Consider the following 57,671-nt stretch of genomic DNA (forward strand, 5'->3'; position numbering starts at 1 on the left):
TCCTTTGCTACGCCATCGTCGCCCTGGCACTGGATCTGGTCTGGGGTTACGCCGGCCTGTTGTCGCTCGGTCACGGCCTGTTCTTCGCTCTCGGCGGCTACGCGATGGGCATGTACTTGATGCGCCAAGCCTCGGGCGATGGCTTGCCGGCGTTCATGACGTTCCTGTCGTGGACCGAATTGCCGTGGTACTGGACCGGCACCAGCAGCTTTCTCTGGTCGATGTGCCTGGTGGTGTTGGCGCCTGGGTTGCTGGCACTGGTGTTCGGCTTCTTCGCCTTCCGCTCGCGGATCAAGGGCGTGTATTTCTCGATCATGACCCAGGCCCTGACCTTCGCCGGAATGCTCCTGTTTTTTCGCAACGAAACCGGCTTCGGCGGCAACAACGGCTTCACCAATTTCCGCACCATACTCGGTTTCGGCATCACTGAACCGGGCACCCGCGCCGTGTTGTTTTTCGCCACGGTGGCGTTGCTGGTGGCGAGCCTGTTCATCGGCTGGCGACTGGCGCAGAGCAAGTTTGGCCGGGTGTTGACGGCGCTGCGCGATGCCGAAAACCGCCTGATGTTCTGCGGCTACGATCCGCGCGGGTTCAAGCTGTTTGTCTGGGTGTTGAGCGCGGTGTTGTGCGGCTTGGCTGGCGCGCTGTATGTGCCGCAAGTCGGGATCATCAACCCAAGTGAAATGTCACCGACCAACTCGATTGAAGCCGCAGTCTGGGTCGCGCTGGGTGGCCGCGGCACGCTGATCGGTCCGTTGCTTGGCGCCGGCGTGGTCAACGGGATGAAGAGCTGGTTCACCGTGGCGTTCCCGGAGTACTGGCTGTTCTTCCTCGGGGCGCTGTTCATCATCGTGACCTTGTACCTGCCCAAAGGCGTGATCGGCCTGCTGAAAAAAAGGGGTGAACAATGAGAGTGACTGCGACGGCTGAATTCATGCTCGAACCGGCGTTTTTCCCGCCGCTGGAACCCAACCGGGACGCCGGAAGCAGCCGCGACGTCATCGGTCTAGGGCAACGTGTCGGTCCTGGCCTGGATACGCGCCACGGCACGATCCTGACCCTGGAAGACATCAGCGTGAGCTTCGATGGCTTCCGCGCACTGAACAATCTGAACCTGTACATCGGAGTCGGCGAGTTGCGCTGCATCATCGGCCCCAACGGCGCCGGCAAGACCACCCTGATGGACGTGATCACCGGCAAGACGCGCCCCAGTCACGGCAAGGCCTGGTTCGGTGAAACCCTGGACCTGACGCAGATGAGCGAAGTGCAAATCGCCCAGGCCGGCATCGGTCGCAAGTTTCAGAAACCGACGGTGTTCGAAGCGTTGAGCGTTTTTGAAAACCTGGAGCTGGCGCAGAAAACCGACAAGTCGGTGTGGGCCAGCCTGCGGGCCCGTTTGAGCGGTGAGCAGAAAGATCGCATCACTGAGGTGCTGGAAACCATTCGCCTGAGCGCCTCGGTCAATCGCCCGGCGGGGTTGTTGTCCCACGGTCAGAAGCAGTTTCTGGAAATCGGCATGCTGCTCATGCAAGACCCGCAATTGTTGCTGCTCGATGAACCGGTGGCGGGCATGACCGACGCCGAAACCGAGTTCACCGCCGAGCTGTTCAAAAGCCTCGCCGGCAAGCATTCGCTGATGGTGGTGGAACACGACATGGGCTTCGTCGGCTCGATTGCCGACCACGTCACCGTGTTGCACCAGGGCAGCGTGCTGGCCGAAGGGTCACTGGAACAGGTGCAGGCCGATGAGCGTGTTATTGAGGTTTACCTCGGCCGCTGAGAATTGATCGTTCCCACGCTCTGCGTGGGAATGCATCCCGTGACGCTCTGCGTCACATAACGGCGGACGCGGAGCGTCCATGGCGGCATTCCCACGCAGAGCGTGGGAACGATCACTGAGGGAGAACGTTGAACATGCTGCACGTCGACAAGCTGCACCAATACTACGGCGGAAGCCACATCCTGCGCGGCCTGACGTTTGAGGTGAAGGTCGGTGAAGTCACCTGCCTGCTCGGGCGCAACGGGGTGGGTAAAACCACGCTGCTCAAATGCCTGATGGGTTTGCTGCCGGCCAAAGAAGGCGCGGTGAACTGGGAAGGCAAACCGATCACCACGTTCAAGCCGCACCAGCGGGTTCACGCCGGAATCGCCTACGTGCCTCAGGGACGGGAAATCTTCGGGCGGCTGACCGTGGAAGAAAACCTGTTGATGGGCCTATCGCGTTTCCCCGGCAGCGAAGCCAAGGAAGTCCCGGCATTCATCTACGAGCTGTTCCCGGTGCTGCTGCAAATGAAGCAACGCCGTGGCGGCGACTTGTCCGGCGGCCAACAGCAGCAACTGGCGATTGGTCGAGCCTTGGCCAGTCGTCCGCGCTTGCTGATCCTCGACGAGCCCACCGAAGGCATTCAGCCGTCGGTGATCAAGGAGATCGGCGCGGTGATCAAGAAGCTCGCGGCCCGTGGCGACATGGCGATTTTGCTGGTGGAACAGTTTTACGACTTCGCCGCCGAACTGGCCGATCAGTACCTGGTGATGTCCCGGGGCGAGATCGTGCAACAGGGTCGCGGTGAAAATATGGAAGCCGAAGGTGTGCGCGGCCTGGTTACGATCTAGTCTGTAGCGTCCTGACGATTATTAGAAATCATGAATTTACCTTTACTGCCCCTGACCACAGAGCCGGCCCTGTTTACCCCGAGTTGGCACGCCGAGCTGGAGCTGGGTTATGCCCGCTTCGGCGAGAGCACGCGCCCGGTCCAGCGCCGGCACCAAGGCCCGTTGCGGGTGCAAAAGCACCTGTACGCCGAAGGGCCCGAGGTGTGCCAGCACATCATCGTTCACCCGCCGGGCGGGATTGCCGGGGGTGATCGACTGGACATCAGCGCCAGCGTCGGCGCTGACGCCTGGGCACAAATCACCAGCCCCGGTGCCGCCAAGTGGTATCGCGCTGCAGGGCCCGCTTATCAGCAGCTGGATTTGCACGTCGCGACCGGTGCGACACTGGAATGGCTGCCCCAGGAGACGATCATTTTCAGCGACGCCCAGGCCGAACTCAGCACCTCGATCAACCTTGAGGGCGATGCCCGACTGTTCTACTGGGACGTGGTGGCGCTGGGTCGCCCGGCCAGTGGTGAGCGCTTCGACCTCGGGCATTTCCAGGCGCAATTGAATATCCGCCGCGACGGCCAGTTGCTCTGGCACGAACGCCAGCGCATTGTCGGGAATGATGGTTTGCTCGACTCGCCGATTGGCCTGGACGGGCAACCGGTTTTTGCCACGCTGCTGGTGACGGGCGAAGTCGATAGCGAGTTGCTGGAGACGTGCCGCTCGCTGCCCAATGAAGTGCGCGGTGACCTGACGCAGTTGCCGGGGCTATTGGTTGCCCGGTGCCTGGCCAGTGAAGCGCTGTTGGCACGGGGTTGGCTTATTGATTTGTGGCGATTGCTGCGGCCTGCGCTGTTAGGCCGAGAAGCCGTCCCGCCAAGAATATGGAGCACCTGAAATGCAATCCCACAGGGGGTTTGTATTTACAGATCCGAATACTTTTTTATCTGCCCAGATGGATTCCAACGATGGACCTGACCCCACGTGAAAAAGACAAGCTGCTGATCTTCACCGCTGGCCTCGTGGCCGAGCGGCGTCTGGCGCGCGGCGTGAAACTCAATTACCCGGAGGCCATGGCCTACATTTCCGCCGCGCTGCTCGAAGGCGCCCGCGATGGCCGGACCGTGGCCGAGCTGATGCACTTTGGCACCACCCTGCTGAACCGCGATCAAGTGATGGAAGGCATCCCGGAAATGATCCCGGAGATCCAGGTCGAAGCGACGTTCCCCGACGGCACCAAACTGGTCACCGTCCACCAACCCATCGCCTGAGGCCGAGCCATGACCTACCTCATCCGTGACGCAGTGCATGCCGACCTGCCGGGAATCCGCGACATCTACAACGACGCCGTGCTCAACACCACGGCGATCTGGAACGAACAGGCGGTAGACCTGGGCAACCGTCAGGCCTGGTTCAGTGCGCGCCAATCCCAGGGTTATCCGATTCTGGTGATCGTCGACGGCGATAACAGTGTGCTGGGCTACGCTTCATTTGGTGACTGGCGGCCGTTCGACGGTTTCCGCCACACCGTCGAGCATTCGGTCTACGTGCGCAGCGACCAACGGGGCAACGGCCTGGGTCCGCGACTGATGGACGTACTGATCGAGCGCGCCAAAGGCTGCGACAAGCACGTGATGGTGGCCGCCATCGAAAGCGGCAACGCCGCTTCTATTCGTCTACATGAACGGGCCGGATTCGTGATCACCGGTCAGATGCCCCAGGTGGGCACCAAGTTTGGCCGCTGGCTGGACCTGACTTTCATGCAACTGACCCTCAATCCTGGCGCGGAGCCACCGACTGCCAGCAAGGAGTAACGCCCGATGAACCCCGCCCAACTGCGACGCGTCAATGTTGAAAGCTTTGCGCACTATCGTCAGGGATTGATTGACCTGCTGCTCGACGCCGTCGGTTACGGCGCCAGCGTCGGGTTCATGGCCAATCTGGACGCCACCCAGGCACGCGCCTATTTCGATGAGGTTCAGGACAACCTGAACAAAGGCAACGTGCTGTTGTGGGTGGTGGTCAAGGACGAACAGGTCCAGGCCAGCGTGCAACTGACCTTGTGCCAGAAAGCCAACGGCCTGAACCGTGCCGAAGTGCAGAAACTGCTGGTGCGTGAACACGCGCGTCGCCGGGGTCTGGGCCAACAGTTGATGAATGCACTGGAACAGGCAGCCCTTCAGCACAAGCGCGGCATGCTTTACCTCGACACCGAGGCCGGCTCCCCCGCCGAAGACTTCTACAAAGCCCTGGGCTACACCAAGGCGGGTGAAATCCCCGACTACGCCTGCGACCCGAGCGGCCGGTACAAACCAACCGCCCTCTACTACAAAATTCTCCAAGGAGCCCATTGATGATTCCCGGTGAATACCAGATCCAGCCCGGCGACATCGAGCTTAACGTGGGCCGACGCACTGTCAGTCTGAAAGTGGCCAACAGCGGTGACCGGCCGATCCAGGTCGGTTCGCATTACCACTTTTTCGAAACCAACGACGCCCTGACTTTCGACCGCGCCGCCAGCCGCGGCATGCGCCTGAACATCCCCGCCGGCACCGCCGTGCGCTTCGAACCGGGGCAGAGCCGCGAGGTCGAGCTGGTCGACCTGGCCGGGCATCGCCGGGTGTTCGGGTTTGCCGGCAGGATCATGGGCGATCTCGACTGACTGATCGTTCCCACGGTCCCCGTGGGAATGCATCCCGTGACGCTCCGCGTCACATAACGGCGGACGCAGAGCGTCCATGGCGGCATTCCCACGCAGAGCGTGGGAACGATCAATTTGTGCAAGGAATCCCAATGAAAATTTCCCGTCAGGCCTACGCCGACATGTTCGGCCCCACCGTCGGTGACAAGGTCCGCCTGGCCGATACCGAGCTGTGGATCGAAGTGGAAAAAGACTTCACCACTTACGGCGAAGAAGTGAAATTCGGTGGCGGAAAAGTCATCCGTGATGGTCAGGGTCAAAGCCAGTTACTGGCGGCCGAAGTCGTCGATACGGTGATCACCAACGCGCTGATCGTCGATCACTGGGGCATCGTCAAAGCTGACGTCGGCCTCAAGGACGGGCGCATCGCCGGGATCGGCAAGGCCGGCAATCCGGACGTACAGCCGGACGTGACCATCGCCATCGGCGCCAGCACCGAAGTGATCGCCGGTGAAGGCATGATCCTCACCGCCGGCGGCATCGACACGCACATCCATTTCATCTGCCCGCAGCAGATCGAAGAAGCCCTGATGAGCGGCGTCACCACCATGATCGGCGGCGGCACCGGCCCCGCCACCGGCACCAACGCCACCACCTGCACTTCCGGGCCGTGGCACCTGGCGCGCATGCTCCAGGCCGCCGACGCGTTCCCGATGAACATCGGTTTCACCGGCAAGGGCAATGCGAGCCTGCCGGAACCGCTGATCGAACAGGTCAAGGCCGGCGCCATCGGCCTGAAGTTGCACGAAGACTGGGGCACCACGCCCGCGAGCATCGACAACTGCCTGACAGTGGCCGACCAATACGACGTCCAGGTTGCCATCCACACCGACACCCTCAACGAATCCGGTTTTGTCGAAACCACCCTCGCCGCTTTCAAGGGCCGCACGATTCACACCTACCACACCGAAGGTGCGGGCGGCGGTCACGCGCCGGACATCATCAAGGCCTGTGGCTTTGCCAACGTGTTGCCGAGTTCGACCAACCCGACCCGGCCGTTCACCCGCAACACCATCGACGAGCATCTCGACATGCTGATGGTCTGTCACCACCTTGACCCGAGCATTGCCGAAGACGTGGCCTTCGCTGAAAGCCGCATCCGCCGCGAAACCATCGCCGCCGAAGACATCCTCCACGACCTCGGCGCGTTCTCGATGATCAGCTCTGACAGTCAGGCCATGGGCCGCGTCGGCGAGGTCATCACCCGCACCTGGCAGACCGCCGACAAGATGAAAAAACAGCGCGGCGCGCTGCCGGGAGATGGCGAAGGCAACGACAACTTCCGCGCTAAACGCTACATCGCCAAATACACCATCAACCCGGCGATCACCCACGGCATCAGCCACGAAGTGGGCTCGATCGAAGTGGGTAAATGGGCCGATCTGGTGCTCTGGCGGCCGGCGTTCTTCGGGGTCAAACCGACACTGATCCTCAAGGGCGGTGCCATTGCGGCCAGCCTGATGGGCGATGCCAACGCCTCGATCCCGACGCCGCAACCGGTGCACTACCGCCCGATGTTCGCCAGCTACGGCGGCTCACTGCACGCCACCAGCCTGACCTTTATCAGTCAGGCGGCGCAGGCGGCGGGATTGCCCGAAGCGTTGGGTCTGAAAAAGAAAATCGCGGTGGTCAAAGGCTGTCGCGAGGTGCAGAAAAGCGATCTGATTCACAACGATTACCTGCCGAAGATCGACGTCGACCCGCAGACGTATCAGGTCAAGGCTGACGGTGTCTTGCTCTGGTGCGAGCCGGCGGATGTGTTGCCGATGGCCCAGCGGTATTTTCTGTTTTGATTTCCAGTCAGGCATAAAAAAACCGGCACGAAGGGCATCAATCTTCGTGCCGGGACGGCTGTATTTTCAGGTCAATCAGTTGCTCGGTTCAACCGTAAAGGGTACCTCCACCCTTTACAGCTTCGCCCGATCCATCGCCTGTTGGGTCAGGGTCTTCAGCAGCGTTTTCATCTCGGTATCGATCAAGTTCAACTCGGCAGCATAGGCCTCATTGCTCATGACTTGCCCCGGGCCAATCTCGCTGTCCGGTTTGCCCAGCTCTGCGGCGAGCACCCTCAGTTCCTCTTTCAGGCCGGCCTTTGCCTCAAGCGAAAGATCCTGTTCGGTCGCGCGCTTATCAAGCGCCATGAAAAACTCCGTCGTCGCATCGATTCGACGCCTGAACACCTTGAACGCGCGACGATTCGAGCCCTGGATGTAAGACGTCCAGAACGGCTGTTCACTGATTGAATCACGCAGCAAATCGCCGGCCTCCAGATCCAGTACCCGCCGATAGGCATCTTCGATCATCTCAGACGTGACGCCCGTGTGCGTGCGGAACTGCAGATCACGGGATTGCCAGGGCAGATCCAGTCGCTCGGCCAGGTCCGTCATGTAGCCCAGATGTACCTGGACCTCATCGATGGTCCCCGAAAAATCGCCATTGGCATCGACCACCATGAATCGTTCACCGCCCGCCAGTCGTTTGGCGACCACTTGGTGGGCAATCCGGCTCAACTCATCCAGACGGGATTTGCCTCTGGCAAGCTGCACCAGTTCAGCCTCCACGAGGCTTGGACTCCTCAGCTCATAAGCTTCGTGGATCAGCACCTCCACACCCATTGAATTGAACAACTGGGCCCCGGCATCCACACAGTTGGTAGCCTCGTCCCTGCCCATGACAAAAAGGTTGCGCCGCAACTCACTGTCCTTGGACATCGCTTCGAGCATTCGCCAGACCTTGCTCGTCATGTCCACTCTGAATGCGTTGTCGTTTTGGAAATGGCTGGACTCAGTGAGCTTCCTGATCTTATTGAAAAAAGGCACCGAACCGAATTCGTCCTCGACACTGTTCCATATCGCCTGTTTGGCGACCCAATCTCGCCGCGTCAGGCCTGCCTCCCAATCAAGGCTGTCGCGCACACCACGAGGCGGATACGGGCGATCGGGGTCCAGGCCGACGGACCTGATGTGGTCTCTGAGCGTGTTCAGAGTATCGGCCGACATCCACTGCCGGTCCCGACTCAACACCGTCCGCGCCACCAGCTCCGCTCCGACAGAGCCGGGCGTCACCCGAGGGATGACCCTCAGTTCATTGCGTTGCAGGTTCAAGTAAAAATGTCGGAACCGGGGTTGAGAAAACAATCCGTCCGGCCAGGTATCAATGCCAGTCTCACCCAGCATCACCGTATGCAGCAGGCGCATACCGCCGATATCCGGCACTCGACCCAGCGGGTTCCCCTGAAGATCCAGACTTTGAAGGCGGGTAAGCCATCTCAAATACGTAGCGCCCTGCATATCCAGCACAATCCGGTTATTGGCGAGGTACAACTCGGTCAGCCCAATCATTCGCCCCACGGCACTGGGAAAATGCGTGAGCCGGTTGCCGGTGAGGTTGAGCGAACGGAGTTTGGGGAAATGATCAAGAAAGGCGACGTGAGCGTCGGTCATTTCAGTGCCCAGCAAGTTCAGGCAGGTCACGTGCTGAAAATTGGCGTCCAGAGGAGGCATGGTCCCCAAGTGCCGCCCCAAGGGCATATTCCTGAGGTCAAGCACCGTCCCCTGCAGATTCTCGAAAGAGTCCACATCCCTGGGAGCGGTTTGCTGCCAGCACTGCCGAATGGCCTTGTAAAGTGAGTTTCTGGACTGCCATTCGGCAACGCCGGCAGGGCTGAACCTGTACGCTTCGGTCGGCGAATTCAGCCAGCGCTGGAAGTTGGTATTGAGGCGGTTGAATTCCGCTTCCAGCGCGCTGGCCCGCAGCTCCGGGTCAGCCTCGTCGCCGGCACCGTCCAGATAAGCCTGGGCTTGCTCCTCCGTCCAGCCCGGCCGCACGCTCCTGACGCGTTCCTGCAACGTCAGGCGTCCGGTGAGCCGTCGAATACCTTTAGGAAGAGGCATTCCACCGAACAGCTTCATCGTCTCGGGATCATAGGCCGGCTTGCGCAGTGGGCTGTCCGCCAGTATCGGACGCAGCTGGTCACGCGCCAACGGTGCATTTTGAACGGTGTGCTTGAGTGCCGAGCCTTGATTGATTTCAAAACCCAGTGCTTTGCGTTCAGCGTCAGGCAGGGCATGCAATACCGAAGAAAACAGGTCATCGGCGCCGTGCAGATGGTTGTCCTCGGCATCCCGCGCTTCATAACCGTTCTCCGTGCTGACCAGGACTTTGCGTACATCCGCTTCTTCTGGGCCAATGCTGTCGCGCAGACGGCCAGTGAAAGAATGCTCGCGAATTTCGATGCGCACCTCTTGCGGCCAGTTCGGCAAGCTTTCCAGGCTATGCAGTGCCAGTTTTTCCGTATCCGGCGCCTGCAGTGAATCAAGGAACAGTCCTTCATAGGCACGCGCCAGACGCACCTCCAGCGAGGCGGCGCGCGCCTGTTGCCTGAGGTGCAAGCCAATACGCTTTTGCTCGGCCAGCACTCGCAAATCAGCCGGATCAGCGGCGCTCAGTAGCTCCTCTGCCATGTTGGCAGGCAATTGCGCAAAGGTGTCCTGAAGCGTCCTGGCGTCGGCAATGTTTGACTGGTCGTTCTCAGGCAGCTTCCCCGTTTCCGCCCACGCCTTGAACCGGTTGAGGGTGTCGACCAGCAATGCGGGCGGCGCTTCGTTTTCCACATGCAGCCGACGCAACACATCTTCTTCGATACCACTGGCGATACGGATGCGTTCAAGCATTGCATCATCGAACGCTTCTGACTTCGTCCCCAGCCCACGCATGAGCTCGGCCGAAGTCCACTCGACAGGGCGGTCGAGTTCGGTGTGCCAGGTACCGGCGCCATCGTGGTCAAGCTTTGGCTGGTAAGCTGTGGGCCGGTCCGGATGCTGCATCCTTGGCTGGCCGGTCAGTGGATCGTCCTGCACCGCGAAGTATTTGCCGTCGCGCGGCAGCAACTCCTTATCGCCGTGCGCGTGAAGGCCTCGCTCGTTGGGCGTCGAGTCGGAACTCAAACTGACTTGATGCTCATACGGGCTCAAGTCCGGGTTCCAGAGGCGAGTCTTGCCGTCAGCGAGCACCACCGGTTTTAGCTGGTCGACAAATGCCGAAGGCTTGATCGCCGCCGCTGCGCCCGTCGGCAACACATGTCCTGCTCCCATGATGGCCAGCTGGGCCGCATTGATCAGGACACCGGTCAACAATGCCGCCGCTTCGTCCTTGTCGCCCTTGCTCCAGTCTTCGATGCCCTCCATGGTTTCGAGGACCATTTGCCCGACCATGACGCCCAGCATCGCCTCTCCCAGACCCGGCACCAGCATCGCGCCGAAGTTGAATACGTTCCAGCCGATGCTCACGTAGCTGCTCAATCGTGCCCAACGGGCGTTGGCATCTTCATCGCCAGTGGGAACGGCAATGTGCCGCGAATCCGCGATGGCCTTATCGCACCGCCATCGGCCGAGCGCAGGCCAGAGCAAACCGTCAATCACGTTGGTGACCGGTTCAGCATCGGGATTTTCCACCGCCGTCTCTCGCCACCACGGCCCCATGCTCAACGGTTCGCGTTGTTGCCAGGTGAAGGTGCTAAAGCGCTCTTTGACGCGAGTAAAAAACTGTCCTTTGTCTTTTTGCGGCACGAAGCGGCTGAAGAACTGTTGGTAGTCCGAGGAGCGCAGCTGGCTTGTCAGCTCCTTCATGAAATCGGTGAAGGAGTCGTACTCTTTCAAAGGGTGATCAGGATCATCGGGCACGTAGGCAATCAGGGTGCCTTCAAGCCGGTTTTGCTTGTAGATATCGTCTCTGCGCAGCATTTCTTCGGCAACGCCGCTGGGGCCGTTGGCAAAAAAAGCCTTGAGCAGCTTGAACTGATCAAACAGCTGGTCGGGCAAAACTGCCAATTGCCGGGACCACTCCATCAGCGCTTGCTGATAGTCAGGAGTCAGACCGTCGTAAAATTTTTTTATCTGCGTGGGATCAGCCACCGCACTGAACAGCACAATACCGCTTAACTTTACGCCCATCAGCGTCAATCGATGGGACTGTAAAGGGCGACGCCCCATCAGGATGTTTGTCTGCTCATCGCGCAGTTGTTTTAGTTTGCCGTAGCCATAAGCGCTGACATCGCCTTTTAAATACGCATTCAGTGCTGACTCATTGAACGCGGCCTTTTCGGTGCCGATGAAGTGTCGTTCGAGGGACGCCTTCGCCTCGGCCCGGGCAGGATTCAACAAGCCAGTGATGTGCCGCTGGTACTGCGCACCGACGTCCAGCTCCCGGCAAAGGCTCGCAAAACTTTCGATGGTCAACGAATGACGTTGCAGCTCACCTTCGGCATCGGTGATGAAAATACCGGAGCCGTCGCGAAAGGCGCCGGCACGGGTTTCAGCGTCCTCGAAGTTGTGCAGCGCGGCCTCCAGCAGGGTTGACTCCCTGAGTCGGCTGGCATTGGTGTCGATGCCAAACCCCAGCAGGGCTGGCACGTAAAGCCGAATCGTCGTGGTCCGCACATCCAGTTCCAGGCTCAGCTTTTCTTGCAGGGCTTGAATGAGCAACGGTTCTGCGAACTCATTGATGTCCTTTTTCAGATCACCCAGCGTGTCATCCAGACTGTCTTGCAACCGCCAACGTTCGTTGCCGAGTTCCTTGAGGTACTGACGGTCGATAGCGCTTGCCTTGACATACCACTCAGGGAAATCAGCCGCCCGTGTTGCCTTCGCTACACGTTTTGACAGGGAGGGGCTTTTTATAAGCGCTGGAACACTGGCTGCCAGGTAATTCAAATACCTATTGCCGCCTGCCGGATTATCCGCAGAAATACCCGACACAGATCCTTCTGATAATTCATTCATTACGCATGTATCCCTATGCGTTCAATAGAGCGTCCAGCTTATTCAATGACGGCAAAAACAAAAGTTTAAATAACTGCTTGGAAACAGTCCCAAAACCAATAACAACACCCAACTTCAGGACCTGAAAAATAACTAAATACCACCCAGGGAATGGGCAAACATGATCCGGCTTGCCAGCGGTAGTTTTTACCCGTGGGTAAAGGAGATAAGATGCCAAGACTTTTCAGCCAGGTAACGGTCATGCGCTTATCCGAATTCATCAGGCAGCACGTAGATCGTATCGTTGATGAATGGGAACAGTTCGCTAAAACGATCACTCCGGCCGCCATTAACATGGACCGCATTGCCTTGCGCGACCACGCCAAGGCGATTCTGCTGGCGGCGGCACGGGACATGACCACCGCGCAAACCGCCAGCGAACAACTGGCGAAGGCCAAGGGCGAAGGCCCGGAAAAAACCCCGAGCCTGGATGAAGCAGGTGCAAGTCATGGCGAGTTGCGTCATACCGTGGGGTTCGACCTGGTGCAGATGACCAGCGAATTCCGCCATTTGCGCGCCTGTGTGATTCGGATGTGGGTCAGCAGCCTGGAAGTGCCGGACCTGGCTTACTTGCAAGACATGATCCGTTTCAACGAAGCGATTGATGAGGCACTGGCAGAGTCCACCGCAGCGTATGCCGAACAGGTCAATCACTCGCGCGATCTGTTCCTGGCGATACTCGGTCATGACCTGCGCGCGCCGTTGCAGGCCGTGAGCATGTCCACCGAGTTGCTGCTGCGCAAAGCGACGCTTGAAGGTGATGCGCTGACGTGCGCAATCAATATCAAGCGTGGCGCGCGGCACATGGCAGTGATGGTCAGCGATTTGCTGGAGTTGGTCCGCAGCCGGTTGGGCAAGAGCCTGCCGATCGAGCCCAAGCCCATGGACCTGGCCGATGCCGCGCATGCGGCGATTGCCGAGGCATGCGCCGGTAACCCGGAATGCGATCCAATAGTGAAGGTAGTCGGCGATACCCATGGCGTCTGGGATGCCGGGCGACTCGATCAGCTGTTACAGAACCTGATCGGCAATGCGTTGCAGCATGGCTTGAACAAACGTGATGTGACCGTCACCGTCACCGGCGAGCCGGACTCGGTGCGCCTGACTGTGCATAACTTTGGTGTGCCGATTCCCGACGATGCTATCCCCACCCTCTTCGATCCATTAGTGCGCAGCGCCAGCGAAGACCTCGGGCAACCGACGACCAGCCTTGGCCTGGGATTGTTTATCGTCAAGGAAGTGGTCGATGCGCACGGCGGGACCATCGACGTCAGTTCGAATCAGGCCGATGGCACGCTGTTTACCGTGGTGTTGCCACGCAAGGTTTAATACTGACAGACCGAGTGATCGTTCTTCGCGAGCACGCTCGCTCCCACATTCGACCGTATTGCGTCTGAAGGAACCCGGTTAACGGTGGGAGCGAGCCTGCTCGCGATAGCGCCCGAACAGGCAACGCAAAAACATCAGAACACCTACTCAACCACCAACCGCCCCAGCCGCTGCCTGAGCATGCGGTTCTCGGCCCGCAGTTGCTGGACCTCGTCAAGCAGGTCCAGCGCCAGGGCGACGCCTTCCCATTCCAGTTCCAGATCGCGCCGCAGCTTGGCGGCACGCTTGGCCAGCACCAGTTCATAATCGGTGAAACGCCAATCCTTGGGCTGCTTGCCCTGAGGTTCGAGGATGCCGTGTTCGACGATTTCGATCACGTAGACGTCCGACAGCTCGGTCGCCTCACAGAATTCTGCCATGTCCAGTTGAACGATCAGGGGGTTGCTCATGATGGGCTACTCCGTCTCTTGGATCAGAAGTTTTCTCTTGGGTTGAAAGCGGCTTTTTTCGCCAACTCTTCCCACAGCGCCTTGACCTCGTCGTTCGAGGTTTTGGGCATGACAGCCTTGAGCTGCACGAACAGATAACCTCGATGACCGGCCTTGTTCAGCAAGCCGTGCCCCTTGGCACGCATGCGCTGACCATTCTGGCTACCGGCCGGGACCTTGAGGTTGATCTTGCCCGTCAGGGTCGGCACGGCCACTTCAGCGCCCAATGCCAATTCCCACGGTGCCAGCGGCAACGTGATAATCAGGTTTTCGCCCTCCACATCGAATTTCGGATGTGGCGCAAAACGAATGATCAGGAACAAGTCGCCATTGGCCCCGCCACCGATGCCCGGCGCGCCCTGGCCCTTGAGGCGGATACGCTCGCCGTCGGCCACGCCTGCCGGGATCTTCACGTTCAGGCTTTTGCTGGTATTGCTGACATGTTGACCTGCGGCATTGTACTGCGGCACCTGGAAAGTGACCTTCTTCGACTCGGTCGAGAGGGATTCTTCCAGGAAAATCGGTAATTCCATTTCCACGTCTTGCCCTCGACGCCCGGCGCTTCGGCCCGGCTGTGCACCACCAAAACCACCGCCGCCACGGTTGCCAAAGATCGAACTGAAGAAGTCCGAGAAATCGCCCGTGTCCTGACCACCGCCAAAACCGCCACGCCCCTGCCAGCCTGGCGGGCCCTGGAACGGTTGGCCGTGCTGGCCGTATTTGCGCAAGTCGTCATATTCGGCACGCTTGTCGGCGCTTTTCAGCGCTTCATAAGCCTCCGAGGCGTCCTTGAACTTCGCCTCGGCATCCTTTTCCTTGCTGACGTCCGGGTGATATTTGCGTGCGAGCTTGCGATAGGCGGCCTTGATCGCCTTATCGTCAGCCGTCGGCTCCACACCGAGAATCTTGTAATAGTCTTTGAAGTCCATCGAGGGAATCACCATCCGTTATCGAAATCGCGCTACCACTGTCAGCATGCGCTCATTACCAGCCGCCAGCTTGACCGATCTCAAGGTTGTGACCGGGCAGCGCATCAGAAGTTTATCGGCAGCAGTCGGGGGTTCTTTTGACCGTCCGGTGGCTGCCAGGGCCAATGCAGACAAGTTTGGGGCAAAGGATAGTCTTTCAAGGCGCTAATAGCCGAGATTTAGCGGATAGTCGGCCTTCGAATATTCGCCGCACTGGCATACACTGCGCGGCCGTTTTTTAACCGGAACTCGAAAGACATGAAAAACGCATCTCCAGCCCGTGCCTGTGGTATCGACTTCGGCACGTCCAACTCCACCGTCGGCTGGCTGCGCCCCGGCATGGAAACGCTGATCGCGCTGGAGGACGACAAGATCACCCTGCCCTCGGTGGTCTTCTTCAATATGGAAGAACGCCGCCCGGTGTACGGCCGGCTGGCTCTGCACGAGTACCTGGAAGGCTACGAAGGCCGGCTGATGCGCTCGCTCAAGAGCCTGCTCGGCTCCAAGCTGATCAAGCACGACACCAGCGTCCTGGGGACGGCGATGCCGTTCAAGGACCTGCTGGGGCTGTTCATCGGCCAGTTGAAGAAGCGCGCCGAGACCGCCGCCGGTCGGGAGTTCGAGGAAGTGGTGCTCGGTCGCCCGGTGTTTTTCGTCGATGACGATGAAATGGCCGACCAGGAAGCCGAGAACACCCTGGTGGACGTGGCTCGCGCCATCGGCTTCAAGGATGTGTCGTTCCAGTACGAACCGATTGCGGCGGCGTTCGACTACGAGTCGACCATCGAAAAAGAAGAGTTGGTGCTGATCGTCGACATCGGCGGTGGTACGTCCGACTTCTCGCTGGTGCGCCTCTCGCCAGAGCGCCGCAACCACGACAACCGCCACGACGACATCCTGGCCACCGGCGGCGTGCACATCGGCGGGACCGATTTCGACAAGCAGTTGAGCCTGCAAGGGCTGATGCCGCTGTTCGGCTACGGCAGCCGCATGAAGAGCGGCGCCTACATGCCCACCAGCCACCACATGAACCTGGCGACCTGGCACACCATCAACTCGGTGTACTCGCAGAAGTCGACCCTGGCCCTGGGCAGCATGCGTTACGACATCGAAGACACCGGCGGCATCGACCGCCTGTTCAAGCTGATCGACCAGCGCGCCGGTCACTGGTTGGCCATGGAAGTGGAAGAAACCAAGATCCAGCTGACCCACGCCGACAGCCGCCATGTGCCGCTGGACCGCATCGAGCCGGGGTTGAGCGTTGAACTGAGCCGGGCGCTGTTCGAATCGGCCATCGACAACCTGCTGGAGCGCGTGCGCAACAGCGTCACCCAACTGCTGAACGATGCCAATGTGCGCGTCGATCAGGTCGATACGGTGTTCTTCACCGGCGGTTCAAGCGGGATTCCGGCGCTGCGTAACAGCGTGTCGGCGATGTTGCCGAATGCACAGCATGTGGAAGGGAACATCTTTGGCAGTATCGGCAGTGGCCTGGCGATTGAGGCCATGAAGCGCTACGGCACGATGGACTGATCCAAAACCCTGTAAAGATCGTTCCCACGCTCTGCGTGGGAATGCCGCCATGGACGCTCTGCGTCCGCTGTGTTGAAACTGTGACGCGGAGCGTCACGGGATGCATTCCCACGCAGAGCGTGGGAACGATCGGGGATCTATCAAACCATCCCGATCTGCCTTAATTCGCTCTTCAGATACGCGTAATAAATCGGTCCCGCCACCACCCCCGGCAGACCGAACGCCGCCTCGAACACCAGCATCGCCAGCAGCAACTCCCACGACTTGGCACTGATCTGCCCGCCGACGATGCGCGCGTTGAGGAAGTATTCGAGCTTGTGGATAAAAATCAGATAACCCAATGCCGCCACGGCGACCCAGATCGACAGCGACAAGCCGACGATGGTGATCAGCGTGTTTGACATCAGGTTGCCAATGACCGGCAGCAAGCCCAGCAGGAAGGTCAGCACGATCAGGGTTTTGGTCAGGGGCAACTTGATCCCGAACAGGGGCAAGACCACCACCAGGAAGATCGCGGTAAAAAAGGTGTTGAGCAGGGAAATCTTGATCTGGGCAAACACGATATTACGAAACGCCTGGACCACCAGATGCAAGCGATCGAACAGCGCGGCAGCCAGTGGTTTGCGCTTGGTCACGTCCGGCGCGCGCTGCAAGGCGATGATCGCGCCCAGCACCATGCCGATCAGCAACGTCACAAACATGTGCGCGGCGTCCTTGCCCACCAATTGCAACTCGCTCAGGTGCTTGCTCATCCACTCGCCAATGGCCACGCGGAATTCGGCGGCGCTGGCCGGCAGATAGGCATCGATGAACGGTGGCAGTTGCCCCCGCGCACGGTCGACCACGTGCATGAATTTATCGAGGGAAGCGCCGGGGTTTTCCGCCTCGTGCAGCAGAAAGCTGATGGCACCGGCAAAGATCAGCGCCAGCACACTGACCACTAAAGTCCCCAGCAACGCCACCGCCAGCCAGCGCGCACGCCGACCTTCGATCAGTCGCTGCAGTTGCGGGGTGAGCATGTTGACCAGTTCGAACACCAACAACCCGGCCAGCAGGCTGGGCAGCAATCGCAGCGGGATCACCAGCAACAAGCCACCGAAGATGATGACCCAGCTGATCAGCAGCAAGACGTGACGTTGAGAAAACGTTGGCATACAGCCTCAAAACGAACGGCATAAAAAGGATTGGCAGTCTGCCAGCGTTCCGGTGCCAGCACTAGGGATTGTGTGGATCGACCTTGGTCGGGAGCTCAGCGGATTTTTTTACAAAGCCCATGCCGCACCCATCGCGAGCAGGCTCGCTCCCACAGTGGATCTGTGTTCACCGAACCAATGTGGGAGCGAGCCTGCTCGCGATGGGGCCCTGACAACCCTGCATCTTCCAGCCAATGATTATTTTTTCTTCAGGCAGTCACTCATGAACGCCTTGCGCGCATCACCCTTCAGCGCTTTGGTGGTGGCATCGGCATTACAGGTTTTCATCTTCTCTTGCTGAGGTGTAAGGGTTTTGGCGTCGTTGGCGGCCGGCGCGGCTTTGAGGCAGGTGCTCATGAAGGCTTTGCGTTCATCGCCCTTGAGGCTTTTCGCGGTGGCGTCGGCGTTGCAGGTGGTCATCTTGTTCTGTTGTTCAGTGGCGGCGAAGCCTTGGGCGCAGAGCAGTAAACCGATCATCAACAAAGGGACACGCAACATCTTCATGGAGTTTTCTCCTTGTTGCCGCACCGAGGGGTGCGGCCTCATTCAGGAGTGTAGACAACCCCTGTTACACCTTCCTGCTTTCAAGGTGGCTGCGTCGATACTGCTCAGGTGTGCAGCCGGCCTGACGCTGAAACATGGCGATAAACGCCGAGCCGGTGCTGTAGCCCATGTCGAAGGCGATCTCCTGAATGCTGCGTTGACTGTCCAGCGCTTCGATGGCCGCCAGAAAACGTAATCGTTGCCGCCACTCGCCAAAACTCATGCCCAGTTCGCGAACACATTGCCGCGCCAGGGTGCGCTCGCTGACATGAATGAGCGCCGCCCAGTCTGCCAAGGGTCGGTTATCGCCAGGCTCGGCCTGCAAGGCTTCGAGTATCCCGAGCAATCCCGAGCTGCTGGCGTAGGGCAAATAACACTCGTGGATGGGCGCCTGCTGCAGCTGATCCACCAGCACCTGGGCCAGGCGTTTGTCCGCCTCGCGCTCCGGAACCTTCACGTCGCGGGCGGCGAAGTCCTTGAGGATCGCCTTGAGAATGTCGCTGATCGCCAGGGTGCAGGCCTGTGGCGGCAGATCGTGACACAACAGCGGATCCAGGCAGACGGCGCGATAGTTGATCGGCTGGTTGCTGTAGAAACTGTGCTCGGTCTGTGGCGGCACCCACACTGCGTATTGCGGCGGCGACATGAAACGACTGCCGCCGATTTCCATGTGCAACACGCCGTGGGCCGAATACTCCAGCGTGCCCCACGGATGCCGGTGCGCCGAGGCAAAACGGTGCGCATCGAAATCGGCGTAGCGAAAATAGACCGGCGCCGGCAATTCGCTGAAATCCAGCAGGTCGATGTGTTTACTGTTCATGCTGTCCGTCATCAGGGGCAGGTTGTCTGGATCGAAGTATAGGCTTGCATCCAGACAAGGGATAATTGCCCCTCATTAACGCTCTGGTTTTCTCTGATGCAATACGCTTATCCCCTGCTGGCCATTTTCATCTGGGCCGGCAATACCGTAATCACCAAAATGTCGGCCGGGGCGATCTTCCCCGCCGAGATCGGTTTCTATCGCTGGCTGCTGGCCGGGTTGCTGTTCACGCCGTTCATGCTCAAGCCGGTGATCGCCCATTGGCCGTTGATTCGGCCGAACCTGGGCAAGATCTTCATCCTTGGCGTGCTTGGCATGGCGGTCTATCAGAGCCTGGCGTACTTCGCCGCGAGCCTGACGTCGGCCACCAACATGGGGATCATCCTGTCGCTGATGCCGTTGATGTCGCTGGCCATGGCAATTGTCAGCCTTGGCCAGCGCCTGACAGCGGGTGCGCTGGCCGGCGCGGTGTTGTCGTTTGCCGGCGTGCTGGTAGTGGTGTCGTCCGGCAGCCTCGGCGTATTGCTCGAACACGGGATAAACCTGGGCGATGCAATGATGCTGATCGCCACCCTGGCCTACGCGATCTACAGCACGCTGCTGAAAAAATGGCAGCTGCGCCTGCCGCCGCTGGTATTGCTGTATTTGCAAGTGCTGGTGGCGGTGGTGGTGTTGTTTCCGTTGTTTATTGTTTCACCGAAGACCGGCCTGACACTGCAGAACATTCCGCTGGTGCTCTACGCCTGCCTGCTGGCCTCGATGATCGCGCCATTGGCCTGGATGCAGGCCGTAGTGCGCCTGGGGCCAAGCCGGACCACGCTGTTTTTCAATCTGCTGCCGTTGATCACCGCGCTGATTGCGGCGCTGGTGCTGCATGAGCAACTGGCGCTGTATCACTTGGTGGGCGGGGTGTTGACGTTGGGTGGGGTGATACTGTCGGAGCGTTGGACCACCGTGTTAGGCCGCAAGATTTGCGTTGCCTGACCTGACGCCATCGCGGGCAAGCCCGCTCCCACAGGGAATGCGCTCAACTGTGGGAGCGAGCCTGCTCGCGATGAACGATGACTCGGTCTAGACCCCCGCCGCTTTCAGCCGGGCCGCGTGCTCGACAAACAACCGCACCGGATCAGCCCCTTTGCCCACCAGTCCCAGCGACTGGTTGACGATGTCGAAGTGATCCAGCGGATACTCATCACCAATCACCGTCCCCAAGTGCGAGCTGTAACGCCCGACCATCCCGTCGCAATGCCCGGTTTCGCGCACAAAAGTTCTGGCAAACAATCGACAACTGCGATTTGTGCCGTCGAACAGGTTACCGCCGCGATCGGTCTTGCCTGGTTGCAACGTCCCCGACCACGAGTAATAGCGCACGCCGTTGACCTCCTCCGGCCCCTGCCCGCCCCAGGTTTCAGGCAGGCCCTGTGGATAACGCTGGTTGAACAGCGCCACGCCCTTGCTGGTCAGTGCCTGATGCGAAGCCGGGATATCCACAGGCAGTTTCGGCCCGCGATAACCGGTATCCAGCAGGCTCATCAATGCACCGACCCAGTGCAGCAAGACGCTGAGCACGCGCCCCCTGAGGCTGGTTTCCGGGTAGTGTTTTTCCAGGTAATCGGCAAGCTCGGAGCCATGATTCGGCCCGGCCACCGAGGTCACGGAGGCCACGCGATCCGGGCGTTTGGCCGCCGCGTAACGCGCGGTCAGCGAGCCTTGGCTATGACCGATCAGGTTGACCTTTTTAGCCCCGGTCTCGCGCAGGATCTCCTCGATCCGCGCCAGCAACTGCTCGCCACGCACCTCGCTGGAATTGAGCGGCGAGACCTGCACCGCAAACACCGTCGCCCCGCCCCGGCGCAATGCCGAAATGATCCCGTACCAATACGGATAGAACACCAGGCGGATGAATCCGAGCATCCCCGGGACCAACACCAACGGGTAGCGCGTGGCGGAACCTTGCGACATGGGCGAACGTCCTTGTGATCGGAGAGATAAGGCAAGGCGCGATGCAAGACGTCAGCCAAGCATCGTCACCGGAGATGACAACTCGACGACCAGTCTATGACATCCCGCCTCACTTCAGCCCCATCACGCCCGCCACGATCAGCCTCACCGACACCAGCTTGAGCGCCGTGAGGCTTTCGCCCAGCAGCGCACAACCCAGAAACACCGTGCCCAGTGAGCCGATAGCGGTCCAGATCGGATAGGCAATGCTCACTGGCAACTCGCGCATGGCCAGGCTGGCACTGGCGTGATCGTCTCGGTCACGGCTTGCGATTGCCAAACTGCATAAAACTTTTCTCAGCGCCTGTCACTCACACCTACGTAGCGATCACTTCTCTAGACGGTGACGCAAACCTGATTAGCCTCCAGGAGAACGAGATGAGCGACATGCATTTGTCTGATGTAACCACGCTTCGCGAACGTGCCCGCAAGAACGTCGAGAATGGCGCAGTGACCGAAAGCTACAGCGCCGACCGCGAAGAAGTCCTGCGCCTGCTCAATGAATCGCTGGCCACCGAACTGGTCTGCGTGTTGCGCTACAAGCGCCACTACTTCATGGCCAACGGCCTGAAAGCCCACGTTGCCGCCGATGAGTTCCTCGAGCACGCCACGCAGGAAGCCGAGCACGCCGACCGCCTGGCCGAACGCATCGTGCAACTGGGTGGCGAGCCTGAGTTCAACCCTGACCTGTTGTCGAAAAACTCCCACGCGCAATACGTGGCCGGCAATTCACTCAAGGAAATGGTGTACGAGGATTTGGTGGCCGAACGCATCGCCATCGACAGCTACCGCGAGATCATTCAGTACATTGGCGAAAAAGACCCGACCACCCGGCGCATCTTCGAAGACATCCTGGCTCAGGAAGAAGAGCATGCCGATGACATGGCCGACATACTGAAAGATCTGTAGCGCCTGTCAGATCGCCATCGCGAGCAGGCTCGCTCCCACATTGGTTCTGTAAACACAGTTCAATTGTGGGAGCGAGGCTGCTCGCGATGGCGTCATGACAGACACCGAATAGTTACTTGGTCGGCTTAACGGTCACAGGCGCCTTGCCCGCCTTCATCTGCTCCAGCAACGGCGCGCACTGGTTCGGCTCGCCGCCACTGGGCGCCACCAACGCCAACAACCCGGCCGCCGGTGCCGCAATCACGCCCAGCGCCACCATCCCCGCCCCGCGCAACATCAGCGGCACCGCCTTCACACCGGCATCGGGCTTGATGAACTTGCCCCGCACATACAGCGGCGAGCGCAGTGAAATCAATCGCCAGCCCTTGGATTCCGGGGTAATGATCAGGTCCAGTTGCTCTGTGGCCATGTTCGCCGTGCCGTCGATATAGATGATCGCGTTCTCGGTATCGAACACAAACAACCGCGTGGTCGCCAACCCGCTCTTGATGTCGAAGTCGGACGCCGCGCAATTGATCTTCACTTCCTTGTCGCCAAAGATCTTGCCCACCACGTAGTTGCCGACGTTGAGCCCCGCCAGTTCCATCAGCTCACGGCTGATGGCGCCATCGTTGATCAGCATCTTCAGGTTGCCGTTGGCGCTGCCCAGCAGCTTGGCCACCGAATTGCCACGACCGGTGATGTCGGCATCGCCATTGAGTTCACCGAAGCTGGTTTTCATCGGCTCGAAGGTGGGGAACAGCTGCTTGAGCTTGAACTTGCGCGCGGTGAGTTTGGCCCGGCCTTCCAAGGGATCGGTGCGGCCATTAAGGCGAATCTGCGCGTCAAGGGTGCCTCCCGCCACGCCGAAACGCAGGGGTTCGAGGCTGAGGACACCGTCGGTGAGCACCAAGTGGGTGTAGAGATCGTTGAACGGCAGCTTTTCGCTGTGGACGATGCGCTTGCCGGTGAATTCGACGTCGGCGTCCATGTCGCGCCAACGCTCGGTCTTGAACTCTTCGACTGGCAACACCTTGTCCGCCGGCTGCTTGCTTTCGCCACCCCGGGCTTTTTGCTTGGCGTTGGAATCGGCGCCGATCAGCGGCGCAAGGTCGGCGAACAGCAGTTGATTGGACAGCAACGAGCCACTGAGCTTGGGTCGCGGCTGGCTGGCGACATAGGCCAGGCTGCCATGAATGTCGCTGCCACCGATCTTGCCGTTGAACTCTTCATAACGGAACACCGCGCCACCCGCGTCATGCAGCTTGGCAATCAAATGCCCGTCGGTCTCGTACGGCGGCGTAGCCGGCAGGGTTACGCCGATCAGCGGGTAGAGCGTGCCCAGGCTGGCACCGGCCAGTTTGAGGCGCAGGTCCAGGGCACCGAGGTTCAGGGGGTCGGTCAGCGTGCCGGCCAGTTCGATGCTGGTGTCGGCAATTTTTACCTGGGCCTGAAGGGGGAACGGCCTGGCGGTGTCTTGCAGCGCCAGCAATCCGCCGATCTTGCCTTCGCCCGCGAGTTTCTGGTCGTGGTACTGGCCTTTGACCTTGAGGGCAAACGCGTAGTCCTGCGGCGCAGCACCCTTTTCCAGCGCGGCTTTCGCGGCTTTGTCGCCGACGATATCGCTGAACGGAATGGGTTTGCCCAGCGGATCAATGATCAGGTCGAGCTGAGTCTTGAGATTTTGGTCGTCGAGGGTGACGTGACCTTTGTCGAAACCGATGGCACCGATGTCCACCATCCAGTTTGAAGGTGCGGCGTTCGGGTCTTTGGGGTCGAACTTGAACGTCCAGTTGGCACGTCCGTCGGCTAGACGCTGCAGGTCCGCGTTGGGTTCGGTCAGGTCAATGCGCGGGATCACCACCCGCTGCGCCAGCAGTGCCAGGGGCGAAATGCGCAGTTCGACGCGTTTGAGCGTGACCATCTGCGGTTTCTTCGACCAGTCGGGGTTACCCAGGCTCAGGTCTTCGGCCACCACATGCGGCCAAGGCACCCAAGACCGCCAACCACTCTCGTCGAGCTCACGCCGCCAGACCACCGCCAGGTTGCCGTTGATGGCGAACGGACGATGCAGCTCTTCGGAGACTTTGGCATTAAGGGGCGGTTTGATGCGGTTCCAATCGAAGAACACGATGATCAGAACCAGTACCGCCAGCAACACAACCAGGCTGGCGAAGGTCCAGGCAACTATTTTACGAGTGCGCGTCATTGCACAGGGCTCCTGATACGACTGAGCGCCCTGACTGCGACGCATAGGTGAAACGTTAGGCCAGAACCGGCCTGCCATGGAATCTACGACTGAAAAACGGCCCGCAGGTTTAACAGAAAAGACGATTAATCCTCAAATAATCGGCCAGGGAGAGACTGCGCCCGAATCCAGCGTTACCGCCCCGCACTTTCGTGCGGCACGGGTGAGTCGAAAATACCCACCTCAGTGCAAAAACGGTCGTCGGAAACGCCCGTTCTAGAGCGCCCCAGTGGAACAATCAATTCCGTTGATTATTACCATTGCGTTTATGAACTTTTATATCGACTTATCGAGAGTAGCATTGCACTCGTACCCACTTTATCGCCCTCCCAAGGAGCAACCCATCATGAAACGCCAATTACTGCTTAGCCTTTCCCTTTCACTGCTAGCCAGCACCGCTTTTGCCCTACCAGCGGCTGACCAAGCTACTCCACAAGCCAAAACCAGCTACTCAGTATTCAGCCAAACCGTCGCTGCCGATGGTTCCGAGCGCACTCCACAAGGTCAGACCCTGGCTGAAGGCGGTAACGATCGCCTGAAAGAAAAAGGCCTGATCACTCAAGACGGTTCTGATCGCACTCCACAAGGCCAAACCCTGGCTGCTGACGGTTCCGATCGCACGCCACAAGGTCAAACCCTGGCTGCTGACGGCTCCGATCGCACGCCACAAGGTCAAACCCTGGCTGCTGACGGTTCCGATCGCACTCCACAAGGCCAAACCCTGGCTGCCGACGGTTCCGATCGCACTCCACAAGGCCAAACCCTGGCTGCTGACGGTTCCGATCGCACTCCACAAGGCCAAACCCTGGCTGCCGACGGTTCCGATCGCACCCCACAAGGCCAAACTCTCGCCGAAGGTGGTGGTGACCGTGTAATCGAACGCAACAGCGCTTTGAGCTAAGCCCATGGCGGCCCTGAAAAAAAGCCCAATCACCGGATTGGGCTTTTGACTTTTACAGAAGCAGCGTTTCCCCGCCTGATCCTCTGATAGTTGCCCCCGATAGTCGTTCGACGCCACCGAAGCCGATTTGCTAGAGTGCGTCGCTGTCCTGTCCAGAAAACACCTTTGCGATGCTGCCCCGCGCCGAACAGAAACAACAAACCCGCAACGCCTTGATGGACGCTGCCCGTCACCTGATGGAATGTGGCCGCGGATTCGGCAGCCTGAGCCTGCGCGAAGTGGCGAAAACCGCCGGGATCGTGCCCACCGGTTTCTACCGGCATTTCGCCGATATGGACGAACTGGGCCTGGTGCTGGTGAGCGAAGTCGGCCAGACCTTCCGTGAAACCATTCGCCTGGTGCGCCATAACGAATTCGTCATGGGCGGCATCATCGACGCTTCGGTACGAATCTTCCTCGACGTGGTCTCGGCCAATCGATCGCAGTTCCTGTTTCTGGCCCGCGAACAATACGGTGGCTCACTACCGGTGCGTCAGGCCATTGGACGTTTGCGCGAAGACATCAGCTCCGACCTGGCCGCAGACCTGTCCTTGATGCCAAAACTGCAGCACCTGGACATCGCCGGCCTCAGTGTCATGGCGGATCTGATTGTTAAAAGTGTGTTTGCAACCCTGCCGGACATCATCGATCCGCCGGCCGAGGCGTTGCCGGAACACCTGACGCCACAGGCGAAAATCACTCAGCAGTTGCGCTTCATCTTCATCGGCCTCAAACATTGGCAAGGCCTCGGCAGCACCGAGTAGACCTTTGGGAACAGGCTCGCCCCCACAAAAACCCCACAAGGCATCAATTTGGTGCCGCCAAAAAATCCTCGCACCGTTCTGGCTCACAATTCTGCAACATCCTGAAACACCCGCTACGCTCCGACAGGTATTTCCTACGTATCGCCCGATTGGCAAGCCCCTTGCTCTAGCCTGAGCATTGTCCATTGCTGGAAGCCTTCCGATGCTGGTGATTCATCGCAGAATCGACCCTCAACCCGTCTGGGCCGCCGAGTTGCACCTGAACTTCGAAGCCCGGAGCAAAAGCCGTTTGCGCTGTTTCAGTGCCGAAGGCGAAGACGTCGGGTTGTTTTTGGAGCGCGGTCAGCCACCGCTGTATGACGGTGAATGCCTGCAAGCCGAAGACGGGCGCGTCGTGCGCGTCTGCGCCCGCCCCGAACAACTGCTGCACGTCACTTGCGCCAATGCCTTCGAATTGACTCGCGCGGCCTATCACCTGGGCAATCGCCATGTGGCCTTGCAAGTAGGCGATGGCTGGTTGCGACTGCTCGACGATTACGTGCTCAAAGCCATGCTCGAACAACTCGAGGCCAAGGTCGAGAACATCGAAGCCCCGTTCCAGCCGGAACACGGCGCCTATGGCGGCGGCCATCACCATTCCCGCCATGGCGACGAAGACTTCAACTACCCGCCGAAACTGCACCAGTTCGGCGTACGTTCATGAACCCAGCCTGGGCGCTGCTGCGTCTGGCCAGCCCGCAGCTGCCGATTGGCGGCTACAGCTATTCCCAAGGCCTGGAAATGGCGGTGGATAACGGTCGGGTGAACGATGCGGCCAGCGCACGTCGCTGGATCAGCGATCAACTGCTGCTCAACCTCGCCCGCTTCGAAGCGCCGCTGCTGCTTGCCCATTGCACCGCCGCCGCGGAAGAAAACTGGGGCGAGTTGCTGCAACGCTGCGAAGAACATCGCGCCAGCCGGGAAACCCGTGAACTGCATCAGGAAAGTCGGCAAATGGGCTATTCCCTGCAGCAGTTGCTCAACGGGTTGCCAGAACTTGATGGCCCGGCCCGCGCCTTTCTCGAACAACGTCCCGAGCCTCACCTGGCCCTCGGCTGGGCGCTGGCCGCTCGCGCTTGGAACATCAGTCCGCAAGACGCCTTGGCGGCGTGGCTCTGGAGCTGGCTGGAAAACCAACTGGCGGTGTTGATGAAAACCCTGCCGCTGGGCCAGCAAGCCGCGCAACGCCTGACCAGTGAATTGCTGCCATTGCTGCAACAAGCCCAACAAGACGCTACCCGAATCAATCCCGAACACTACGGCGGCGCCGCTTTCGGCCTGTCCCTGGCATGCATGGCCCATGAGCGCCAGTACAGCCGTCTGTTCCGGTCCTAGGGCCTTTCAATTTGGAGAACCACATGAACACACAACCCCTGCGTGTCGGCATCGGCGGCCCGGTCGGCTCCGGTAAAACAGCCCTGACTCTGGCGCTGTGCCTGGCCCTGCGCGAGCGCTACAACCTCGCCGTCGTCACCAACGACATCTATACCCGCGAAGACGCCGATTTTCTGGTGCGCAACGAAGCCCTGGCGCCAGAACGCATCATCGGCGTGGAAACCGGTGGCTGCCCGCACACCGCAATCCGCGAGGACGCCTCGATCAACCTTGAGGCCGTGGATCAACTGAACCGTCGCTTCCCGGGGCTGGACCTGATTCTGGTCGAGTCCGGTGGCGACAACCTCTCGGCCACCTTCAGCCCTGAACTGTCCGACCTGACCATCTACGTGATCGACGTCTCGGCCGGCGACAAGTTGCCGCGCAAGGGCGGCCCCGGCATCTGCAAATCCGATTTGCTGGTCATCAACAAAGTCGACCTCGCGCCGTTGGTGGGCGCCTCGCTTGAGATGATGGACAGCGACACCAAGCGCATGCGCAACGGCAAGCCGTTTGTTTTCAGCAACCAGAAGACCGGCCTCGGCCTGGAAGAAATCATTGCGTTCATCGAACGCCAGGGTTTGCTGACCGCAGCCTGATCGCAACTTATCAACAAGGAAGCTTATTCATGACACTCAAACGTATTCTGGGCGCCCTCGCCCTGCTGCTGACCCCAGCCATCGCCTTCGCCCACCCAGGCCATGGTGATAACGGTTTGATCGCGGGCATCAGCCATCCGATCGGCGGCCTCGATCACTTGCTGGCAATGGTTGCCGTCGGTCTGTGGGCGGCGCAGCAAAAAGGCGCGGCGCGCTGGGCGCTGCCCTGCACATTCGTCGGCACTATGCTGATGGGCGGCTTGCTCGGGTTTGAAGGGCTCAACCTGCCGGCGCTGGAAAGCGCGATTGCGGCGTCGGTGCTGGCGCTGGGCCTGGCGGTCGCGTTGGCGGTGCGTCCGCCATTGAGTGTGGCGGTGGCGGCGACAGCATTGTTTGCGCTGTTCCACGGTGTGGCCCATGGCCTGGAACTGCCGGAGATGTCGAGCCCTTGGGCCTATGCCGCAGGGTTTGTGGCTGCGACGGCGGCATTGCATGCCGCGGGTTACGCAGTGGTGCGTGTGTTGCCGCAAGCGGCGGCTCCGCTGGTTCGATTGGCGGGCGCGGCTTCGGCGGCGACCGGGGTCTGGTTGCTGGCGGGCTGATTCTCTAGCGCCTGAACAAGCCCCATCGCGGGCAAGCCCGCTCCCACAATTGTCCTGCGTACAGCGGTCCAATGTGGGAGCGCGCTTGCCCGCGATGGCGGCCTGACAGACACCGCATCCCTCAGGCCTGCTAACATGTCGCGCAATTAACCCTGCCGTGACGACGCCAGCCAATGCCGCCTGTTTCCCGCTCCGCCTCCGCGCCTGAATTGACCGCTCTGTTTGCTTCTGTGCAACAGCATTTCCAGGAAGTGATCGTGCCGCTCTGGCAAGGCCCTGGCTGGAATGCGGACATGGCGCTGCCCTATGAAGCGCTGGATGCCGGGCATCAACCGCTGCCTCCCCAACGCTATCGGGCCATGGCCTGCGCGCGACAGCTGTACCTTTTTTCCAGCCTGATCGGCGAGGTGCCGGCCGCCGAAGCGCACGCCGCAGCGCTGTTCCGCTCCTTGCAACAGCATTTCCATGACGCCGAACACGGTGGCTGGTTCTACAGCATCGATCCCCAAGGTGCGCCGCTGGATCTGCGCAAAGACCTCTATACCCACGCTTTCATCCTGTTCGCCTGCGCCCACTACTGGGCCAAGGTGCGCGAGCCACTGGTGGAGTCGGTGCTCAACGCGGCACTGGAAGTCATCGGCCAGCGCTTCGCGACAGGCGACGGCCTGTACGAAGCCACCCTCGACCGTGACTGGTCGTCGCTTGCGTCCGGCCCTCTGCAAAATCCACTGATGCACTTGGCTGAAGCCTTCCTCGCGACCCTGTCGGTGCGTGAGGACATCGCCGCGCAGCGGGCGCTCGTCGAGTTATGCACAGCCATGCACAAGCGCTTCATCGACCCGCAACAGTGTGTGTTGATGGAGAAACCGCTGGGCGCTGTGGATAACTGGTTTGAACCGGGGCATCAGTTCGAATGGTATTTCCTGCTGGAGTCTTCGCCGTTGCTGCGCGGCTCCAGACTGCACACCTCGCTGGACCGTGCGTTTGCGCTCACCGAACAACAGGGCGTTGATCCACAGACGGGTGCGGTTGTGGCCATGCTTGATCTGGACGGCTACGCGAAGGATGCGACCCAACGCATCTGGGCCCAGGCTGAATACCTGCGCGCGCTGACCTTGCGCCCGAACAGCGAAGCCTCGGTGCTGCGCCAGTTAAAGGCGTTGCAGCAGCGCTTTTTGCATTCGGCCGGCTGGCATGAGTGTCGGGATGAGAATGGCGATGTGAGTCGCAAGGACATGCCATCGACCACGCCTTATCACTTGGCGACCTGCTATCAAGGGCTGGTTGACTATCTCGGTTGACTGACCGATCGCCATCGCGAGCAAGCTCGCTCCCACAGGGATTGCGCTGAACCTGTGGGAGCGGGCTTGCCCGCGAAGGCCGTTACGCGGTCTTAAGACTTGGCATTACGCTCAATCGAAAAACCAGCCCACGTCTGGCTTACCGGCATCAATTCCAGGCTATTGATGTTGATGTGCGCCGGTGCATTGAGCACCCAGAAAATGGTCTCGGCGATGTCCTGCGGCTGGATCGGCTCGGCACCGGCGTAGGTCGCGTTGTAACGCTCCTGGTCACCGGCAAAACGCACCAGCGAGAACTCGCTTTCGCACAGGCCCGGCTCAATATTGCTGACCCGCACGCCAGTGCCCTGCAAGTCGCAGCGCAGGTTCAAAGAGAACTGTTTTACGAACGCCTTGCTCGCGCCATACACGTGGCTGCCCGGGTACGGGTAGTTACCGGCGATGGAACCAAGGTTGACGATACCAGCGCCGCGACCGTGGGCGATCAGGCGCGGCAACAGCAGACGAGTGCTGTACATCAGGCCTTTGATGTTGGTGTCGACCATGGTGTCCCAATCGTCGAGGTCGCACTTGGGCGCCGGATCAACACCCAGCGCCAGGCCGGCGTTGTTGATCAGCCCGCGCAGCTTGGCAAAGGATGGCGGCAGGTTGGCAATCGCCTCCTCCATCGCCTTGCGATCACGCACGTCGAGCACCAGGCCATGCACTTCGGTCTGCTTCGACAATTCGGCGCACAGTGCATTGAGGCGTTCTTCGCGACGACCTGTCAGCACGAGTTTCCAACCCGCCTCGGCAAAACGACGGGCACAGGCTTCACCAAAACCGGAGGTCGCGCCGGTAATAAACAGGGTGTTGGACATCGTGTTCTCCTTGCATCGGCTGATCGGCAGCCATTGGAATAGAAAATCAGCTGGCAGCATGCCCGGCCCGGCTTCTACGGGCAACCTTCGTATTGTTGTATGAAAAACAACCAATCATGGCTACGCCTTGTCCGCCGTGGCTTGCAGCCATGTACGCGCACGTTATCCACAGGCCGGTCCACAGTTTCCGGGGGCAAGTCGAAAAGCTGGAAGCCGCTATCCACAAGGCTTTGCGGGCTATTTGGAAATTTTTTTGCTTGACCCTGAACGCTCTGCTGTGTAGCCCCAAGGCAATTTGCACGATTGGCGGTAAAAGCGACGATGGCGCCAAGCCAGTAACTACGGCCCTCAGCCGAGTCTTTCCAGAGTTTAACCACAGACTTATCCACAGGCCTCTCGCGCTGTTTCCGAGCCATTTACGCGGCCAATAAAAAGGTTGACAAAGCCGAGTCAGACTCCAGTAAAAACGCCTGATCAAAAAACAACCACATCGCTGCAAGCCACGGATTCAAAGGCTTCCAGACAGCTACTCCCACGTTATTCACAGCCAGCTCCACAGCAAACGGGGACAAGTCAAAACCCTGACAAAACAACTATTTGCAGCGGCTTTATGTCGCGCTTTGAGAGCTTGTGAATATTGTTTTCCACAATTTCCGGAAAGCTCACTCCCACAGGTATTCGTGTTGTTTGCCAGAGATAAAAAAAGCCCCGGCGATTGCTCGTCGGGGCTGTGGATATTTCAGCGCAGAATCAATGGCCGCCGAGATAAGCGTTACGTACCTCCTCGTTCACCAGCAGCTCCTTGCCGGTGCCCGTGATGCGGATCTCGCCGTTGACCATCACGTACGCGCGGTCCGACAGCTTGAGCGCGTGGTTGGCGTTCTGCTCGACCAAGAAGATGGTCATGCCGGTTTTGGCCAGCTCCCGCAATGTCGCGAAGATCTGTTTCACCACAATCGGCGCCAGCCCCAAGCTCGGCTCGTCGAGCAACAGCAGTTTCGGCCGGCTCATCAACGCACGAGCGATGGCGAGCATTTGCTGCTCGCCGCCAGACATGGTCATTGCACGTTGGTTGCGCCGCTCTTCGAGTCGCGGAAACAACTTGAACATGCGTTGCATGTCTTCCTTGGCGTACTTGTCGCCAATCGGGATGGTGCCCATCAGCAGGTTTTCCTCGACCGTCATGTCGGGGAAAACACGTCGGCCTTCAGGCGATTGTGCAATGCCGTTGGACGCGATGTAGTGGGACGACTTGTGCGTGATATCCACACCCTGATAGATGATCTGCCCGTCAGCCGCCCGGGGCTGGCCGAAGATCGACATCAGCAGGGTCGATTTACCGGCACCGTTGGAGCCGATCAGGCTGACGGTTTCACCTTCATTGATGTGCAGCGAGACATTCTTCAGGGCCTGGATCGGCCCGTAGAACACGTCCAGGTCCTTGAGTTCGAGGATCGGTTGACTCATAACACCACTTCCTCTTCATCCGCGCCCAGGTAGGCCGCAATCACTTTCGGATCATTACGGATCGCATCAGGCCCGCCCTCGGCGATGACGATGCCGTGGTCCAGCACCACGATGTGGTCGGAAATGCTCATTACCATGCCCATGTCGTGTTCGATCAGCACCACGGTCAGATCGTGCTCGTCGCGCAGCAGACGGATCATCGCGCTCAGCGCTTCGGTTTCCTGAGGGTTGAGACCGGCAGCCGGTTCGTCGAGGCAGATGATCTGCGGCCGGGTGCACATGGCCCGGGCGATTTCCAGACGGCGTTGTTGCCCGTAGGACAGTTCACCGGCCAGACGGTTGGCGCAATCCACCAGGTCGACCACTTCCAGCCAGTAGAAGGCATGGTCCAGCGCATCGCTTTCGGCCTTGCGATAGGCCTTGGTGTTGAGGATGCCGGACAGCATGTTGCGGTTGACCCACATGTGTTGGGCCACCAGCAGGTTTTCCAGCACCGACATTTCCTTGAACAGGCGAATGTTCTGGAAAGTCCGCGCCAGACCGGCGCGGTTGACCAGGTGGGTGCCGCCGAACATTTTGTAGAACAGGCGGGTGGCGAAAGATTTCGGCGAAACGAAATCGATCGGCTTGAACGACTCGCCCAGCAACTGGATGACGTTGGTCCGTTCACCACGCACATTAAGTTCGATCTTGCCGCCGGAGGCCTTGTAGAACCCCGTCAGGCAGTTGAACACCGTGGTTTTGCCGGCACCGTTGGGGCCGATCAGGGCAAAGATCGAGTTGCGGTGGACTTTCAGGCTGACATCACTCAACGCCTTGATGCCGCCGAAGTGCATCATCAGCTTCTCGACCGAGAGTACGACTTCGCTCATGGCGCTACTCCTTTACGCGGGGTCACACCGGTACGGCTGATCCGAATCAGGCCGCGCGGTCGCCAGATCATCATCAACACCATCAGCACGCCGAACAGCAACACGCGATATTCCGCGAAGCCACGCAGCAGTTCCGGGGCAACGGTCAGCACGAATGCCGCAATCACCACGCCAATGGTCGAACCCATGCCGCCAAGTACCACGATGGCGAGGATCAGGGCGGATTCGAAGAAGGTGAACGAGGTCGGGTTGACGAAGCCTTGATAGGTGGCGAAGAACACACCGGCCAAACCGGCGGTCGATGCCCCGATGGTGAACGCCGAGAGCTTGACCAGTACGTGGTTCAGGCCCATCGAGCGGCAAGCGATTTCGTCTTCACGCAAAGCTTCCCAGGCGCGACCGACCGGCATGCGGGTCAAGCGATGCTTGATGTACAGCACAGCCAGCACGACCAGGAACAACACCGCATAGATGAAGTAGTACTTCACATCAGGGTTGTAGGCGATGCCGAAGAACTCATGAAATGGTATGCCACCATCCTTCGCTCGTTTGCCGAACTCAAGGCCGAAGAACGTCGGCAGCGGTGCCGGCATGCCGTTCGGACCGCCCGTCAGGGAGAGCCAGTTGTTGAGGATCAGCCGGATGATTTCACCGAAGCCCAGGGTCACGATCGCCAGGTAGTCACCGTGCAGTCGCAGCACCGGGAAGCCAAGGATGCAGCCAGCCAGCCCCGCCGTGATGGCCGCCAGTGGCAGCACCGTCCAGAAGCCCAGGCCGAGGTATTGGTAACCGAGCGCCAGTCCATAGGCACCGATGGCATAGAACGCCACGTAACCGAGGTCGAGCAGGCCGGCCAGGCCGACCACGATGTTCAGGCCCAGGCCCAACAGCACATAGATCAGCCCGAGGATGACCACGCCCAGCAAGTAAGAGTTGGAGAAAAACGGGAACACCACGGCGATCAAAATCACCAGCGGCACGACCCAGCGCAAACGGGATTTGTAATCAGGTGGCAGTACATGAACCCCGGAGCCGGTGGTTTCAAAGCCTTCAAGGATTCTCAGGCCCTTGGGCGTTTGCAGGAACAGGCTCAGGGCAAAGCGGCCCGCCATGACTATGGCGACAATCCACGCCACTCGCTTCGGTTCCAGGTTGAAGCCGTAGCCGTCGAGGACCACGCCGACAATCGGACCGAACACAATGAGCGCTACAAGGCCGGCAAGAATCGCGTCAACCAGGCTTCTTTTGATATCAATGGTTTTTTTAGTGGTTGAAGACATCGCTTACACCTTCGACACAAGAGGACGGCCGAGCAGGCCTTGAGGCCGAAAGACCAGAACGAGAACGAGCAGCGAGAAGCTGAACACGTCTTTGTAGTCCGAGTTCACCAGGCCCGAGAACAGCGACTCGGAAATCCCGAGGATGATCCCGCCGAGCATCGCGCCAGGCAGCGAGCCGATCCCGCCGAGTACCGCCGCGGTGAACGCCTTGATCCCGATGACGAAGCCTGCGTAGAAGTCGAACGTGCCGTAGTTCATGGTGATCAGTACGCCGGCCAGGGCCGCCATCGCTGCACCGATGATGAACACGTAGGAAATCACGCGATCGGTGTTGATCCCCAGGATCGAGGCCATCTTGCGGTCTTGTTGGGTCGCGCGGCACATGCGGCCGAGCTTGGTGTACTTGATGACATAGGTCAGCAGGCCCATACCGACGAACGCAGCGACCAGGATGAAGATCTTGGTGTAGGTGAGCTGGACGAAGCCGGTCCCGACTTCAACTCGCCATGCACCGGTCAACAGTGTTGGCACGCCTTGTTGGCGGGCGCCCTGGGCGATCTGTGCATAGTTTTGCAGAATCAGGGAAATACCGATGGCGCTGATCAGCGGTGCCAGTCGTGTGGAGTTACGCAGCGGTTTGTAGGCGACACGCTCGATGACCCAGCCATACACCGCCGTGACGACGATGGTGAAGACCAGTGTGCCGAGCATCAGCAGAGGGAAGGATTCAATACCGAAGTATGCCAGCAGAGCCAGACTGATCGCCGCGAGGTACGCAGAGATCATGTAAACCTCGCCATGGGCGAAGTTGATCATGCCGATGATGCCATAGACCATTGTGTAGCCGATGGCGATCAGGCCATAGACCGACCCGAGGGTCAGGCCGTTGACCAGTTGCTGCAGGAAAATACCATCCATAACGCAATCTCACGCATTTGAGAGACTGCACAGAAGCGGGTTGCTACGGACCGGGGTTCAGCCGCCGACGCAACACGGTTGTGTGCAGCTCTACGAGAAAAGACAGGTACTGCACGGACATGTTCTTTGATTGCCCGGCGCACAAGGCGCCGGGCATCAGCTCATATCACTTCTGTTTTTCCAGCTGGTGGTATTTGCCGTCCTTGTCCCACTGGTAAACCACGTAGTCGGAGACTTTCAGGTCGCCCTTGCTGTCCCAGGTCTTCTCGCCCATGACGGTTTTGACCGGGTGTGCTTTCAGCCATTTGGCAGCGTCTTCACCCTTGTTGGATTTAGCACCATTGAAAGCTGCGGCCAGGGTCTGGACAGAAGCGTAGGCATACAGGGTGTAGCCTTCAGGCTCGGTGCCTTTTTTGCGGAAGTCGTCCACCACCGTCTTGCTGTCTGGCAGCAGGCGCGGGTCGGCGCCGAAGGTCATCAGCACGCCGTCGACGTATTGCGGGCCGCCAGCGGTGGTCACCAGTTCGTCGGTCACGATGCCGTCATCGGACATGAATTTCACGTCTTTGAGGCCTTCGGTACGCAGTTGTTTAACCAGTGGACCGGCTTCTGGGTGCAAGCCGCCGAAGTAGACCACGTCGGCACCGGCCGCACGGATCTTGGTGACCACGGCGCTGAAGTCTTTCTCGCCACGGGTCAGGCCTTCATACAGCACCGGCGTTACGCCGCGCTTGATCAACTGAGCCTTGGTGGCGTCTGCCAGGCCTTGGCCGTAGGTGTCCTTGTCGTGCAGTACGGCGACTTTCTTGCCCTTGAGCACGTCGACGATGTAGTCGCCAGCGACGATGCCTTGCTGGTCGTCACGCCCGCACATACGGAACATGGCGCTCAGGCCGCGTTCGGTCACTTGTGGGTTGGTAGAACCTGGGGTGATTGCGATGATGCCCGCTTCGTCGTAGATCTCGGAGGCCGGGATGGTCGACGAGGAGCAGAAGTGACCGACTACGCCGGCGACTTTCTGGTTGGTCAGGTCCTTGGCGACCGTCACAGCCTGTTTCGGTTCGCAGGCGTCATCGCCCTTCACCAGTACGATTTTTTCCCCGTTGACGCCGCCCGCCGCGTTCACTGCGTCGGCTGCAGCCTGTGCACCCTTCATGTACTGCTCGCCAAATGCCGCGTTGGCACCTGTCATCGGACCCGCCACACCGATTTTCACATCAGCCTGTGCAAACGCAGAAACACCCAAAGCAGTTGCCACTGCGAGGGCCAGAAAGCCTTTCTTGTAAAACGTCTGGGACATGAGGTGGTGCTCCAAGGTTTTTTTTAGTTGGCACTGCGACTTCACTGAATGCTCAGAGCAAGGGCCGTGCCATCGGTTTTTTATTCTGAGAAAAGTCGCTGCTTTATTGTTATTTCGACTGTTTCGATCCCATTTTCATTGGGCGTGCAACCGTCTAAACCGCGGAAGGTGAAACCATTTATTTTTAACGGCGCAACCCGTGCGCGCCATCATTGCAACCGCGGCGTCAAACGACGTGCAACCAGCCTGTAACAACGTGCGTCACCGAAGTGCACACTGCTGGTGCGGGACTGCTACAACCCGCACCTTTTACAGGCTAGTCGCTGCGCGAAAAAGCGCCGCTTTCAGCAACAAATTTCAACAATCAAATAACGATCCGCAAGCACTGGCCTGCGTGATACAGCGAGAACCCGGCTTCGTACAAACAGCTGCGCAAACCCACCCCTGCCAACGGCTGCATGGGGGCGAAAGGAATCGGCAGCGCCTGAGGATTTCCGTTACACAGATAGTCGGCAAATGCCTTACCGACCACCGTCCCCGTCGTCACACCCCGACCGTTATAGCCAGTGACTGCCACTAAACCGGGCGCCGGTTCGAACAAACGCATCAAGTGATCAGGGGTAAATGCAATGCAACCGGTCCACGTGCACTCCCACTCCACAGGTTTGAGGTACGGAAAGTAGTGCTGCTGAACCCGGTCGGCCCAGGCCTTGAGGAACCAGGTCGGTTTCTGATTGCCATTACCCAGGCTACCCAACAGCAATCGACCGTCCTTATCACGACGGATACTGCTGAGGACCTGCCGAGTGTCCCAGGAACCCTGGCCGCCGGGCAGAATCTGCTGCGCAGCCTCTTCGGTCAGCGGGACCGAGGCCACTTGGTAGTAATAACCGGGGAAGAAATTACGTCGAAGCTCGGTCCAGTCGCCCTCGGTGTAGGCGTTGGAGGCGATGACCACTTGCTCGGCGAGCACCGAACCCTGCGCAGTTTGCACCGACCAGCGCTGACCCTGACGTTCGAGCCGGGTGACTGCAGAATGATCGAACAGCTGGCCGCCGAGGCCGATGGCCGCTTTGGCCAGTCCGGTCGTATATGCCATCGGGTTGATCGTGCCCGCACGCCGATCAAGCAGCGCCGCAGCAATTTTTTTGGTTCCCGTCGCTTGCTCACAGGCTTGCCCGGTCAGCAGTTCGACCGGGGCACCACGACGTTTCCATTGTTGTTCACGACTGCGCAGATCGGCTTCGCCACGGGCGTTATGCGCCATGTGCAGCGTGCCTTCTCGGCGTAACTGGCAATCGATGTTGTATTTGTCGACAAGGCTGAACACCAGGGAAGGTGCCGCCCCAAGCATGCGGTTGAGCTGACTGCCGACCGCTTCGCCGAACCCGGCTTCGATCTCGTCCGGTGGAATCCACATACCGGCGTTGACCAGCCCGACATTGCGACCCGAACCGCCATGACCGGCGCGATGGGCTTCCAGCACACACACTGTCTTGCCTTGTTCCAGCAAATGCACCGCCGCCGACAGACCGGTGAAACCGGCGCCGATGACGCAGACATCGACCTTAACTTCGCCCTTGAGCGCCGCATTGTCAGGCCTTTGCGGCGTCAGTTTTTCCCACAGACACTCTTCGCGTAACGGCATTGCCAGACTCCAACAGAAACCTAACCAACACACCATTCAAGTGTGGGAGCGAGCCTGCTCGCGATAGCGTCGTCACATCCAACATCCATGTGACTGACAAACCGCTATCGCGAGCAGGCTCGCTCCCACAGGAATCACCGTTTGACTCAATACTTAGTCAAACGTAATGCCCTGAGCCAACGGCAACTCCAGCGAGTAGTTCACGGTGTTAGTCTGGCGGCGCATGTAGCCGCGCCATGCATCGGAGCCCGATTCACGACCACCGCCTGTTTCTTTCTCTCCACCAAATGCGCCACCGATTTCCGCGCCGCTCGGGCCGATGTTGACGTTGGCGATGCCGCAGTCGCTGCCCACCGCCGACATGAACTGCTCGGCTTCACGCACGTCAGTGGTGAAGATGCACGAGGACAGGCCTTGCGGTACGGCGTTGTTCAGGCGCAGGGCTTCGTCGAAATCCTTGTAGCCGATCACGTACAGAATCGGCGCGAACGTTTCGTGGCAGACCACATCGCTCTGTTCCGGCATTTCAACGATGGCCGGCGAGACGTAGTAAGCGTTCGGGAATTTATCTTCCAGTTGGCGTTTACCGCCGAACACCCGGCCGCCTTCGCTCAAGGCCTGCTCCAGCGCGTCCTGCATGTTTTCGAAACTGTTTTTGTCGATCAGCGGGCCGATCAGATTGCCTTCCAGCGGATGGCCGATGCGCACTTTGGAGTACGCGGCTTTCAGGCGGGTGACGATTTCTTCCTTCACCGATTCGTGAGCGATCAGGCGACGCAGCGTGGTGCAACGTTGACCGGCGGTGCCGACGGCGCTGAACAGGATGGCGCGAACGGCCATGTCCAGGTCGGCGCTTGGGCCGAGGATCATTGCGTTGTTGCCACCCAGTTCGAGGATGCTGCGGGCGAAACGTGCGGCGATTTTCGGCGCCACTTCACGGCCCATGCGGGTGCTGCCGGTGGCGCTGATCAGCGCGACACGCGGGTCATCGACCAAGGCTTCGCCGGCATCGTGACCGCCGATGATCACTTGGCTCAAGTGTGGCGGAGCGTCGCTGAAGTTCTTCAGTACGCGGTCGAACAGTGCCTGGCAGGCCAGCGCGGTCAGCGGGGTTTTCTCCGACGGTTTCCAGATCACCGGGTTGCCGCACACCAGCGCCAGCGTGGTGTTCCAGGCCCACACGGCGACCGGGAAGTTGAAGGCGCTGATCACGCCGACGACGCCCAGCGGGTGCCAGGTTTCGCGCATGTGGTGGCCAGGACGCTCGGAGGCGATGGTCAAGCCGTACAACTGACGGGACAGACCGACCGCGAAGTCGCAGATGTCGATCATTTCCTGAACTTCGCCCAGGCCTTCCTGAGTGATCTTGCCCGCTTCCCAGGACACCAGCTCGCCAAGGTCAGCCTTGTATTCACGCAGGATATCGCCCAGTTGACGCACCAGTTCGCCACGGCGCGGGGCCGGGACCTTGCGCCACAATTCGAACGCATGATCTGCACGACTGATGTGCTGCTCCACTTCGGCAGCACCTTCCCAGTTCACGGCGGCGATCTGGCTGCCATCGATCGGCGAATGCACCGGCACTTTGCCGTTCTGGTACAGGGCCGGGTTCACACCAAGACGATCAAGCAATGCGGCAACCATGGGTCACTCCTCAAGCAAAAAACAGAAAACGTGCAGCCGTAATTTCACGACTGATCAGACCTGTAGTTTTAGCTCGCCCGAGGTTACCCAACAAACGACCTTTAAGAGAGATATCATTCCGTTTATTCATGCTTTGAATTTGCTGGTAGTAAAAGAAACAAGAAAAAGGACCGTCCATGCTGAATAAACGCTACCTGCCGTCGATCACTGCCCTCCAGTGTTTCGAGGCCGTCACCCGGCATTTGAGCTTCACCCGGGCCGCCGAAGAGCTGAACCTGACCCAAAGCGCTGTCAGCAAACAGGTGGCGCAACTTGAAGAGCTGCTGCAGCACTTGCTGTTCCGTCGGGTGCGCCGACGCCTGCAAATGACGCCCGCTGGTGATTTGTACCTGGTGGAGGTGCGAAAAATCCTCACTCAGGTCGAGATGTCGACCCATTACCTGCGTTCCTACGGCGGCGAAACCGAAGTCTTGCGCGTCTCGACGCCGCCGACCTTCGGCGCGCGCTGGCTGGTGCCGCGCTTGAAAGGCTGGCGCCTGCGTCATCCTTCGATCCATCTGGACCTGTGCAGCGAACAGGAGGCCGACGACTTGTTGCAAGGTCGCAGCGACCTTGCGTTCTACTTCGGCCAGGGCTCACGCCCCGGCACCGAATGCCTGAAGCTCTTCGGCGAAGAGCTGGTGCCGGTCTGCGCGCCGGGCAGCATGCCAGATACGCCGTTCACCGATCCCACGCAGCTCACCGACCTGGTCCTGCTGCAAAACGCCTCCCGGCCCCAGGCCTGGCACGACTGGTTCGACAGTCAGGGCTACCACACCGAACACAGCTACCACGGCCCACGCTTCGAAACCTTCTACATGTGCATCCGCGCCGCGCAAGTCGGCTGCGGCGTCGCGCTGTTGCCGAGGTTTCTGGTGGAAGAGGAATTGGCCGATGGCAAACTGGTCATACCCTGGCAGCACGCAATGCCCAGCACCGATGCCTATTACCTGGCGTACCCGGAGCATTCGGCGGAAGTGCCCAAGGTTCGGGACTTCGTGAAGTGGATGCTGGAGCAGATTGATAGCCCGGACGCATCGCAGCACTGAGCCCATCCGCGCCCCCCCTTTAACCGGGGGGCTGCATTAAGATTTATCAGAATCATCCCAGCTTCACGAAATAACAAAGAGGCCGTCGACAACGCTGGTTTGGGCAAGGCGTGCGCGCAGATCATCATCAATGAAGGGATCATCCAGGCTATATAACCTGACTTTTCGATACGCATCAGTCCGAATCTCCTGACCGAGATACTCCCAAACAACTCGCGAACACGCGGGTGTCCGATGGTCCGCAGCGGAAACGCCGATTTTCAAGCCATTAAGCCGGGTAATACAGCTTTTAAAGCTTGGAATAAGGATGGTTTGGCTGATTTCGTTGGACGTCAGCGACTCGTAATCGATGAGAAACAATCGATCCTGCAAATAGTAGGCAAGCCCTACATACCGATACTGCTCAAACTCTTCTTGCGCGCCGACAATTTGTAAACGCTCATTGCGTTCATAGACGAAGTGCTCGCCATCCTCATGGATATGCACCAGTGCACAAATAATAAAACCCGGCTCCGTCATCGCATGGTAATACTCATAGTAGTAGCCCGTGTACGCTTTTATTTGCAATGAAGACTGTTGCCGAAGGTGATCAAGAATTCGTTCCGGCGCCGACACCTCGCGAGAAGCGGTTGCTCGTGCGGTCTTGCCACCAATGAGATTGATGAATTGATCTGTCGGCAGCCCTATCTCAAATTCTTCCACACCGAAAAAATCACAAATACGCTTTAGGTTAAAAGCAGTAGGGACACTACTCCCACAGAGATATTTATTAAATTGCCCACGATTAATCCGAAGTTTCCTACAGACTTCCGCGACAGATCGGTAGTGACTACACAGCAGTTTTAAGTTAGCGGGTAGAAAATCACGCATATTAACCCATCACAACAGCATCAGAAGGCGCAACCATAGCAGCTACTCGCATCACATTTAAGCAACTAGCGAAATTGCGGAAAGTTATAGATGACCTGATATTACTGAACCTGAATAATTCAGGTTTCTGTACACCGTCGATTCGCTGGCAGTCTTAAAATAGCAAGGAGCTTTGAATGCTTGACGTCATCAATGACTTTCTCTCTGGAAGGGTTTTGATACCTTTAGTTCTCGGACTAGGAACCTACTTCACCATCCGCTCGCGATTCGTACAGCTTCGCTACTTTGCACACATGATTTCTGTATTACGTGACAGCTCGACTACCGGTAACCGCCACTTAAGCTCGTTTCAGGCATTGACGCTCAGCCTCGCCGGACGGGTCGGAACCGGCAATATCGTAGGCGTCGGAATTGCCGTGAGCATGGGCGGACCCGGTGCAGTGTTCTGGATGTGGATGACCGCTCTACTGGGAATGTCGAGCAGCTTTTTCGAATGCACACTGGGCCAACTGTACAAGCGCTGCGATGAGAATGGTCAGTATCGCGGGGGACCGTCCTGGTATATCCAGCATGGTCTGGGCAAACGTTGGCTCGGAATAATTGCTGCGCTTCTGCTTTTGGTGACCTTCGGGTTTGCTATCAATGGCCTTGAATCGCATGCCGTATCGCATTCTCTCAACGATGCATTTGGATTATCGACGTCATGGTCCGGACTCGCGCTGTCGTTGTTGCTGGGCACAGTGTTCATGGGAGGTATAAAGCGAATCGCTGCAGTTGCCGATCTATTGGTTCCCCTTAAAGTCATCGCCTATGTCGGCGTGACGCTTTACGTCATCGTGTTACAAATTGATCAGGTCCCCGGTGCACTGATCAGCATCGTCAAAAGTGCATTTGGACTGGATCAGGCATTTGGCGGGCTCGTCGGCAGTGCGATCATCATGGGAGTGAGGCGCGGAGTTTTTTCCAATGAAGCAGGATTGGGCAGTGCACCTAACGTTGCCTGCGCGGCAAAAGTCGCCCACCCGATAGCTCAAGGTGTGGTGCAGGCATTTAGTGTCTTCATCGATACCATCGTTATTTGCACCTGCACTGCGTTGATCATTTTGCTTTCAGGTTTTTACACTCCCGGCTTTGAAGGCGACGGCATTACGCTGGCTCAAAACTCGCTGGCTGAGGTGGTCGGTGATTGGGGCCGGATGTTTATCAGCGTGGTACTTGCGCTGTTTGTGTTCACGGCAATGCTCTACAACTACTACCTGGGTGAAAACAGCTTGCGATTCATCATTGCTGCCCCTCGCAAATCATTAATCGCGTACCGCCTCTTGGTATTGATGCTGGTTTTTTGGGGCGCGATTGAAGACCTTTCCACGGTGCTCGCGTTTGCCGACATCACCATGACACTTTTGGCCTTGGTCAACCTGATAGCGATGGCATTACTATTCAAAGTTTGCATGCGAGTTCTGGACGACTACGATGAACAACGTCGCGCCGGCACCCGAACGCCCGTTTTTAACTCCAGCAAGTTTCGCGATCTGGATATCGATTTGATGGCCTGGCCTGCGGTTCCAACTCCCCTCCCGCCGACGAGTCCCGTATGTGCGGTTCGGGCCCCGGCTAAAGCCAAGCTCACATAGATTTCGAATAAACGCTGATCCATTGCATTGTTGCGGTGGTTCAGCAGTCAAGCAATGCCAGGCAACGTCATCCCCCCTAAAAATAACAACTGATCGCGCCCAAACAACCCAAGCGCGCTCAAGGAGCTCGTCCGTGAATCGCTTTCATCCTCTTAAAGCCAACGCATCAAACAGCCCAACTTTTTATATAGACTCGCATGCCGCACCTCATTTGTTATTTGAAGACGCCTGTTTCAGAATTCGCGCAGCCACCAGCCTCTTAGAGGCGCTGACTTCGGTAACCGTCAAACATACCACTGATGCTGATTTTTTCCGCTTGATACTTCCAGCCTATTTATTGCTCCAGGACGGTGTCGATGCACTGGATCAAATAACATTCAAAGGACTCTAGATCATGGCAAGATCAGCGACTCATGAAATGATCAAAGCCGCGATGATTAAGGCCATTGAAACAGGTCTTGTTCCTCGTCACCGCCACTTGGATGGCTATGTAAAAAGTTGGGAGAGCCTGGCGCTCGTCATCCAGGCAGCCCTTGAGGCAACACATGAGAATTGATTAAACACTGACGTTGCTTTGGCAGCAGCTGGCAACAATTGATTAATCCATCATGAACACAAAAAAAACTGGCAATCTCCACCCCTGTTATGCGCCACTAGCCCCATTCATTGAAGCCGCTGAAACGTCGTGGCCACGGGCCACGGCCAGCCTGGAGAACCCCAGTTATGAGCGAGAGCGTGTTTGGCGATCGCATCGTGCAGAACCTGCTCGACACCGACTTCTACAAACTGACGATGATGCAGGCGGTGCTGCACAACTACCCGAACGTAGACGTCGAATGGGAGTTCCGTTGCCGCAACAGTGAGGATTTGCGTCCCTACCTGGCGGAAATCCGGGTCCAGATCGAACGCCTGGCCGAGTTGAGCCTGAGCGCCGATCAATTGAGCTTCATGGAGCGAATCAGCTTCATGAAGCCGGATTTTCTGCGCTTTCTCGGGCTGTTTCGCTTCAACCTGCGCTACGTCCACACCGGCATTGAAAACGGCGAGCTTTTTATCCGTCTACGCGGACCGTGGCTGCATGTGATCCTGTTCGAAGTACCGCTGCTGGCGATCGTCAGCGAAGTGCGCAACCGCTATCGCTACCCGCAAGTGGCGATGGAACAGGTGCGCGAGCAGCTTTATCGCAAATTCGACTGGCTGACCGCCAACGCCAGCAGTGACGAATTATCCGAACTTCAGGTCGCCGATTTCGGCACACGCCGGCGCTTTTCGTTCCGTGTGCAGGAAGAAGTGGTGAACGTGCTCAAGCACGATTTCCCCGGGCGCTTCGTCGGCACCAGCAACGTGCACCTGGCACGAGAGCTGGACATGAAGCCGCTGGGCACGATGGCCCACGAGTGGATCATGGCCCACCAGCAACTTGGGCCACGGCTGATCGACAGCCAGATCGCCGCCCTCGATTGCTGGGTGCGCGAGTATCGGGGTCTGCTGGGGATCGCCCTGACCGACTGCATCACCATGGATGCCTTCCTCAACGACTTCGACCTGTTCTTTGCCAAGCTCTTCGACGGCCTGCGCCATGACTCTGGGGATCCGGTGATCTGGGCAGAAAAAGCGATCGCCCACTATCAAAAGCTGGGCATCGACCCGATGAGCAAGACCCTGACGTTCTCCGACAGTCTGACGCTGCAAAAGTCGCTGGAAATATTTCGAGCGCTGCGTGGTCGGATCAATGTCAGTTTTGGTATCGGGACTAACCTGACGTGCGACATTCCGGGTGTTGAACCGATGAGCATCGTGCTTAAAATGGCCGCCTGCAACGATCAGCCCGTGGCCAAGATTTCCGATGAGCCGGGCAAGACTCACTGCAAAGACCCGAATTTCGTCGCCTACTTGCGACATGTTTTCCAAGTACCTGCCGCCCTTTCCAGCACATCCAGTCCATCTAGCAAGGAGTGAATTCATGCAAGCCGTACAGCGTGAGATTGCTGAGCAGCTCAAGGTTCAACCACCGTTCGCCGACCATGCCGCCCTCGAGGCGGAAATCGCCCGGCGCATTCGCTTCATCCAGGATTGCCTGGTCAATTCCGGGCTCAAGACGCTGGTGTTGGGCATCAGTGGTGGTGTCGATTCGCTGACCGCCGGCCTGCTGGCCCAGCGCGCCATGCGCGAATTACGCGAAAAAACCGGTGATAAAAGTTACAAATTCATCGCCGTACGCTTGCCGTACGAGACTCAGTTCGATGAACACGACGCTCAGGCTTCGGTGGACTTCATCGCCCCGGACGAACGTCACACGGTGAACATTGGCCCGGCAGTCAAATCCCTGGCCAGTGAAGTCGCGGCGTTTGAAGGCAAACACGCCGTCTCCGTGGACTTCGTGCTGGGCAACACCAAGGCGCGGATGCGCATGGTCGCTCAATACACCATCGCCGGCGCGGCCCACGGGCTGGTCATTGGCACCGACCACGCGGCGGAAGCCGTGATGGGGTTCTTCACCAAATTCGGTGACGGCGCCTGCGACCTCGCACCGCTCAGTGGCCTGGTGAAAAACCAGGTACGTGCCATCGCCCGCCACTTCGGCGCCCCCGAGTCGCTGGTGGAAAAAGTCCCGACGGCCGATCTTGAAGATTTGTCGCCAGGCAAGCCGGATGAAGCCTCCCATGGCGTCACCTACGCCGAGATCGATGCGTTCCTGCACGGCAAGCCGGTGCGTGAGGAAGCGTTCAAGATCATTTGCGATACGTACAACAAAACCCATCACAAGCGCATGATGCCGTTCGCGCCTTGATGGGTGACGCCTGACCCGCGATGAACGATGAGCCGGTCAAATGCCAGGCACAAAAAAAGCGTCCCAAGCGGACGCTTTTTTTATTCGTTCAATTCAATTACTTCAGGGTAACAGTGCCTTTCATCATCGAGATGTGGCCTGGGAAGGAGCAGAAGAAACCATAGGTTTCGCCAGCAGCCAGTTTCGATACGTCGAAGGTCACTGAATCCGTCTCGCCGGCACCAATGACTTTTGTGTGAGCGATGATGCGCGCATCACCTTCTTTCAAGTAGTTTTTGTCGATACCGGCTGACAATCCGTCGGTAGCAATCGGTTGCATATCAGCTGTTTTGCTCAGCACCCAGTTATGGCCCATGACGTTTTTCGGCAGGCTGCCCGAGTGCTTCAGGTCCACGGTGAAGGTCTTGCAACTCTTGTCGATGCTGATTTCCTTGGTGTCATAGGACATCTGATCAGTCGAGTCGACAGTGACCTTGCATTCAGCAGCCATCAATTGACTGCTGGCCAGTGTCAGCAGGGATACCGCAACAAGTTTGGCAAACATGGTGAATCTCCAAGGCAGGGTTAACAGAAGTGCGAATGGACAGAAGACTGCCTGAAAACTTCGCAAGTTCCTATGACCTGAATCAAAAATTGTATACAACTTTCGGGCTATGACACCTATCGAAACAATCTACCAGCCAGACGTCTAGGTCGGCCCTATCATCAGGTCGTCATCACTCACCCGGAGCGTCTGTCATGTCCATCAACAGCTTTTTGTGCAGTTTGCTCGCCGCCTATGCCTGTGGCGCAAGCGGCACCTTTGAAACACCTGAACGCGAAGTTTAGCCCTTGGAACGCGGCTTGCCTGCCTTTACTCTGTGGCCATCCTGACCATGGAGTAAGGCATGTCTTTAGCGTCCGTTTGTGTATTTTGCGGTGCCAGCACCGGCACCCACCCGGCTTATCGTGAAGCGGCTGTCGCCCTCGGGCAGGCATTGGCCGCGCGCAAGCTGACCCTGGTCTATGGCGGCGGCGCCGTCGGGCTGATGGGGATCGTCGCCGATGCTGCGCTGGCAGCCGGCGGTGAAGTCATCGGCATCATTCCGCAAAGTCTCAAGGACAAGGAAATCGGCCACAGCGGCCTGACCCGTCTTGAAGTGGTCGACGGCATGCATGCGCGCAAGGCGCGGATGGCCGAGCTCAGCGACGCGTTTATCGCCCTGCCCGGAGGCCTTGGCACCCTGGAAGAACTGTTCGAAGTCTGGACATGGGGCCAACTCGGTTACCACGGCAAACCGCTCGGCCTGCTGGAAGTGAACGGTTTCTACAGCAAGTTGACGGGTTTTCTTGATCATATCGTCGGTGAAGGCTTCGTTCGCGAACCACACCGTGACATGCTGCAAGTGAGCGAATCGCCGCAAACCCTGCTCGACGCACTGGATGCCTGGCAACCCTCGATCCCGCCAAAATGGGCCGAGCAAAAACCCAGCTAACGGCTTGGTGCCGATACAGGGCAGAATATGCGCCGCTCAACCTCACCTTCGACCCCAGAGGATCGCCCATGGCTAAACCTAATTATTCCTTCGCCAAACGTCAGAGAGACTTGGCAAAGGAGCAGAAGAAAGAGGAAAAGCTTCAGCGCAAGAAAGCTACAGCTGAAGAAGAAGCAGCAGCACTGAACCCGGATGCAGAAGGCGAAGTGGCTACAGACGAAACTGAAGCACCGAAAGATCAGGCGCCCGACGCCTGAGACCCTCAGGGCCCGATGATCTGATCAGGCCCACCGGATCTGTGTCCAGGGTCAGCAGTCACTTTGCTGACCCTCACAGTCCCCTCTGAAATACCCCATCCAAAGAACGCACACAGCCCCCTGTAGGAGTGAGCCTGCTCGCGATAGCGGTGGCACATTCAACATTTATTTTTCTGACACACCGCTATCGCGAGCAGGCTCACTCCTACAGGGGAGCTGCGTTAATCCAGTGGCATCACGGTGACGCGCACTTCCGGATCATGATTCCCGCCGCCCAGAATCACCCCACGTAGTGGCGAGACATCGGAAAAATCCCGTCCCCAAGCCAGGGTGATGTGTTCCAGTGCCGGCTGCACGTTGTTGGTCGGATCGAAATCGACCCAGCCCAGCACCGGGCAAAACACCGACACCCAGGCATGCGACGCGTCAGCGCCGATCAGTCGCGGCTGGCCCGGCGGTGGCTGGGTCAGCAGGTAGCCGCTGATGTAACGCGCCGCCAACCCACGGGAGCGCACACACGCGAGCATCAGGTGAGCAAAGTCCTGGCAAACCCCGCGCCGTCGCTCCAGCACTTCCACAAGCGGTGTCGCCACTTGAGTGGCTTCGGCGTCGAAGGTGAATTCGCTGAAGATTTTTTCCATCAATGCCTGGACGCCCAACAACAAAGGCTGACCCGCCGGGAAGCAACTGTGCGAAAAGTCGACAAAGTTGCTTTTCAAATGCACGTAGGGCGATTCGAACCGGTAACGGCACGCTTCCAGCAACTCAGGCGACAGTGGCTGGCCGCTATAGCTCAGTGCGTTGCGGGTTTCTTCCCACGCTGGGGATTGATTGAAGTCCAGCGTCGGCCGGGCCAATACCTCGACCGTGAGACTCGCGTTGACCAGCAATTCATCGTGCGGCCTCTCGAATGCCAACCGGGTCAGCGGATTGCCGAACACATCCAGCTCATCGCGGCGCGAGGTCGGGTCGGGGCTGATCTGCAACTGTCGCTCGGAGCAACGTTGCCACGCACAGGCCCGCGGCCACAGGTGCGCCAGTTGCTGGGCCAGTGATACCGGGCTGTCGTAGTGATAATGGGTGTCGTGGAAAATCTGGTAATGGGCGCTCATCAGACGGACACCGTGCGCTGGCTGACATCATCGACGTGGGCGAAATGGCGCAACGCCAAGCGATCCGACACTTGCCCGCTGGCATCGGCGATCTGTTGCAGCAAGTCGGCCAGGCCATTGATGGCGGCGCGAACGCTGGCTTCGCCGAACAACGAGTTCTCCAGGCAGCCCAGGTCGAACTGCGCCAGCCGTTCGACCAATTGCGGCAGCCCGGCTTCACGCGGCGCGCCAAAGTCATCGTTCAAACGCTTGAGCGTGCGGGTCACCAGTTTCAACTGGAACAGCACCGCGTGCGGGTTTTGCTCATCGAGCAGCAACAGGTCGAGCACCGGAATCAACTGCGCTATGGCCAGATACCGCGAGCGGTAAGTGATGCTGCTGTTGCCCAGTTCCAACAGCCATTCCAGCCCGGCTTGATCAAACGTGCCGGCACCGCGCAGAAACGCCGCCAGGCTGCCACTGAGAAACTGCAGTCGTTCGATCCGCCGGCCAGTCATCAAAAAGCGCCAGCCTTCGTCTCGCGTCATGTCATCCAGGGCGAAACCGGACAATGCCGCGAGGGACATCACCAGGCGGTTGAGGAAATCCAGCAACTCACCGAAATCCGGATCTTCGGTTTCCAGCTCCATGGCTTCGCGCTGCAACTCCACCAGCGCCTGCCAGTTTTCCCGTGAGAGTTTGCCTCGCACCTGCGATGCCGCCCACTGCAAACGTTGCAGGTTGGAGCGCAGGCTGAACGGCCAGTCGTCGCCGAGCAACGCGGCCAACAACCGCTCGGGCAACGCGCCCTCTTCCGGCAACAGATTCAGGCGCTCGCCGAGATCGACTGCCGCCTCCAGCGCCTGCGGGTCGTCCCCATCGACATAGCGCGCAAGCATGATCCGCAGCAGTCGGGCGCTGTCATCACAACGTTCGCAATAGCGGCCGAACCAGAAAAGGTTTTCCACCACCCGCGACGGCAGATAGGGATCACGCCGTACCAGATCATGCACACCGATCGTGCGCTGGGTTTTCCATTGTTCGCCGCTCGGCGGACGATCCCCCAGCACCCACGTATCCTTGCTCGCGCCGCCGCGTTGCATCGACACCACTTCGGCGTCTGCGTCTGCGGCAACCCGAGTCAAACCACCCGGCAATACCCGGTAGCCGTCGCGGCTGGCCACGGCATACATGCGCATGCCGATGGCGCGTGGTTGCAGCTGACCGTCCTCGGCCTGCCAGATAGGCGCCTGAGACAATTGCGCCAATTCTTGCGCAACATAGGCATAAGGCCGCGCCTGCATGCGCTCTGCCAACGCCTGGCGCTGTTTTTCACTCAAATCCCGGCCAAATACCGGAGCGAAGCTTTGCGACGGAAAGGCCGGCTTGATCAACAGCTCGGGCAGTTTTTCCAGGGCTTGAGCCAGCACCGGCGCTTCACCACACCACCACGTCGCGATGGACGGCAAGATCAGTTCTTCGCCGAACAGGAACTGATTGATCCGCGGCAAAAAGCCCAGCAACCCCGGCGACTCCAGCACACCGCTGCCGAGAGCATTGGCCACCAGCACGCGCCCTTGCCGCACTGCTTCGAGCAGGCCCGGCACGCCAAGCGCCGAGTCGGTGCGCAACTCCAGCGGATCGCAAAAATCATCGTCGAGCCGACGCATGATCGCGTGAACCCGACGCAGGCCGCTCAGGGTTTTCAAGTAGACCGTGGCATCGCGCACCGTGAGGTCGCCACCCTCAACCAGGGGATAACCGAGCTGACGCGCCAAATAGAGATGTTCGAAATAGCTTTCGTTGAAACGCCCCGGCGTCAGCAGCACGATCAGCGGCGCCTCATCATCGCTTGGCGCCTGGCGGGCAAGGGTTTCCTGAAGCGTGCGGAAGAACCCGGCCAGATGCTGCACCTTCAAATCGCGATACAACTCGGGAAACGCCCGAGACACGATGGTGCGGTTTTCCAGCGCATAACCGGCACCGGATGGCGCTTGAGTGCGATCTGCCGTGACCCACCAGCGGCCATCAGGCGTGCGCGCCAGATCCACTGCGTACAGATGCAGAAAGGTCCCGTCGGGCGGCGCAATGCCCTGGCAAGGCCAGAGGAAGTTGTTGTGGCCGAATACCAGTTCCGCCGGCAGCAGGCCTTCGGCGATCAGCCGTTGCGGACCATAGAGGTCCGCCAGCACAGCATTGAGCAAGCGTGCGCGCTGGGCGATCCCGGCCGACAACCGTGCCCACTCATCAGCGGCAATCACATGGGGCAGCAGGTCAAGCTCCCACGGTCGGTCAGCGCCCTTGGGGTCGGCGTAGACGTTGTAGGTCACGCCGTTTTCCTGGATCTGCCGGGTCAACAGCGCCTGACGCTGCACCAATTGCGTTGGCGTGCTGCGTTGCAATTGGTCGAACAGACGACGCCAGTGCGGGCGCACCGCGCCGCTGTCGTCGAGCAGTTCGTGATAAGTGCCCGCCGTCAGCGGGTAGCGGTCAAGCAGGTCAGGCATGGAAAGCTCGGCAGACAGCGAAGAACGGTCAGACTAACGCAGGCTCATGACACCCGGATAGACGAAAAATCCGGGCGTCGCGTACGGTTTAGAAGCGTCGTAAATCAAGCGTCATCGGCAACTCGTCGTTTATTTCCAGGATCGGTACAGGCAGCTTCCCGGGCGTGTGCCCGATACGGAAAAACCGCGCCATCCGCCGGCTTTCGGCCTCATTGGCGTTCACCGGCAGGCTGTCGTAGTTGCGCCCGCCCGGATGGGCGACGTGGTACTGACAACCACCCAGCGAACGTTGCATCCAGGTGTCGAGCAGGTCGAACACCAACGGTGCGTGAACCGGGATGGTGGGTTGCAGGCAGTTGGCCGGTTGCCACGCGCGAAAACGCACGCCGGCGACGAATTCACCAATCCGCCCGGTAGGCTGCAAGGGCACCGGGACACCGTTGCAGGTCAGCATGTAACGCTGCGGCGCAAGGCCGGTGAGTTTGACCTGCAAGCGTTCCAGCGACGAATCCACGTAACGCACCGTGCCGCCGACCGCGCCCTCCTCGCCCAGCACATGCCAAGGCTCCAGCGCCTGGCGCACTTCAAGCTCAATGCCACTGACCGCGTAATCGCCGACCTTGGGAAAGCGAAATTCCAGATGCGCCGCAAACCACTCCGCCCGCACTGGATAACCGGCAGCATTGAGGTCGACGATCACATCAGCGAAATCTTGCTCGATAAAGTGTGGCAACAGGAACCGGTCATGCAGCTCGGTGCCCCAGCGCGCCAGCTTCGGCGGCGCATAAGGCTCACGCCAGAACCGCGCGACCAGCGCCCGCAGCAACAACTGCTGAGCCAGACTCATGCGCGCATGCGGCGGCATTTCAAACGCGCGCAATTCGAGCAGTCCAAGCCGCCCCGTGGCGCCATCCGGCGAATAGAGCTTGTCGATGCAGAACTCGGCGCGGTGCGTGTTGCCGGTCACGTCGATCAGCAAGTTGCGCAGCAACCGGTCGACCAGCCACGGCGCACACGCCTCGCCCGGTTCGGGCATCTGGGCGAAGGCGATTTCCAACTCGTACAACGCATCGTTGCGCGCTTCATCGACACGCGGCGCCTGGGACGTCGGGCCGATGAACAATCCGGAAAACAGGTAGGACAGCGACGGGTGGTTGTGCCAATAGCTGATCAGGCTGCGCAGCAGATCCGGACGGCGCAGAAACGGTGAGTCCGCCGGCGTAGCGCCACCCAGCACAAAATGGTTACCGCCGCCGGTGCCGGTGTGTCGCCCGTCGATCATGAATTTCTCGGTGGTCAATCGGGTCTGGCGCGCTTCTTCGTACAGAAACTCGGTGCGCTCGACCAACTCGTCCCACGTGGCGGACGGTTGCACGTTGACCTCGATTACGCCTGGATCGGGGGTAATACGGAAGTTGCTCAGGCGCGGATCGCTCGGCGGCTCATAGCCCTCCAGCAACACTGGGCAATGCAGTTCCTGAGCCGTGGCCTCGATGGCGCTGACCAGCTCCAGATAGTCTTCGACCCGTTCCAGAGGCGGCATGAACAGGTACAACCGCCCTTCCCGGGCCTCGGCGCAGAACGCGGTGCGGGTGAGCCAGTCGGCGGACTCATCAACCTTCGGCGCCCGCTCTACCGCGTCGGCCGGCACGCCGGGGCTGCTCAACTGCGTCGTGTCCGGCAGTGTCGCAAATTCCTGGTTAGGATCGGCGGGATGAATGAACGGGTACTCCGCCGCCTTCACCCAAGGCTGCGAGCCCAGCGGCAAGCGATAGCCCAACGGCGAATCCCCCGGCACCAGCCGGCAATGTTCGTCGCGCAGATACCAGCGACCGCTTTGCCACTGATCACCCTTGGCGGTACGCGCCAGCGGCAAGACCTGACCGATGACTTTGTCCAGGCCTTGGCTGAAGACTTTGCGCAGGCGCGCACGCTCCAACGGCTCTTCCAGACGTGAGTCTTCGGCGCTGACGTTCATCGGCAAAGTGCCTTCGCGCCAGAGGTAATAGAAATTGTCTTCGTAGGCTGGAAAGACGAAGCGCGTGGGAATTTTCAGGCGTTCGGCGACACTCGCCAGAAAACGCCCGGCCAGTTCGCCATCGGCACCGTAGTCTTCCTGCTCATCGGCGATCAAGGCGCTGTTGTGCCAGATCGGCACGCCATCGCGGCGCCAGTAGCAGTTCAGCGACCAGCGCGGCAATTGTTCGCCGGGGTACCATTTGCCCTGACCGAAATGCACCAGGCCTTGGGGCGCGTAATGCTTGCGCATGCGCTGGAACAGCTCGGCGGACAGGCGTCGCTTGTCCGGCCCCAGCGCTGCGGTGTTCCATTCGGCGCCGTCCGGGTCATCGATGGACACGAAAGTCGGCTCGCCGCCCATGGTCAGGCGCACATCGCCTTCGAGCAGGTCAGCATCGATCTGCCGGCCCAGCGCCTGGATCGCCAGCCACTGGTCTTCGGTATAGGGCTTTGTGACCCGCGGCGCTTCCCAGATCCGCTCCACGGACATTTCGTGGGTGAACTCACACTCGCACGGCTCCACCAAGCCACTGATCGGTGCCGCAGAGCCCGGATCGGGACTGCACGCCAACGGAATGTGTCCTTCCCCGGCAAACAGCCCTGAGGTCGCGTCCAGGCCGATCCAGCCGGCACCGGGCAAATAGACCTCGCACCAGGCGTGCAGGTCGGTGAAATCCACTTCGGTGCCAGAGGGGCCGTCGAGGCTTTTGACGTCGGCCGTCAACTGGATCAGGTAACCGGAGACGAATCGAGCCGCCAGGCCGAGGTTTCGCAGCAGTTGCACCAGCAACCACGCCGAGTCGCGGCACGAGCCCGAGGCGTGCTCAAGGGTGTGCTCTGGCGTTTGCACACCCGGCTCCATGCGGATCAGGTAGCCGATGTCTTCGCTCAAGCGCTGGTTGAGCGCCACGAGGAAATCCACGCTCGGCAGCGGCGTGCGGTCGATGCCGTCCAGATAAGCCTTGAACTTCGGCGTCAGGGGCAAGGTTTCCAGATAGGGCGCCAGTTCCTTGCGCTCATCCGCGGCGTAAGTGAAAGGAATCTTTTCCGCGTAGGGCTCGAGGAAGAAATCGAAGGGATTGAACACCGCCATCTCCGCCAGCAGATCGACTTCGATCCGCAGCTCGGAGGTTTTTTCCGGGAACACCAATCGCGCCAGGTAATTGCCCTGGGGGTCCTGCTGCCAGTTGATGAAGTGCTGCTCGGGCGAAACTTTCAGCGCATAGGAGAGAATCCGCGTGCGACTGTGGGCGGCCGGGCGCAGGCGAACGATCTGCGGACCGAGCTCGACGGCGCGGTCGTAGCGGTAATGCGTGACGTGGTGCAATGCGACATGAATCGACACGGCGTGCCTCCTGCGAGCCTTAAGCGTATTGGAAAGCGCGCAAGACTTATGCCATCCCGTGGCGCTGGCGCTTTCTTCCGTTGCTTGAGGCAGTACAGCACCAAAATCGGGCGATGCGAGAAATTGGTTGGGCGCAGTTGCACGAAAATGTTGCGAAGAGAGGCTTGATCGTTCCCACGCTCCCGCGTGGGAATGCAGCCCGTGACGCTCCGCGTCACTGGACGCGGAGCGTCCCTTGAGGCATTCCCACGCAGAGCGTGGGAACGATCAGGTTGGCGTTTTGCTCAGCTCAAGCGAGGCTTAGCGCGGTACGACCGGCTTACGTGCGGGCTTGGGCCCTTTGCCTTTGGCCGCGTCCTTGCGCTCCTTGGCTGCCTGCTGGTTGCGGGCGAACGCCGCAGCCTTGGCCTGTTCACGCTTGTCCCACGGGTTGCCGCCATCGCTGGCGCGTGGTGGCAGGCCGGTGTGCTGGGTCAGGATCTTGGTCGTCTTTTCCCCGGCCACTTTGTGGCTGCCAGCCGGCGTCGAGTTCTTGCGACGGGCACTCTGGTAGCTGTCGGTCGCCGGCTGATGCAACGGAATCAACTGATTCTTGCCCGGCCCGATCAAGTCGGCGCGGCCCATACGGGTCAGCGCTTCACGCAGCATCGGCCAGCCTTTCGGATCGTGGTAGCGCAAGAACGCCTTGTGCAAACGACGCTGCTCTTCGCTCTTGACGATGGTTACCGCGTCGCTCTTGTACGTCACCTTGCGCAGCGGGTTCTTGCCCGAGTGGTACATCGCGGTGGCGGTGGCCATCGGCGACGGGTAGAACGCCTGCACCTGGTCGGCACGGAAACCGTTGCCCTTGAGCCACAGGGCCAGGTTCATCATGTCTTCGTCGGTGGTGCCCGGGTGGGCAGCGATGAAGTACGGAATCAGGTACTGCTCTTTCCCGGCTTCCTTGGAGTACTTCTCGAACATGCGCTTGAACTTATCATAGCTGCCGATGCCCGGTTTCATCATCTGGTTGAGCGGACCTTCCTCGGTGTGTTCCGGGGCGATCTTCAGGTAACCACCGACGTGATGGGTCACCAGCTCCTTGACGTATTCCGGCGACTCGACCGCGAGGTCGTAGCGCAAGCCGGAAGCGATCAGGATCTTCTTCACACCCGGCAGGGCACGGGCGCTGCGATACAGCTGGATCAGCGACGAGTGATCGGTGTTCAAGTTCGGGCAGATGCCCGGGAACACGCACGATGGCTTGCGGCACGCGGATTCGATTTCCGGGCTCTTGCAGGCGATGCGGTACATGTTCGCGGTCGGGCCGCCGAGGTCGGAAATGACGCCGGTAAAGCCTGGGACCTTGTCGCGGATCTCTTCGATTTCGCGAATGATCGACTCTTCGGAGCGGTTCTGGATGATCCGGCCTTCGTGCTCGGTGATCGAGCAGAAGGTGCAGCCGCCGAAGCAGCCACGCATGATGTTCACCGAGAAACGGATCATGTCGTAGGCCGGGATTTTTTCCTTGCCATACGCCGGATGTGGAACGCGGGCATAAGGCATGCCGAACACGTAGTCCATTTCTTCGGTGGTCATCGGAATCGGCGGCGGGTTGAACCAGACGTCGACATCGCCGTGCTTTTGCACCAGCGCGCGAGCGTTGCCCGGGTTGGTTTCCAGGTGAAGCACGCGGTTGGCGTGAGCATAAAGCACCGCGTCGCCACGGACTTTTTCAACGGATGGCAGACGGATCACGGTCTTGTCGCGAGTCATCTTCGGGCTGGCCAGGATCTGCACGACCTTGGCTTCGCTCGGGTCTTCAACCGGTCCCTTTTCCTGCTCGATGGCGCAGGCTTGGGTATCCTGGGTGTTGACGTACGGGTTGATGATCTTGTCGACCTTGCCCGGACGGTCGATGCGCGTGGAATCGACTTCGTACCAGTCTTTGGGCGTATCGCGACGAATGAACGCGGTGCCGCGCACGTCGGTGATGTCTTCGATCTTGTGACCGTAAGACAGACGCTGGGCGACTTCGACGATCGCGCGTTCGGCGTTGCCGTACAGCAGGATGTCGGCGCAGGCGTCGATCAGGATCGAGTTGCGCACCCGGTCCTGCCAGTAATCGTAGTGGGCGATGCGGCGCAGGGAGGCTTCGATGCCACCGAGAACGATCGGCACGTTCTTGTAGGCTTCCTTGCAGCGCTGGCTGTAAACCAGGCTCGCGCGGTCCGGACGCTTGCCCGCCAGGCCACCGGGGGTGTAGGCGTCGTCGGAACGGATTTTCTTGTCGGCGGTGTAGCGGTTGATCATCGAGTCCATGTTGCCGGCCGCGACGCCGAAGAACAGGTTCGGCTCGCCGAGCTTCATGAAGTCGTCTTTGGACTGCCAGTCTGGCTGGGCAATGATCCCGACGCGAAAGCCTTGCGACTCCAGCAGCCGGCCGATGATCGCCATGCCGAACGACGGATGGTCAACGTACGCATCACCGGTGACTATGATGATGTCGCATGAATCCCAGCCAAGCTGATCCATCTCCTCCCTGCTCATCGGCAGGAATGGCGCGGGACCGAAACATTCGGCCCAGTACTTGGGATAGTCAAATAACGGCTTGGCTGTTTGCATGACGATGACCGGTGTTGAGATGAAAAATCGCGGGCGCGGAATATAGCACAAAAAATAACCAATTCCGACGGCTATGGTCGGAAATAGCGGCGACCCCATCGCGAGCAGGCTCACTCCCACAGGGGAATGCATTCCAAGGTGGGAGTGAGCCTGCTCGCGATGAGGCCTGACCAGACGACGGAGATTATTCGTCGTCGAAGTTATAGCTGCCCGGCGCCAGGTTTTCGAAACGGGTGTACTTGCCGATGAAC

At 59.3% G+C, this 57,671-nt stretch carries 51 protein-coding genes and 1 pseudogene (2 of these 52 only partly in view); 28 read left to right on the plus strand and 24 right to left on the minus strand.

The features are described 5' to 3' along the window. From urtC to ureC, 9 genes are all read left to right on the plus strand, one after another. Positions 1-911, plus strand: the 3' portion of a protein-coding gene (gene urtC, locus ACM6I0_RS01760) for an urea ABC transporter permease subunit UrtC (RefSeq protein ID WP_414921340.1). It extends 169 nt beyond the left edge of the window; 911 of the gene's 1,080 nt are visible here — the last part of the coding sequence; its start codon lies beyond the left edge, outside the window; it ends in the stop codon at positions 909-911. Then, the gene (gene urtD, locus ACM6I0_RS01765; RefSeq protein ID WP_222589579.1) at positions 908-1,780 is read left to right on the plus strand and encodes an urea ABC transporter ATP-binding protein UrtD; all 873 of its coding nucleotides are present in this window, start codon (positions 908-910) and stop codon (positions 1,778-1,780) included. Before urtC ends, urtD begins: the two co-directional genes overlap by 4 nt. 134 nt (positions 1,781-1,914) lie before the next feature. Beyond that, positions 1,915-2,613, plus strand: coding sequence for an urea ABC transporter ATP-binding subunit UrtE (gene urtE, locus ACM6I0_RS01770; protein ID WP_208670277.1), 699 nt, complete (start codon positions 1,915-1,917; stop codon positions 2,611-2,613). Positions 2,614-2,643: 30 nt separating this feature from the next. Further along, the gene (locus ACM6I0_RS01775) at positions 2,644-3,498 is read left to right on the plus strand and encodes an urease accessory protein UreD (protein WP_414921341.1); all 855 of its coding nucleotides are present in this window, start codon (positions 2,644-2,646) and stop codon (positions 3,496-3,498) included. Positions 3,499-3,569: 71 nt separating this feature from the next. Further along, a complete protein-coding gene (gene ureA, locus ACM6I0_RS01780; RefSeq protein ID WP_090176138.1) occupies positions 3,570-3,872 on the plus strand; it encodes an urease subunit gamma in 303 nt (100 codons plus the stop codon). A gap of 9 nt (positions 3,873-3,881) precedes the next feature. Continuing rightward, positions 3,882-4,415: a GNAT family N-acetyltransferase gene (locus ACM6I0_RS01785; protein ID WP_414921342.1), complete on the plus strand. Its 534-nt coding sequence runs from the start codon at positions 3,882-3,884 to the stop codon at positions 4,413-4,415. 6 nt (positions 4,416-4,421) lie between these two features. After that, positions 4,422-4,955, plus strand: a complete 534-nt coding sequence (locus ACM6I0_RS01790; RefSeq protein WP_285431844.1) for a GNAT family N-acetyltransferase — start codon at positions 4,422-4,424, stop codon at positions 4,953-4,955. Further along, a complete protein-coding gene (locus ACM6I0_RS01795) occupies positions 4,955-5,263 on the plus strand; it encodes an urease subunit beta (protein ID WP_109627750.1) in 309 nt (102 codons plus the stop codon). Before ACM6I0_RS01790 ends, ACM6I0_RS01795 begins: the two co-directional genes overlap by 1 nt. Before the next feature lie 131 nt (positions 5,264-5,394). Then, on the plus strand, positions 5,395-7,095 hold the full coding sequence (gene ureC, locus ACM6I0_RS01800; protein ID WP_414921343.1) for an urease subunit alpha: 1,701 nt from the start codon (positions 5,395-5,397) through the stop codon (positions 7,093-7,095). Between the two features lie 114 nt (positions 7,096-7,209). Here ureC and ACM6I0_RS01805 read toward each other — a convergent pair whose 3' ends face one another. Further along, complete coding sequence (locus ACM6I0_RS01805) at positions 7,210-12,081, minus strand: dermonecrotic toxin domain-containing protein (protein ID WP_414921344.1); 4,872 nt, start codon at positions 12,079-12,081, stop codon at positions 7,210-7,212. A gap of 240 nt (positions 12,082-12,321) precedes the next feature. Between ACM6I0_RS01805 and ACM6I0_RS01810 the strand changes: the two genes are divergently transcribed. After that, positions 12,322-13,449: a sensor histidine kinase gene (locus ACM6I0_RS01810; RefSeq protein WP_414921345.1), complete on the plus strand. Its 1,128-nt coding sequence runs from the start codon at positions 12,322-12,324 to the stop codon at positions 13,447-13,449. Between the two features lie 143 nt (positions 13,450-13,592). Here the strand turns inward: ACM6I0_RS01810 and ACM6I0_RS01815 are convergent, their stop codons facing one another. Next, a complete protein-coding gene (locus tag ACM6I0_RS01815; protein ID WP_285431837.1) occupies positions 13,593-13,898 on the minus strand; it encodes a chaperone modulator CbpM in 306 nt (101 codons plus the stop codon). A 23-nt stretch (positions 13,899-13,921) separates the two neighbouring features. Continuing rightward, positions 13,922-14,866: a DnaJ C-terminal domain-containing protein gene (locus ACM6I0_RS01820; RefSeq protein WP_414921346.1), complete on the minus strand. Its 945-nt coding sequence runs from the start codon at positions 14,864-14,866 to the stop codon at positions 13,922-13,924. Between the two features lie 297 nt (positions 14,867-15,163). On the opposite strand from ACM6I0_RS01820, the gene ACM6I0_RS01825 reads away from it, so the two are divergent. Beyond that, positions 15,164-16,438 (plus strand): Hsp70 family protein, encoded by a 1,275-nt coding sequence (locus tag ACM6I0_RS01825; protein WP_090176158.1) that lies wholly within the window; start codon positions 15,164-15,166, stop codon positions 16,436-16,438. Positions 16,439-16,578: 140 nt separating this feature from the next. On the opposite strand, the gene ACM6I0_RS01830 is transcribed toward ACM6I0_RS01825, so the two are convergent. From ACM6I0_RS01830 to ACM6I0_RS01840, 3 genes are all read right to left on the minus strand, one after another. Beyond that, entirely contained in the window at positions 16,579-17,592 is a 1,014-nt protein-coding gene (locus ACM6I0_RS01830; protein WP_285431834.1) for an AI-2E family transporter, read from the minus strand. A 237-nt stretch (positions 17,593-17,829) separates the two neighbouring features. Then, positions 17,830-18,135 (minus strand): PsiF family protein, encoded by a 306-nt coding sequence (locus ACM6I0_RS01835; protein WP_222589569.1) that lies wholly within the window; start codon positions 18,133-18,135, stop codon positions 17,830-17,832. 64 nt (positions 18,136-18,199) lie between these two features. Beyond that, positions 18,200-18,994: an AraC family transcriptional regulator gene (locus tag ACM6I0_RS01840; protein WP_285431833.1), complete on the minus strand. Its 795-nt coding sequence runs from the start codon at positions 18,992-18,994 to the stop codon at positions 18,200-18,202. Positions 18,995-19,090: 96 nt separating this feature from the next. On the opposite strand from ACM6I0_RS01840, the gene ACM6I0_RS01845 reads away from it, so the two are divergent. Beyond that, positions 19,091-19,978 (plus strand): DMT family transporter, encoded by an 888-nt coding sequence (locus ACM6I0_RS01845; protein WP_285431832.1) that lies wholly within the window; start codon positions 19,091-19,093, stop codon positions 19,976-19,978. 87 nt (positions 19,979-20,065) lie between these two features. Here ACM6I0_RS01845 and ACM6I0_RS01850 read toward each other — a convergent pair whose 3' ends face one another. Together ACM6I0_RS01850 and ACM6I0_RS01855 are read right to left on the minus strand one after the other, a co-directional pair. Next, on the minus strand, positions 20,066-20,956 hold the full coding sequence (locus ACM6I0_RS01850; RefSeq protein WP_414921347.1) for an alpha/beta fold hydrolase: 891 nt from the start codon (positions 20,954-20,956) through the stop codon (positions 20,066-20,068). A 109-nt stretch (positions 20,957-21,065) separates the two neighbouring features. Continuing rightward, positions 21,066-21,233: pseudogene (locus ACM6I0_RS01855) on the minus strand (DMT family transporter); the annotation flags it as partial. 140 nt (positions 21,234-21,373) lie between these two features. Here ACM6I0_RS01855 and ACM6I0_RS01860 point away from each other — a divergent pair. Then, entirely contained in the window at positions 21,374-21,904 is a 531-nt protein-coding gene (locus ACM6I0_RS01860) for a ferritin-like domain-containing protein (protein ID WP_285431830.1), read from the plus strand. A 112-nt stretch (positions 21,905-22,016) separates the two neighbouring features. On the opposite strand, the gene ACM6I0_RS01865 is transcribed toward ACM6I0_RS01860, so the two are convergent. Then, positions 22,017-24,092: an AsmA family protein gene (locus ACM6I0_RS01865; RefSeq protein ID WP_414921348.1), complete on the minus strand. Its 2,076-nt coding sequence runs from the start codon at positions 24,090-24,092 to the stop codon at positions 22,017-22,019. Between the two features lie 385 nt (positions 24,093-24,477). On the opposite strand from ACM6I0_RS01865, the gene ACM6I0_RS01870 reads away from it, so the two are divergent. The 7 genes from ACM6I0_RS01870 to ACM6I0_RS01900 all read left to right on the plus strand — a co-directional run bounded on the left by ACM6I0_RS01870 (position 24,478) and on the right by ACM6I0_RS01900 (position 29,750). Then, positions 24,478-25,032 (plus strand): hypothetical protein, encoded by a 555-nt coding sequence (locus ACM6I0_RS01870; protein WP_285431828.1) that lies wholly within the window; start codon positions 24,478-24,480, stop codon positions 25,030-25,032. A 170-nt stretch (positions 25,033-25,202) separates the two neighbouring features. Beyond that, positions 25,203-25,835, plus strand: a complete 633-nt coding sequence (locus tag ACM6I0_RS01875; RefSeq protein WP_010464134.1) for a TetR family transcriptional regulator — start codon at positions 25,203-25,205, stop codon at positions 25,833-25,835. A gap of 202 nt (positions 25,836-26,037) precedes the next feature. Further along, positions 26,038-26,538 carry an urease accessory protein UreE gene (gene ureE / locus ACM6I0_RS01880; RefSeq protein WP_222589559.1) on the plus strand — a complete coding sequence of 167 codons (501 nt, stop codon included), beginning with the start codon at positions 26,038-26,040 and terminating at the stop codon, positions 26,536-26,538. Next, entirely contained in the window at positions 26,535-27,209 is a 675-nt protein-coding gene (locus ACM6I0_RS01885; RefSeq protein ID WP_414921349.1) for an urease accessory protein UreF, read from the plus strand. The genes ureE and ACM6I0_RS01885 overlap by 4 nt, the downstream gene beginning before the upstream one ends. Positions 27,210-27,232: 23 nt before the next feature. After that, positions 27,233-27,847, plus strand: coding sequence for an urease accessory protein UreG (ureG, locus tag ACM6I0_RS01890; RefSeq protein ID WP_007947546.1), 615 nt, complete (start codon positions 27,233-27,235; stop codon positions 27,845-27,847). Positions 27,848-27,876: 29 nt separating this feature from the next. Continuing rightward, the gene (locus ACM6I0_RS01895; RefSeq protein ID WP_285431826.1) at positions 27,877-28,449 is read left to right on the plus strand and encodes a HupE/UreJ family protein; all 573 of its coding nucleotides are present in this window, start codon (positions 27,877-27,879) and stop codon (positions 28,447-28,449) included. A 173-nt stretch (positions 28,450-28,622) separates the two neighbouring features. Then, the gene (locus ACM6I0_RS01900; protein WP_414921350.1) at positions 28,623-29,750 is read left to right on the plus strand and encodes an AGE family epimerase/isomerase; all 1,128 of its coding nucleotides are present in this window, start codon (positions 28,623-28,625) and stop codon (positions 29,748-29,750) included. A gap of 92 nt (positions 29,751-29,842) precedes the next feature. Here ACM6I0_RS01900 and ACM6I0_RS01905 read toward each other — a convergent pair whose 3' ends face one another. The 8 genes from ACM6I0_RS01905 to ACM6I0_RS01940 form a co-directional block, all read right to left on the minus strand. Then, positions 29,843-30,610 (minus strand): SDR family oxidoreductase, encoded by a 768-nt coding sequence (locus ACM6I0_RS01905; RefSeq protein ID WP_222589555.1) that lies wholly within the window; start codon positions 30,608-30,610, stop codon positions 29,843-29,845. A 750-nt stretch (positions 30,611-31,360) separates the two neighbouring features. After that, entirely contained in the window at positions 31,361-32,077 is a 717-nt protein-coding gene (locus tag ACM6I0_RS01910; RefSeq protein WP_090176200.1) for an ABC transporter ATP-binding protein, read from the minus strand. Further along, a complete protein-coding gene (locus tag ACM6I0_RS01915; RefSeq protein WP_222589553.1) occupies positions 32,074-32,949 on the minus strand; it encodes an ABC transporter ATP-binding protein in 876 nt (291 codons plus the stop codon). The genes ACM6I0_RS01910 and ACM6I0_RS01915 overlap by 4 nt, the downstream gene beginning before the upstream one ends. Further along, positions 32,946-34,229 carry a high-affinity branched-chain amino acid ABC transporter permease LivM gene (gene livM / locus ACM6I0_RS01920; RefSeq protein ID WP_285431823.1) on the minus strand — a complete coding sequence of 428 codons (1,284 nt, stop codon included), beginning with the start codon at positions 34,227-34,229 and terminating at the stop codon, positions 32,946-32,948. The genes ACM6I0_RS01915 and livM overlap by 4 nt, the downstream gene beginning before the upstream one ends. Before the next feature lie 3 nt (positions 34,230-34,232). Continuing rightward, complete coding sequence (locus tag ACM6I0_RS01925; protein ID WP_027921961.1) at positions 34,233-35,147, minus strand: ABC transporter permease subunit; 915 nt, start codon at positions 35,145-35,147, stop codon at positions 34,233-34,235. A gap of 166 nt (positions 35,148-35,313) precedes the next feature. Next, a complete protein-coding gene (locus ACM6I0_RS01930) occupies positions 35,314-36,447 on the minus strand; it encodes an ABC transporter substrate-binding protein (RefSeq protein ID WP_285431821.1) in 1,134 nt (377 codons plus the stop codon). 364 nt (positions 36,448-36,811) lie between these two features. Next, positions 36,812-38,095 carry an NAD(P)/FAD-dependent oxidoreductase gene (locus tag ACM6I0_RS01935; protein ID WP_259155593.1) on the minus strand — a complete coding sequence of 428 codons (1,284 nt, stop codon included), beginning with the start codon at positions 38,093-38,095 and terminating at the stop codon, positions 36,812-36,814. A 153-nt stretch (positions 38,096-38,248) separates the two neighbouring features. Beyond that, positions 38,249-39,739: an aldehyde dehydrogenase family protein gene (locus ACM6I0_RS01940; protein ID WP_414921351.1), complete on the minus strand. Its 1,491-nt coding sequence runs from the start codon at positions 39,737-39,739 to the stop codon at positions 38,249-38,251. Between the two features lie 176 nt (positions 39,740-39,915). Between ACM6I0_RS01940 and ACM6I0_RS01945 the strand changes: the two genes are divergently transcribed. Continuing rightward, a complete protein-coding gene (locus ACM6I0_RS01945) occupies positions 39,916-40,827 on the plus strand; it encodes a LysR family transcriptional regulator (RefSeq protein ID WP_285431816.1) in 912 nt (303 codons plus the stop codon). Between the two features lie 63 nt (positions 40,828-40,890). Here the strand turns inward: ACM6I0_RS01945 and ACM6I0_RS01950 are convergent, their stop codons facing one another. Then, on the minus strand, positions 40,891-41,697 hold the full coding sequence (locus ACM6I0_RS01950; RefSeq protein ID WP_285431814.1) for a helix-turn-helix domain-containing protein: 807 nt from the start codon (positions 41,695-41,697) through the stop codon (positions 40,891-40,893). 176 nt (positions 41,698-41,873) lie between these two features. Between ACM6I0_RS01950 and ACM6I0_RS01955 the strand changes: the two genes are divergently transcribed. From ACM6I0_RS01955 to nadE, 5 genes are all read left to right on the plus strand, one after another. Continuing rightward, entirely contained in the window at positions 41,874-43,331 is a 1,458-nt protein-coding gene (locus ACM6I0_RS01955; RefSeq protein WP_414921352.1) for an alanine/glycine:cation symporter family protein, read from the plus strand. A gap of 133 nt (positions 43,332-43,464) precedes the next feature. Continuing rightward, a complete protein-coding gene (locus ACM6I0_RS01960; protein WP_414921353.1) occupies positions 43,465-43,722 on the plus strand; it encodes a hypothetical protein in 258 nt (85 codons plus the stop codon). A 3-nt stretch (positions 43,723-43,725) separates the two neighbouring features. Further along, entirely contained in the window at positions 43,726-43,887 is a 162-nt protein-coding gene (locus ACM6I0_RS01965) for a hypothetical protein (RefSeq protein ID WP_414921354.1), read from the plus strand. A 167-nt stretch (positions 43,888-44,054) separates the two neighbouring features. Continuing rightward, positions 44,055-45,290, plus strand: coding sequence for a nicotinate phosphoribosyltransferase (gene pncB, locus ACM6I0_RS01970; RefSeq protein WP_285431807.1), 1,236 nt, complete (start codon positions 44,055-44,057; stop codon positions 45,288-45,290). Positions 45,291-45,294: 4 nt separating this feature from the next. Next, positions 45,295-46,122, plus strand: coding sequence for an ammonia-dependent NAD(+) synthetase (gene nadE / locus ACM6I0_RS01975; RefSeq protein ID WP_285431805.1), 828 nt, complete (start codon positions 45,295-45,297; stop codon positions 46,120-46,122). 97 nt (positions 46,123-46,219) lie between these two features. On the opposite strand, the gene azu is transcribed toward nadE, so the two are convergent. Further along, on the minus strand, positions 46,220-46,666 hold the full coding sequence (gene azu / locus ACM6I0_RS01980; RefSeq protein ID WP_222589547.1) for an azurin: 447 nt from the start codon (positions 46,664-46,666) through the stop codon (positions 46,220-46,222). Between the two features lie 343 nt (positions 46,667-47,009). Between azu and ACM6I0_RS01985 the strand changes: the two genes are divergently transcribed. Both ACM6I0_RS01985 and ACM6I0_RS01990 read left to right on the plus strand, forming a co-directional pair. Beyond that, positions 47,010-47,597, plus strand: a complete 588-nt coding sequence (locus ACM6I0_RS01985; protein ID WP_259155598.1) for a TIGR00730 family Rossman fold protein — start codon at positions 47,010-47,012, stop codon at positions 47,595-47,597. Between the two features lie 68 nt (positions 47,598-47,665). After that, a complete protein-coding gene (locus tag ACM6I0_RS01990; protein ID WP_007947526.1) occupies positions 47,666-47,854 on the plus strand; it encodes a hypothetical protein in 189 nt (62 codons plus the stop codon). Between the two features lie 221 nt (positions 47,855-48,075). On the opposite strand, the gene ACM6I0_RS01995 is transcribed toward ACM6I0_RS01990, so the two are convergent. The 5 genes from ACM6I0_RS01995 to dnaB form a co-directional block, all read right to left on the minus strand. Further along, positions 48,076-48,966, minus strand: a complete 891-nt coding sequence (locus tag ACM6I0_RS01995; protein ID WP_285431804.1) for a transglutaminase family protein — start codon at positions 48,964-48,966, stop codon at positions 48,076-48,078. Beyond that, the gene (locus ACM6I0_RS02000) at positions 48,966-51,452 is read right to left on the minus strand and encodes a circularly permuted type 2 ATP-grasp protein (RefSeq protein ID WP_414921355.1); all 2,487 of its coding nucleotides are present in this window, start codon (positions 51,450-51,452) and stop codon (positions 48,966-48,968) included. Before ACM6I0_RS02000 ends, ACM6I0_RS01995 begins: the two co-directional genes overlap by 1 nt. An 88-nt stretch (positions 51,453-51,540) precedes the next feature. Next, positions 51,541-54,816 carry a DUF2126 domain-containing protein gene (locus tag ACM6I0_RS02005; RefSeq protein ID WP_414921356.1) on the minus strand — a complete coding sequence of 1,092 codons (3,276 nt, stop codon included), beginning with the start codon at positions 54,814-54,816 and terminating at the stop codon, positions 51,541-51,543. A gap of 300 nt (positions 54,817-55,116) precedes the next feature. After that, positions 55,117-57,420 carry a YgiQ family radical SAM protein gene (locus ACM6I0_RS02010; protein ID WP_414921357.1) on the minus strand — a complete coding sequence of 768 codons (2,304 nt, stop codon included), beginning with the start codon at positions 57,418-57,420 and terminating at the stop codon, positions 55,117-55,119. A 184-nt stretch (positions 57,421-57,604) separates the two neighbouring features. After that, positions 57,605-57,671, minus strand: the 3' portion of a protein-coding gene (gene dnaB / locus ACM6I0_RS02015) for a replicative DNA helicase (protein ID WP_285431800.1). Its footprint extends 1,328 nt past the window's final position; only the last 67 of its 1,395 coding nucleotides appear in the window; its start codon lies off the right edge, out of view; its stop codon occupies positions 57,605-57,607.

It is taken from the genome of Pseudomonas sp. IT-P294 (assembly GCF_949767865.1).
In the GTDB taxonomy this organism is placed as follows: Bacteria; Pseudomonadota; Gammaproteobacteria; order Pseudomonadales; family Pseudomonadaceae; genus Aquipseudomonas.

Bases quoted from the DNA above. Each gene is read 5' to 3' on its own strand.
- nadE (WP_285431805.1), top strand. From the start codon at position 45,295: ATGCAAGCCGTACAGCGTGAGATTGCTGAGCAGCTCAAGGTTCAACCA.
- ACM6I0_RS01925 (WP_027921961.1), bottom strand. From the start codon at position 35,147: ATGGATGGTATTTTCCTGCAGCAACTGGTCAACGGCCTGACCCTCGGG.
- ACM6I0_RS01775 (WP_414921341.1), top strand. From the start codon at position 2,644: ATGAATTTACCTTTACTGCCCCTGACCACAGAGCCGGCCCTGTTTACC.
- ACM6I0_RS01950 (WP_285431814.1), bottom strand. From the start codon at position 41,697: ATGCGTGATTTTCTACCCGCTAACTTAAAACTGCTGTGTAGTCACTAC.
- ACM6I0_RS01915 (WP_222589553.1), bottom strand. From the start codon at position 32,949: ATGAGCGAAGTCGTACTCTCGGTCGAGAAGCTGATGATGCACTTCGGC.
- ACM6I0_RS01895 (WP_285431826.1), top strand. From the start codon at position 27,877: ATGACACTCAAACGTATTCTGGGCGCCCTCGCCCTGCTGCTGACCCCA.
- ACM6I0_RS01840 (WP_285431833.1), bottom strand. From the start codon at position 18,994: ATGAACAGTAAACACATCGACCTGCTGGATTTCAGCGAATTGCCGGCG.
- ACM6I0_RS01790 (WP_285431844.1), top strand. From the start codon at position 4,422: ATGAACCCCGCCCAACTGCGACGCGTCAATGTTGAAAGCTTTGCGCAC.
- pncB (WP_285431807.1), top strand. From the start codon at position 44,055: ATGAGCGAGAGCGTGTTTGGCGATCGCATCGTGCAGAACCTGCTCGAC.
- ACM6I0_RS01805 (WP_414921344.1), bottom strand. From the start codon at position 12,081: ATGAATGAATTATCAGAAGGATCTGTGTCGGGTATTTCTGCGGATAAT.
- ACM6I0_RS01995 (WP_285431804.1), bottom strand. From the start codon at position 48,966: ATGAGCGCCCATTACCAGATTTTCCACGACACCCATTATCACTACGAC.
- ACM6I0_RS01815 (WP_285431837.1), bottom strand. From the start codon at position 13,898: ATGAGCAACCCCCTGATCGTTCAACTGGACATGGCAGAATTCTGTGAG.
- ACM6I0_RS01990 (WP_007947526.1), top strand. From the start codon at position 47,666: ATGGCTAAACCTAATTATTCCTTCGCCAAACGTCAGAGAGACTTGGCA.
- ACM6I0_RS01850 (WP_414921347.1), bottom strand. From the start codon at position 20,956: ATGTCGCAAGGTTCCGCCACGCGCTACCCGTTGGTGTTGGTCCCGGGG.
- ureG (WP_007947546.1), top strand. From the start codon at position 27,233: ATGAACACACAACCCCTGCGTGTCGGCATCGGCGGCCCGGTCGGCTCC.
- ureA (WP_090176138.1), top strand. From the start codon at position 3,570: ATGGACCTGACCCCACGTGAAAAAGACAAGCTGCTGATCTTCACCGCT.
- ACM6I0_RS01860 (WP_285431830.1), top strand. From the start codon at position 21,374: ATGAGCGACATGCATTTGTCTGATGTAACCACGCTTCGCGAACGTGCC.
- ACM6I0_RS01810 (WP_414921345.1), top strand. From the start codon at position 12,322: ATGCGCTTATCCGAATTCATCAGGCAGCACGTAGATCGTATCGTTGAT.
- ureE (WP_222589559.1), top strand. From the start codon at position 26,038: ATGCTGGTGATTCATCGCAGAATCGACCCTCAACCCGTCTGGGCCGCC.
- ACM6I0_RS01820 (WP_414921346.1), bottom strand. From the start codon at position 14,866: ATGGACTTCAAAGACTATTACAAGATTCTCGGTGTGGAGCCGACGGCT.
- ACM6I0_RS01935 (WP_259155593.1), bottom strand. From the start codon at position 38,095: ATGCCGTTACGCGAAGAGTGTCTGTGGGAAAAACTGACGCCGCAAAGG.
- ACM6I0_RS01900 (WP_414921350.1), top strand. From the start codon at position 28,623: ATGCCGCCTGTTTCCCGCTCCGCCTCCGCGCCTGAATTGACCGCTCTG.
- ACM6I0_RS01905 (WP_222589555.1), bottom strand. From the start codon at position 30,610: ATGTCCAACACCCTGTTTATTACCGGCGCGACCTCCGGTTTTGGTGAA.
- urtE (WP_208670277.1), top strand. From the start codon at position 1,915: ATGCTGCACGTCGACAAGCTGCACCAATACTACGGCGGAAGCCACATC.
- livM (WP_285431823.1), bottom strand. From the start codon at position 34,229: ATGTCTTCAACCACTAAAAAAACCATTGATATCAAAAGAAGCCTGGTT.
- ACM6I0_RS01835 (WP_222589569.1), bottom strand. From the start codon at position 18,135: ATGAAGATGTTGCGTGTCCCTTTGTTGATGATCGGTTTACTGCTCTGC.
- ACM6I0_RS01985 (WP_259155598.1), top strand. From the start codon at position 47,010: ATGTCTTTAGCGTCCGTTTGTGTATTTTGCGGTGCCAGCACCGGCACC.
- ACM6I0_RS01870 (WP_285431828.1), top strand. From the start codon at position 24,478: ATGAAACGCCAATTACTGCTTAGCCTTTCCCTTTCACTGCTAGCCAGC.
- azu (WP_222589547.1), bottom strand. From the start codon at position 46,666: ATGTTTGCCAAACTTGTTGCGGTATCCCTGCTGACACTGGCCAGCAGT.
- ACM6I0_RS01910 (WP_090176200.1), bottom strand. From the start codon at position 32,077: ATGAGTCAACCGATCCTCGAACTCAAGGACCTGGACGTGTTCTACGGG.
- ACM6I0_RS01865 (WP_414921348.1), bottom strand. From the start codon at position 24,092: ATGACGCGCACTCGTAAAATAGTTGCCTGGACCTTCGCCAGCCTGGTT.
- ACM6I0_RS01785 (WP_414921342.1), top strand. From the start codon at position 3,882: ATGACCTACCTCATCCGTGACGCAGTGCATGCCGACCTGCCGGGAATC.
- ACM6I0_RS01885 (WP_414921349.1), top strand. From the start codon at position 26,535: ATGAACCCAGCCTGGGCGCTGCTGCGTCTGGCCAGCCCGCAGCTGCCG.
- ACM6I0_RS01930 (WP_285431821.1), bottom strand. From the start codon at position 36,447: ATGTCCCAGACGTTTTACAAGAAAGGCTTTCTGGCCCTCGCAGTGGCA.
- ACM6I0_RS02010 (WP_414921357.1), bottom strand. From the start codon at position 57,420: ATGCAAACAGCCAAGCCGTTATTTGACTATCCCAAGTACTGGGCCGAA.
- ACM6I0_RS01845 (WP_285431832.1), top strand. From the start codon at position 19,091: ATGCAATACGCTTATCCCCTGCTGGCCATTTTCATCTGGGCCGGCAAT.
- ACM6I0_RS01940 (WP_414921351.1), bottom strand. From the start codon at position 39,739: ATGGTTGCCGCATTGCTTGATCGTCTTGGTGTGAACCCGGCCCTGTAC.
- ACM6I0_RS01825 (WP_090176158.1), top strand. From the start codon at position 15,164: ATGAAAAACGCATCTCCAGCCCGTGCCTGTGGTATCGACTTCGGCACG.
- ACM6I0_RS01795 (WP_109627750.1), top strand. From the start codon at position 4,955: ATGATTCCCGGTGAATACCAGATCCAGCCCGGCGACATCGAGCTTAAC.
- ACM6I0_RS01945 (WP_285431816.1), top strand. From the start codon at position 39,916: ATGCTGAATAAACGCTACCTGCCGTCGATCACTGCCCTCCAGTGTTTC.
- ACM6I0_RS02000 (WP_414921355.1), bottom strand. From the start codon at position 51,452: ATGCCTGACCTGCTTGACCGCTACCCGCTGACGGCGGGCACTTATCAC.
- ureC (WP_414921343.1), top strand. From the start codon at position 5,395: ATGAAAATTTCCCGTCAGGCCTACGCCGACATGTTCGGCCCCACCGTC.
- ACM6I0_RS01830 (WP_285431834.1), bottom strand. From the start codon at position 17,592: ATGCCAACGTTTTCTCAACGTCACGTCTTGCTGCTGATCAGCTGGGTC.
- ACM6I0_RS01965 (WP_414921354.1), top strand. From the start codon at position 43,726: ATGGCAAGATCAGCGACTCATGAAATGATCAAAGCCGCGATGATTAAG.
- ACM6I0_RS01955 (WP_414921352.1), top strand. From the start codon at position 41,874: ATGCTTGACGTCATCAATGACTTTCTCTCTGGAAGGGTTTTGATACCT.
- urtD (WP_222589579.1), top strand. From the start codon at position 908: ATGAGAGTGACTGCGACGGCTGAATTCATGCTCGAACCGGCGTTTTTC.
- ACM6I0_RS01875 (WP_010464134.1), top strand. From the start codon at position 25,203: ATGCTGCCCCGCGCCGAACAGAAACAACAAACCCGCAACGCCTTGATG.